This window comes from Streptomyces sp. NPDC006691, from assembly GCF_042869955.1.
Lineage (GTDB): Bacteria > Actinomycetota > Actinomycetes > Streptomycetales > Streptomycetaceae > Streptomyces.
Map to the genome: position 1 here is coordinate 1 of NZ_JBIAGW010000033.1, position 46,313 is coordinate 46,313.

42 protein-coding genes and 1 pseudogene are annotated in these 46,313 nt (G+C 72.1%); 19 read left to right on the forward strand and 24 right to left on the reverse strand.

The genetic code is table 11. The features are described from left to right. Window positions 1-146 precede the first annotated feature (146 nt). Entirely contained in the window at window positions 147-821 is a 675-nt protein-coding gene (locus tag ACFYNP_RS36370; protein ID WP_388419199.1) for an HAD family hydrolase, read from the reverse strand. 111 nt (window positions 822-932) lie between these two features. Further along, entirely contained in the window at window positions 933-1,154 is a 222-nt protein-coding gene (locus ACFYNP_RS36375; protein WP_388419200.1) for a hypothetical protein, read from the reverse strand. Between the two features lie 213 nt (window positions 1,155-1,367). Between ACFYNP_RS36375 and ACFYNP_RS36380 the strand changes: the two genes are divergently transcribed. From ACFYNP_RS36380 to ACFYNP_RS36390, 3 genes are all read left to right on the forward strand, one after another. After that, entirely contained in the window at window positions 1,368-2,333 is a 966-nt protein-coding gene (locus tag ACFYNP_RS36380; RefSeq protein WP_388419201.1) for an LLM class F420-dependent oxidoreductase, read from the forward strand. Between the two features lie 93 nt (window positions 2,334-2,426). After that, on the forward strand, window positions 2,427-2,822 hold the full coding sequence (locus tag ACFYNP_RS36385; RefSeq protein ID WP_388791559.1) for a hypothetical protein: 396 nt from the start codon (window positions 2,427-2,429) through the stop codon (window positions 2,820-2,822). A 140-nt stretch (window positions 2,823-2,962) separates the two neighbouring features. Then, window positions 2,963-3,118: a DUF6131 family protein gene (locus tag ACFYNP_RS36390; protein ID WP_167162163.1), complete on the forward strand. Its 156-nt coding sequence runs from the start codon at window positions 2,963-2,965 to the stop codon at window positions 3,116-3,118. A gap of 152 nt (window positions 3,119-3,270) precedes the next feature. Here ACFYNP_RS36390 and ACFYNP_RS36395 read toward each other — a convergent pair whose 3' ends face one another. The 3 genes from ACFYNP_RS36395 to ACFYNP_RS36405 all read right to left on the reverse strand — a co-directional run bounded on the left by ACFYNP_RS36395 (window position 3,271) and on the right by ACFYNP_RS36405 (window position 8,418). Then, complete coding sequence (locus ACFYNP_RS36395) at window positions 3,271-4,512, reverse strand: PP2C family protein-serine/threonine phosphatase (protein WP_388419205.1); 1,242 nt, start codon at window positions 4,510-4,512, stop codon at window positions 3,271-3,273. 154 nt (window positions 4,513-4,666) lie between these two features. Further along, complete coding sequence (locus ACFYNP_RS36400; protein WP_388419207.1) at window positions 4,667-6,112, reverse strand: glyceraldehyde-3-phosphate dehydrogenase; 1,446 nt, start codon at window positions 6,110-6,112, stop codon at window positions 4,667-4,669. Between the two features lie 98 nt (window positions 6,113-6,210). Then, complete coding sequence (locus ACFYNP_RS36405; RefSeq protein WP_388791561.1) at window positions 6,211-8,418, reverse strand: RICIN domain-containing protein; 2,208 nt, start codon at window positions 8,416-8,418, stop codon at window positions 6,211-6,213. Between the two features lie 456 nt (window positions 8,419-8,874). Between ACFYNP_RS36405 and ACFYNP_RS36410 the strand changes: the two genes are divergently transcribed. The 3 genes from ACFYNP_RS36410 (at window position 8,875) to ACFYNP_RS36420 (ending at window position 11,949) form a co-directional block, all read left to right on the forward strand. Further along, window positions 8,875-9,831 (forward strand): hypothetical protein, encoded by a 957-nt coding sequence (locus tag ACFYNP_RS36410; protein ID WP_388419307.1) that lies wholly within the window; start codon window positions 8,875-8,877, stop codon window positions 9,829-9,831. A 158-nt stretch (window positions 9,832-9,989) separates the two neighbouring features. Further along, window positions 9,990-11,441, forward strand: a complete 1,452-nt coding sequence (locus tag ACFYNP_RS36415; protein ID WP_388419309.1) for an amino acid permease — start codon at window positions 9,990-9,992, stop codon at window positions 11,439-11,441. A gap of 106 nt (window positions 11,442-11,547) precedes the next feature. Then, window positions 11,548-11,949, forward strand: a complete 402-nt coding sequence (locus tag ACFYNP_RS36420; protein WP_388419211.1) for a DUF779 domain-containing protein — start codon at window positions 11,548-11,550, stop codon at window positions 11,947-11,949. A 19-nt stretch (window positions 11,950-11,968) separates the two neighbouring features. Here ACFYNP_RS36420 and ACFYNP_RS36425 read toward each other — a convergent pair whose 3' ends face one another. From ACFYNP_RS36425 to ACFYNP_RS36480, 12 genes and pseudogenes are all read right to left on the reverse strand, one after another. After that, complete coding sequence (locus ACFYNP_RS36425) at window positions 11,969-13,540, reverse strand: hypothetical protein (protein WP_388791563.1); 1,572 nt, start codon at window positions 13,538-13,540, stop codon at window positions 11,969-11,971. A 149-nt stretch (window positions 13,541-13,689) separates the two neighbouring features. Beyond that, window positions 13,690-14,862 carry a winged helix DNA-binding domain-containing protein gene (locus tag ACFYNP_RS36430; RefSeq protein ID WP_388791565.1) on the reverse strand — a complete coding sequence of 391 codons (1,173 nt, stop codon included), beginning with the start codon at window positions 14,860-14,862 and terminating at the stop codon, window positions 13,690-13,692. Further along, window positions 14,859-15,053 carry a hypothetical protein gene (locus ACFYNP_RS36435; protein ID WP_100576307.1) on the reverse strand — a complete coding sequence of 65 codons (195 nt, stop codon included), beginning with the start codon at window positions 15,051-15,053 and terminating at the stop codon, window positions 14,859-14,861. Before ACFYNP_RS36435 ends, ACFYNP_RS36430 begins: the two co-directional genes overlap by 4 nt. A 237-nt stretch (window positions 15,054-15,290) precedes the next feature. Then, window positions 15,291-15,950 (reverse strand): ABC transporter ATP-binding protein, encoded by a 660-nt coding sequence (locus ACFYNP_RS36440; protein WP_388419217.1) that lies wholly within the window; start codon window positions 15,948-15,950, stop codon window positions 15,291-15,293. After that, the gene (locus tag ACFYNP_RS36445) at window positions 15,943-16,923 is read right to left on the reverse strand and encodes an ABC transporter ATP-binding protein (RefSeq protein WP_388791601.1); all 981 of its coding nucleotides are present in this window, start codon (window positions 16,921-16,923) and stop codon (window positions 15,943-15,945) included. The genes ACFYNP_RS36440 and ACFYNP_RS36445 overlap by 8 nt, the downstream gene beginning before the upstream one ends. An 11-nt stretch (window positions 16,924-16,934) precedes the next feature. After that, entirely contained in the window at window positions 16,935-17,837 is a 903-nt protein-coding gene (locus ACFYNP_RS36450) for an ABC transporter permease (protein WP_388791567.1), read from the reverse strand. Further along, window positions 17,830-18,795 carry an ABC transporter permease gene (locus tag ACFYNP_RS36455; RefSeq protein WP_388791569.1) on the reverse strand — a complete coding sequence of 322 codons (966 nt, stop codon included), beginning with the start codon at window positions 18,793-18,795 and terminating at the stop codon, window positions 17,830-17,832. Before ACFYNP_RS36455 ends, ACFYNP_RS36450 begins: the two co-directional genes overlap by 8 nt. Before the next feature lie 23 nt (window positions 18,796-18,818). After that, window positions 18,819-20,414: an ABC transporter substrate-binding protein gene (locus ACFYNP_RS36460; protein ID WP_388791571.1), complete on the reverse strand. Its 1,596-nt coding sequence runs from the start codon at window positions 20,412-20,414 to the stop codon at window positions 18,819-18,821. A gap of 143 nt (window positions 20,415-20,557) precedes the next feature. Then, window positions 20,558-21,062: pseudogene (locus ACFYNP_RS36465) on the reverse strand (DinB family protein). A 73-nt stretch (window positions 21,063-21,135) separates the two neighbouring features. Continuing rightward, a complete protein-coding gene (locus tag ACFYNP_RS36470; protein WP_388791573.1) occupies window positions 21,136-22,236 on the reverse strand; it encodes an acyl-CoA dehydrogenase family protein in 1,101 nt (366 codons plus the stop codon). Further along, the gene (locus ACFYNP_RS36475; RefSeq protein ID WP_388791575.1) at window positions 22,233-23,414 is read right to left on the reverse strand and encodes an acyl-CoA dehydrogenase family protein; all 1,182 of its coding nucleotides are present in this window, start codon (window positions 23,412-23,414) and stop codon (window positions 22,233-22,235) included. The genes ACFYNP_RS36470 and ACFYNP_RS36475 overlap by 4 nt, the downstream gene beginning before the upstream one ends. Next, window positions 23,411-24,379, reverse strand: a complete 969-nt coding sequence (locus ACFYNP_RS36480; RefSeq protein ID WP_388791577.1) for an NADPH:quinone oxidoreductase family protein — start codon at window positions 24,377-24,379, stop codon at window positions 23,411-23,413. Before ACFYNP_RS36480 ends, ACFYNP_RS36475 begins: the two co-directional genes overlap by 4 nt. A 206-nt stretch (window positions 24,380-24,585) precedes the next feature. Between ACFYNP_RS36480 and ACFYNP_RS36485 the strand changes: the two genes are divergently transcribed. Next, window positions 24,586-25,500, forward strand: coding sequence for an SDR family oxidoreductase (locus ACFYNP_RS36485; protein WP_388791579.1), 915 nt, complete (start codon window positions 24,586-24,588; stop codon window positions 25,498-25,500). A gap of 12 nt (window positions 25,501-25,512) precedes the next feature. On the opposite strand, the gene ACFYNP_RS36490 is transcribed toward ACFYNP_RS36485, so the two are convergent. Then, entirely contained in the window at window positions 25,513-26,349 is an 837-nt protein-coding gene (locus tag ACFYNP_RS36490; RefSeq protein ID WP_388791581.1) for an enoyl-CoA hydratase/isomerase family protein, read from the reverse strand. 196 nt (window positions 26,350-26,545) lie between these two features. On the opposite strand from ACFYNP_RS36490, the gene ACFYNP_RS36495 reads away from it, so the two are divergent. Then, on the forward strand, window positions 26,546-27,031 hold the full coding sequence (locus tag ACFYNP_RS36495) for an SRPBCC domain-containing protein (RefSeq protein ID WP_388419235.1): 486 nt from the start codon (window positions 26,546-26,548) through the stop codon (window positions 27,029-27,031). Between the two features lie 200 nt (window positions 27,032-27,231). Next, window positions 27,232-28,659: an alkaline phosphatase family protein gene (locus tag ACFYNP_RS36500; protein WP_388419237.1), complete on the forward strand. Its 1,428-nt coding sequence runs from the start codon at window positions 27,232-27,234 to the stop codon at window positions 28,657-28,659. A gap of 224 nt (window positions 28,660-28,883) precedes the next feature. Here the strand turns inward: ACFYNP_RS36500 and ACFYNP_RS36505 are convergent, their stop codons facing one another. Beyond that, complete coding sequence (locus tag ACFYNP_RS36505) at window positions 28,884-29,513, reverse strand: hypothetical protein (RefSeq protein WP_388791583.1); 630 nt, start codon at window positions 29,511-29,513, stop codon at window positions 28,884-28,886. 277 nt (window positions 29,514-29,790) lie between these two features. On the opposite strand from ACFYNP_RS36505, the gene ACFYNP_RS36510 reads away from it, so the two are divergent. The 8 genes from ACFYNP_RS36510 (at window position 29,791) to ACFYNP_RS36545 (ending at window position 38,265) form a co-directional block, all read left to right on the forward strand. Beyond that, window positions 29,791-31,173, forward strand: a complete 1,383-nt coding sequence (locus ACFYNP_RS36510; protein ID WP_388791585.1) for an efflux RND transporter periplasmic adaptor subunit — start codon at window positions 29,791-29,793, stop codon at window positions 31,171-31,173. Further along, window positions 31,170-32,021 (forward strand): ABC transporter ATP-binding protein, encoded by an 852-nt coding sequence (locus ACFYNP_RS36515; protein ID WP_388419242.1) that lies wholly within the window; start codon window positions 31,170-31,172, stop codon window positions 32,019-32,021. Before ACFYNP_RS36510 ends, ACFYNP_RS36515 begins: the two co-directional genes overlap by 4 nt. Continuing rightward, window positions 32,018-33,229, forward strand: coding sequence for an ABC transporter permease (locus tag ACFYNP_RS36520; RefSeq protein WP_388791587.1), 1,212 nt, complete (start codon window positions 32,018-32,020; stop codon window positions 33,227-33,229). Before ACFYNP_RS36515 ends, ACFYNP_RS36520 begins: the two co-directional genes overlap by 4 nt. Before the next feature lie 5 nt (window positions 33,230-33,234). Next, window positions 33,235-33,876 (forward strand): DUF5666 domain-containing protein, encoded by a 642-nt coding sequence (locus ACFYNP_RS36525; protein ID WP_388791589.1) that lies wholly within the window; start codon window positions 33,235-33,237, stop codon window positions 33,874-33,876. 40 nt (window positions 33,877-33,916) lie between these two features. After that, complete coding sequence (locus ACFYNP_RS36530) at window positions 33,917-34,651, forward strand: response regulator transcription factor (protein ID WP_388419248.1); 735 nt, start codon at window positions 33,917-33,919, stop codon at window positions 34,649-34,651. Between the two features lie 12 nt (window positions 34,652-34,663). Beyond that, complete coding sequence (locus ACFYNP_RS36535; protein ID WP_388791591.1) at window positions 34,664-36,160, forward strand: sensor histidine kinase; 1,497 nt, start codon at window positions 34,664-34,666, stop codon at window positions 36,158-36,160. 112 nt (window positions 36,161-36,272) lie between these two features. Further along, entirely contained in the window at window positions 36,273-37,433 is a 1,161-nt protein-coding gene (locus tag ACFYNP_RS36540) for a betaine/proline/choline family ABC transporter ATP-binding protein (protein ID WP_388419251.1), read from the forward strand. Between the two features lie 139 nt (window positions 37,434-37,572). After that, complete coding sequence (locus ACFYNP_RS36545; protein ID WP_388419253.1) at window positions 37,573-38,265, forward strand: alpha/beta fold hydrolase; 693 nt, start codon at window positions 37,573-37,575, stop codon at window positions 38,263-38,265. Between the two features lie 17 nt (window positions 38,266-38,282). On the opposite strand, the gene ACFYNP_RS36550 is transcribed toward ACFYNP_RS36545, so the two are convergent. The 5 genes from ACFYNP_RS36550 to ACFYNP_RS36570 all read right to left on the reverse strand — a co-directional run bounded on the left by ACFYNP_RS36550 (window position 38,283) and on the right by ACFYNP_RS36570 (window position 44,512). Further along, the gene (locus ACFYNP_RS36550; RefSeq protein WP_388791593.1) at window positions 38,283-39,221 is read right to left on the reverse strand and encodes an ABC transporter substrate-binding protein; all 939 of its coding nucleotides are present in this window, start codon (window positions 39,219-39,221) and stop codon (window positions 38,283-38,285) included. Then, a complete protein-coding gene (locus ACFYNP_RS36555; RefSeq protein ID WP_388419257.1) occupies window positions 39,218-39,892 on the reverse strand; it encodes an ABC transporter permease in 675 nt (224 codons plus the stop codon). Before ACFYNP_RS36555 ends, ACFYNP_RS36550 begins: the two co-directional genes overlap by 4 nt. Then, a complete protein-coding gene (locus tag ACFYNP_RS36560; protein WP_388419259.1) occupies window positions 39,889-40,569 on the reverse strand; it encodes an ABC transporter permease in 681 nt (226 codons plus the stop codon). Before ACFYNP_RS36560 ends, ACFYNP_RS36555 begins: the two co-directional genes overlap by 4 nt. A 114-nt stretch (window positions 40,570-40,683) precedes the next feature. Further along, a complete protein-coding gene (locus tag ACFYNP_RS36565) occupies window positions 40,684-43,872 on the reverse strand; it encodes an amidohydrolase family protein (RefSeq protein ID WP_388791595.1) in 3,189 nt (1,062 codons plus the stop codon). Between the two features lie 259 nt (window positions 43,873-44,131). Then, on the reverse strand, window positions 44,132-44,512 hold the full coding sequence (locus ACFYNP_RS36570) for a peptidase inhibitor family I36 protein (RefSeq protein WP_388419263.1): 381 nt from the start codon (window positions 44,510-44,512) through the stop codon (window positions 44,132-44,134). Window positions 44,513-44,895: 383 nt separating this feature from the next. On the opposite strand from ACFYNP_RS36570, the gene ACFYNP_RS36575 reads away from it, so the two are divergent. Together ACFYNP_RS36575 and ACFYNP_RS36580 are read left to right on the forward strand one after the other, a co-directional pair. Then, window positions 44,896-45,510, forward strand: coding sequence for a hypothetical protein (locus tag ACFYNP_RS36575; protein ID WP_388791597.1), 615 nt, complete (start codon window positions 44,896-44,898; stop codon window positions 45,508-45,510). Beyond that, window positions 45,497-46,222: a class F sortase gene (locus tag ACFYNP_RS36580; protein WP_388791599.1), complete on the forward strand. Its 726-nt coding sequence runs from the start codon at window positions 45,497-45,499 to the stop codon at window positions 46,220-46,222. Before ACFYNP_RS36575 ends, ACFYNP_RS36580 begins: the two co-directional genes overlap by 14 nt. Window positions 46,223-46,313 lie beyond the last annotated feature (91 nt).

A 46,313-nucleotide genomic window follows, 5' to 3' on the forward strand; every position in this document is an offset into this window, starting at 1 on the left:
ATATGCCCCACCCGGGGTCCCGCGGCGGGGGGGGGCGCCCCCCGCCCCCCCGCCCGGGGCCCCCGCCCCCCCGGCCCGCCCCCCCCGCGGGGGGGGGGGGGGGCGGGCGCCCCGCTTCGACTGCCGTGCCCCGCCGTGCCCTCGGGTCAGTCCGTGCGCTCCAGCTGGGCGAAGACACTGGTGTCCAGCTGCGAGAGCAGTTCGGCGGGGTCGCCGTACACGGCCTGGGCTCCGGCCTCTTCGAGGTCCGCGCGGGCGATTCCGCCGGCGAGCAGGGCGATGGCGCGCACGTCCGCGGAGCGGGCCGCCTTCATGTCCCACACGGTGTCCCCCACGAACACCGCCTCGGAGGGGTCGGCCCCGGCCAGTTCGAGGGCCCGGTGCACCGGATCGGGGGCGGGCTTGCCCTCGCTCACGTCGTCGGCGCTGGCCACGCCCTCGATGACGTCGTCGGCGTCGATGGCCCGGCGCAGCGCCTTCAGCTCCGGGCCGCCCGCCGAGGTGGCCAGCACGATGCGCCAGCCCCTGGATGCCAGCACGCGCAGCAGGTCACGGGCGCCGTCCAGCGGGGGCAGGCGCTCGAAATAGGTGCCGTACAGGGCGGTGTGGGCGGCGGACAGTTTCTCGTCCTCGTCCCGGTCCCGGTCCTCGCCGAGCAGCCGCCCGATGAGGTCGTCCGAGCCGAGGCCGATGGCACGGTGAATGTCGTGCGTCGTCACCTCGTGTCCGGACTGGCGGAACGCCTCCCACCAGGTGACGACGTGCAGGTGGTTGGTGTCGACGAGGGTGCCGTCGACGTCGAACAGAGCCGCACGTGCCATGCGCTCACGCCTTTCGTTCCGCCATTGCCTGAAGTGCTGTTGCCCGAAGTGCCCGTGCCGATCATGCCGCCGTTCCCGGCCCACAACACCTCGCCACGGGGACGCGGCGGGTCACGCCGCGTGTCGGCGGCGCACGGCCGCACGGTCGTACGGCGGCTGTGCCTCCCCGTGCGCCGCGAGCTCCGTGGACGGCAGGTCCGGTACGGCGACCAGGTGCCGCCTGGGTGGCGCCGCGGCGGATTCGTCCCCGCCGAGCATGTACTCCTCGTACCGCCCGAGGGCGAGCACGGCGACCATCATGAGGTTGGGCAGCAGAACGGCTACGAGGACCACGACGACTCCTTGCGGGGATGACCGTGTCTGCCTGGTCGGGTTGCCCCGCCCGCGCAGCCGAAACCTACGGCCCGGCCGGGCACCCCCGGGCCCGGCGCCAAGCCCTCGCCCCACCCCCGACCCGCGTGGGCGCCATCGCACCGGGTACCCGGGGTGCCGACGGCCGGGTGAAGGAGGAGGTTTCGGTTGGGACGGTTCGGCAAAGGGTGACATATGGTGCAAATCGGCTACACAATGATGACCGAGCAGGCGAACCCCCGCGCCCTGGTGGAGGGCGTGGTCGCGGCCGAGCGGGCCGGATTCGACTTCTCCGTCACGTCCGACCACTACTTCCCGTGGCTGGAGTCCCAGGGGCACGCCCCCTACGCCTGGAGCGTGCTCGGCGCGGCGGCGCAGGCGACCAGCCGCATTCCCCTGATGACGTACGTGACGTGTCCGACGATCCGCTACCACCCGGCCGTCGTGGCGCAGAAGGCGGCGACGATGCAGTCGCTGTCCCAGGGGCGCTTCCGGCTCGGCCTCGGCTCCGGCGAGAACCTCAACGAGCATGTGACGGGCGGTGGTTGGCCCACCGCCAAGGTGCGCCTCGACATGCTCGAAGAGGCCGTCGAGATCATCCGTGCGCTCTTCTCCGGTGAGACGGTCAACCACCAGGGCGCCTACTTCGACGTCGCCGACGCCCGGCTGTGGGACCTGCCGGACGAACTGCCGCCGATCGGCGTCGCGGTCTCGGGCGAGCGGTCGTGCTCCCTCGCGGGCCGGCTCGCGGATCTCGTCATCGCCACCGAGCCCAAGAAGGAACTGATCGACTCCTTCGACCGGCACGGCGGCCAAGGCAAGCCCCGCGTAGGGCAGTTGCCCATCTGCTACGACCCCGACCGGGACGCGGCGATCGCCCGGGCGCACGACCAGTTCCGCTGGGCGTTCGCGGGCTGGCCGGTGAACTCGGAACTGCCGGGCCCCTCCGGGTTCGAGGGCGCCACCAGCTTCGTCACCCCGCAGGACGTGGCGGAAGGGATCCCGTGCGGCGACGACGTCGACCACTTCGTCGAGGCCGTACGCCCCTACGCCGAAGCCGGGTTCACGGAGATCGCCCTCGTACAGGTCGGCGGCGAGCACCAACTCCCCTTCATCGACTGGGCCGAGAAGAAGCTGCTCCCGGCCCTGCGCGAACTCTGAACCCACCCGGCCCCGTAGGCGTTCCCGGCCCGTAGGCGCCGGCCGGGCCCTCAGCACGACACCCCCCACAGAGCGACAACCACGGAGAACAGCGTGAACGACTCAGCTTCCCCGACCTCCCCCGCGGCCGACTCCCCCGACCTGGTGCACGTCATGCTCGGCGAATGCTCCGCGGCCGACGCGGAAGCGGTCTTCGGCGTCCTCGCCGGCCACTTCGACTCCGACCGCGACGACGATGTGCCCGGCCGCCGTGAGGGGCCCCGGCCCGCCACCTGGACCGGCAGTTTCCGTGCCGATCACGCTCCGGCCGAAGTCGACGGGGTGATCCTCGCCGGGCCCGTCACCGCGGACCTCCAGGGCGGACCCGTGGCGGTGGAACGGCTCCGCCACACCCTCGCCGCGGCCTTCTCGGTGGAGACGGCGGGCAGCGCGGCGGGCGACCAGGAGGTCGACCTCCAGCTCCGGCTGTCCAACGGACAGCCGGCCTGAGCAGTCGGGTTCGCCCACGGCCACCTGCGCGGCGGAGAGCCGGAGACAGATTGGCCGTACGCGAACGGTCCCTTGTGGCGGGCTCGGAACTACTCTGGAGAGCAGGAGCTGGAACCCCTTCTGCCAGATCGGAGGACATCATGATCGTCCTCGGAATCATCCTGCTCGTCGTCGGCTTCGTGGCCGGCATCTCCATCCTGTGGACCATCGGCATCATCTTGCTGGTCATCGGAGCCATCCTGTGGCTCCTCGGATCCGTCGGCCACGCGGTCGGCGGGCGGCGACACTACTGGTAGACGGCGGCCGACCGGGCGCACTCCGCGGACTGCGCCCGGTGGGTCCGTCGCACGAGGGCGCTCGCCGGGCCGTACCCGTGGCGGGTACGACCCGGGAGCGTGCCCTCCGACAGCCGACAGCCGTCCGGTCAGTGGTCGGAGGGTCGTCGATCTCAGAGACCGACGACGATCAACGCCGTGTCATCGGTGGCTCCCCCGGCCGGTACGAGGTCCCCGAGGACCGCGTCCGCCAAGGCTTCGGGGTCGGCTCCGTGGTGGCGGGCGAGTGCGTCCGCGAGACGGCGCAGTCCGGTGTCGATGTCCTCGTGCCTGCGCTCGACCAGCCCGTCCGTGTAGAGGACGAGCGCCGATCCGTCGGTGAAGGCCGCTGTCGCCTCCGGGCGGGCGACGTGCTCGGGGCGGGCGCCAAGAGGTGGGTCGGTCGCGCCGTCCAGGAACTCGACTCCGCCGTCCGCGTGCACGAGCGCGGCCGGCAGATGGCCGGCGCTGCTGTAGCTGAGGGTGTTCCCGTTCCAGTCGACGACGGCGAGGAACGCGGTGGCGGATTCCGCACCCGCCACCGACCGGGCGTACAGACCGAGCACCTCCAGGGCCCGGGCAGGCCCTTCGGCGACCCGGGACGCCGCACTCAGAGCGCTGCGCAGCTGACCCATCACGCCGGCCGCCGCGAGACCGTGCCCGACGACGTCACCGACGGCGACCGCGAGCCGGCCCCCGGGCAGCTCGGCCAGGTCGTACCAGTCACCGCACACGTTGAGTGCTCCGACGGCGGGCAGATAGCGTACGGCGGCACGACGTTCCCCGAGCGGCCCGGGCGCCGGCAGCATCGCGGCCTGGAGCGAGAGCGCCACCTCGTGTTCCCGGGCGTGCGCCCGGCGCAGTTGCTCGTTGAGCTCTTGCAGTTCTCTGGCCCGGCTGTACAGCTCGGCCTCCAGGACCTTGGTCCGGTCCTCGTCGGTCGCGCCGGCTCGGCCTCGGGCGCGGGCGCGGATGAGCTCGGTGACCTCCTCGACCCGGTGCAGGAGCAGGACCACGTTGCCGTCCCGGTCGAACACGGGCGTGTTCACCGGGCTCCAGTAGCGCTCCTCCCACACTCCGGGGCGGGCCGGATCCTCCACGTCGTAGCGCTGGAGGGCCATGGCGTCGCGTTCCCCGGTGGCCGCCACCCGGCGCAGCGAGGCCATCAGGTTGCGCATGCCGCTGGCGTCCGGGTCTCCGGGGTTGTCGGGGAAGGCGTCGAACAGGTAGCGGCCGATGACTTCCTCGCGGCCGCGTCCGGTCGTCTGCAGGAACACGTCGTTGACGTCGGCGTACACGAGGTCGGTCGTGAGCAGCGCCACCGGGGCGGGCAGCGCTCGGAAGACCGCCTCGAAGTCGATGCCGGATCCGTTCACAGAGTGCACCTGCTCGCGTGAGGCCGCTTCGATCTCGCGCTCTTCACGATAGGCGGCATCGGCGGAACGGGCCCGCCGGGCGGCGCGCGTACGCCGAAGGGCGACCGGACGCGCTCGGCATCCGGCCGCCCTCCGGGTCAGCGGGCGGGTGCGGTCAGAGGACCGGCACCGGGTAGGTCGGGTACTCGACCCCCGAGACGTGCTGGACGACCCGGATGACCTGGCAGGAGTAGCCGAACTCGTTGTCGTACCAGAGGTAGAGGATCGCGTTGTCGCCGTCGACCTTGGTCGGGCCCGCGTCGATGATCGAGGCGTGCCGCGAGCCGATGAAGTCGCTGGAGACCGCGTCGGGCGCCGTGGTGAAGTCGATCTGGCGACGCAGCGGCGAGGTCAGCGAGACGTCGCGGAGGTGGTCGAGGACCTCCTCGCGGGTGGTCTCGCGCCCGAGCCGCAGGCTGAGGATGGCGATCGAGACGTCCGGCACCGGTACGCGGATCGAGCTGCCGGTGATCGGCGCCTTGAGGTCGGGCAGCGCCTTGGCGACGGCGGAGGCGGCACCGGTCTCGGTGATGACCATGTTCAGCGGCGCGGAGCGGCCCCGGCGGTCGGAGCTGTGGTAGTTGTCCAGCAGGTTCTGGTCGTTGGTGAACGAGTGGACGGTCTCCACGTGGCCGCGCAGTACGCCGTACTCGTCGGCCATCGCCTTCAGCGGCGGCACGATCGCGTTGGTGGTGCAGGAGGCGCAGGACAGGATCTGCTCGTCCGGCTTGATGGTGTCGTGGTTGACCCCGTGCACGATGTTGGGCACGTCGCCCTTGCCGGGCGCGGTCAGGACGACCTTGTCGACACCCGGGCGCAGGTGCTTGGAGAGGCCCTCGCGGTCGCGCCACTTGCCGGTGTTGTCGATGAGGATGGCGTTCTTGATCCCGTACGCCGTGTAGTCGACCTCAGATGGGTCGCCCGCGTAGATCACCTTGATCTCGTTGCCGTTGGCGATGATCGTGCTGTTCGCCTCGTCGACGGTGATCGTGCCCTGGAACTGGCCGTGGATGGAGTCACGGCGCAGCAGCGACGCGCGCTTGACGATGTCCTGCTCGCCGCCCTGGCGGACCACGATGGCCCGCAGGCGCAGCCCGTTGCCCGAACCCGCCTTCTCGATGAGCAGCCGCGCGACGAGCCGCCCGATGCGGCCGAAGCCGTAGAGGACGACGTCGCGCGGCTCACGGCACTCGATCTTGTTCTCACCGGTGGCGCCGATGACGGCGCCCGCGGTGAACTCCGCGACCGACAGACCGCGGTCGTCCGCCTTGTACATCGCGGCGAGCATGCCGATGTCGATCTGCGAGGGGCCGAGATCGAGGGTGGTCAGAGCCTGGAGGAAGGGGAGCGTCTCGGTGACCGAGAGCTCCTCCCCGGCTATCTGGCGGGCGAATCGGTGGGTCTTCAGAAGACTGACCACCGACTTGTTCACCAAGGAGCGGCTGTGCAGCAGGACCGTGACGTCCCGCTCGCGGTGCAGCTTCCCGATGACGGGGATCATCGACTCCGCGATCTCCTCGCGGTTCTTCCAGTTGGTGAACGAGTCGTCATTGACAGTCACAGGTTCATCTTTCGAGCTAGGCGGCGCTCATATGCTAACCCCCTCCGATTTTGATCGTTCAAGTGGTGCCCGCCGCCTGCCCGTCACCTCCCGCCGCCTCAGCCGATGGACCAGCGCTGTAGTTCCGATCCGGTGTCGGGCTGCTGGGTGACGACCGCCCCGTCGGACGCGGACGCGGTGGTGAGCAGCAGCCCGCTGGACTGGGACCGCACGGTGTAGCCGCCGGCGGAGGCCGCGGTGACGGCCCAGCGCTGGTTGGCGCCACCGGTGCAGGTCCACTGGATGACCTTGGCGCCGGCCGCCGTGGAGCTGCCGGTCACGTCGACACACAGCTTCGACTCGCCGTTCGCGATCTGGTAGCTGCCGTCGGACTGCCGGGTGAGCGTCCAGCTCTGATTGGGGCCGCCGTTGGGGCTCCAGGTGATGAGCTGGGTGCCCGGGGTCGTCGAGTGGTCGGGGTCGTCGAGGGACTTGCCCGAGGCCGCCAGGGTGTGGGGGCCGTCGAGCGGCCCGCCCGGCGCCGGGCCGGTGGGGGTCAGGGTGAGGGTCTGCTCGGCCGCGCTGCGGGCGCCGCCGACCGCGCTGCCCGTGGTGTCCGTCCAACTGCGGGTCGGGGTGGTCTCGGCGGAACGGCCGGACACCGACGACATCCCGAGCACCAGACCGCTGTAGCGGTTGACCAGACGGTAGGAGCCGGTGGAGGTCACGGGGACGATGAACCACTGCTGCCCGACCGTGGGCCCGCCCGTCCCGGCGGCGGTGACCGTCGGCCTGGCGCCCCAGGCGCGCCCCGCCTTGGAGGTGGCCGGGACACCGAGGAGCTGCCCGGTCGAGGCGTTGGCGATGCGGTACGAACCGTCGCCGTTCGCGCTGAACACCCAGGATTCCAGGGCCGATCCGGTGGGCGCGGCAGCGGAGGTGGTGGCCGCGCTCCCGGCGCTCTGGGCGAGGACACGGCCGTCCCCGTTGGCGATCCGGTAGGCCCGGGTCATGTCCACCGGTGGCGCGGCGGGCGTCGACGAACCGATCGTGACGTCCACGTACTCGCCGTCGGCGCCGCCCTGGCAGTCGATGGAGCAGTAGGAGCGGAAGGTCTTGCCGACGATGGTGGAGTTGGTGCGGTTCGCGCCGTCCAGGAACCAGCGGTACCAGGAGTTGTTGGTGTAACCGCCGGTGTCCCCGATCAGGTGCCACTTCTGGCTCGCCAGGTCGTCGGTGGCGTAGAAGCGCTGCGGCGCCGTCCCGTTGACGGCCTCGGGCTCGCCGATGTAGAGGCCGAGGTAGGCGTTGTACGTGATGTTCATGACGAACAGCGGTGATTTGGCGGGGAGTTGGCCCGCCGCGATCTGCTGGCTCACGGTGCCCGCGTTGGCGGGGTTGTAGTCACCCGCAACTGGGGTGTATCCGCTGGAACTTGAGCCGTCCACGGGGACCATGTTGCTCTCCAGGCCGCCCACGCCCGGCTGCGACCAGTGGCCGTCGTACCACTCCTGCCAGGAGCCCCGCGCCATCTTGGAGGAGATGGGCGCCCGTGCCACATGGGCGAGGCTGTCCTCCCAGTTGCCGCCCTTGGCGACGATCCGCGAGCCGTAGTAGACGTAGAAGTAGCCGGAGGCGGTGTCGACGAACAGCCGCTGGTCGCCGTCGCCGTAGGAGTACGTCTCGTGCGGGAACTGTGTCGTGTCACCGCGCTTGGTGCTGTACGGCGAGGTGATGGCGTGGCCCTTGATGGTCCAGGTGCGGCCCTGGTCCTTGGAGACCGCGTAGTCGATCGCGTCGAAGTGGATGCCGTCGCCGAAGGGCGCCGGGGTGAACTCGTTGTGCACCAGGCCGTACCAGTCGCCGGTGTCCGGGTCGACCCACATCCCGGACAGATCGCAGTAGTTCTTCTGCGAGTAGCCCGCGTTGCCGACGGCGTAGCTGGCCTCGACGCCGGTCGGGCTGTTGTTGCAGCGCCACGTGGTGTCATTGTTCTTGTCGTTGGCGTTGGCCGGGTTCACCGCGTCGCTGATCGCGCTCGACCGCGTGGCGCTGTCCATGTCCGTGCCGGTGAAGAAGTCCCAGTACCGGGGGTCCTTCGCGCCGTAGAGGGCGGCCGACTGCTGGAAGTAGAAGGTGCCGTCCTTGTCGACGTACGCCGAGGCGGGGGTGTCCGTCGGGTGCCCGTACGGCACCGGCGTTCCGACGCCGATCGTGTAGGTGGCGGTGGGGGTCGCGGCCGCCGCGGGGGGCGCTACGGCGGCGGCCAGCGCCAGCGCCGCGGCGCCCACGGCCGCGGCGACTGCTCTGAAAGTGGGGGAGGACACGGGCACTCCTTCGGGTGGAGCCCACGGACGTGGGGTGCACGGCGCTCGCCGGCACGACGGCCGACCGCGTGGTGGGCAGTCTGTGCACCCCGTGCGGCACCGTCCACGGACATCCGTCGGCCGGGCTTGGACTTTTGTGCCGGACCGGGACGACCACGGCGCGCGGCGAAGACCGACCCGACCCGTTGCGCATATGCCAGATGCATATCTGCACCAAGGGGCGGGAATGCGCCATCGAAAACTGACTCGGAGCCAATGAATAAGCGCGCGGCCGAACCCTTCCCCAATGGGCACGGAAGCAGATATTCCGGGCGGCGAGTTTCGATATGCCTAAAGGATGAGTAAGGTGTGGGTCGCTGTCGGTGAACCTGCGTAAGCGCTCAGGCTCCGGCGGAATTCAGCATGGCTGGAATTCGTAGGGCGCAGGGTGTGGTCTGCGGGGACGGGGAGAGGATCGTGGCTGCCGGCTCGTTCGAGGGACACTACGTGTGGCATCCGGCGGCCGACGATCGCGAGCTGGCCCGGGCCTGCACGGACGTGCGCGCCGGACGGTACCTGGGCGCCCACAACGTCCTCCAAGAGGCGCGCGGGGACTGGGAGTTGAGGGCTCACCGCTCTCTGGTACTGGCGTCCGAGGCGGCCGATTCCGACCTCGCCGAACGCTGGATGGCGGAGGAACCCGGGCCGGAGGCGGCCCTGTTGGGGGCGCGCGTGGCGATGATCCGCGCGCTGCGCACGGCCGACGCGGGCGACTCGCGGGCCGACGCCCTGCTGCGCATAGCACAGGCGGCGTGCGTGCGGGCGGCACGACTGCTGCCCCAGGATCCGACCCCCTGGGTGGCCCAACTCGCCCTGGCCCGTATCGATGGACCGCGTGACCCCGCCCCCAGGGGACTGCTGACCGCGCCCGCGGGCCCCTGGCAGATGTTCTCGCACGTGCTGCGGCTCGACCCGTGGCACCGAGAGGCCCACCACCGGTTCCTCGCCTGTTTCTTCACCCGGCACGGCGGCTCGGCGAGCGCGCGGTGGGACGTCGCCTCGTTCCTCAGTCACCGGGCGCCCGCGACCTCCGCGCTGCGCCTGCTCCCGCTGGTCGCGCTCGTGGAGGACTACGACCCGAAGGCGCTGCTCGCGGATCACACCTGGCAGCAGCCGCAATGGGCCACGACCACCCTGGGCATTTACCACAACTGGTTTCCCCAGGCGTCGAGTTACCGGTTCACTCCGGTTCTCGATCTTGCCTATCTCGCGCACGCCCTGTTCATGGCGAAGCGCGAATTCGAAGCACGGGAAGTCCTCACGGCCATGGGCCCCTACGCCTCGCGCATGCCCTGGAGCGTGTTCGGCGATCCCGGGGAACAGCTGACGAGGGCCAGGCGCTCCTGCGGCCTGCCGACCCCCGCGCCTGCCTGACCACCACCGGGCGACCACGGCCCGACCGCGAGACCCATGCGTCTTTTCACCCCCGAGGAAAGGTTGCCACTGTGTCCCAGCAGAAATCCCGTACCCGCCCACCCGGCCAAGGCCGCGAATCAACCGTGGCGCTGGACGACGATGCCACTCTGCATGCGATGGGATATCCCCGGAAACTCACCCGGAGATTCCACGCCTTCGACAATTTCGCCATATCCTTCACCATCATCAACATAATCTCGGGAATTTTCTCCGCCTTCGGTTTCGGAATGGGTGCCGGCGGTCCCCGGATTCTCGTCTTCGGCTGGATCGGCGTCTCCGTCATGGTGCTGTTCGTGGGCGCCGCGATGGGTGAAATCGCCTCCGCCTACCCCACCAGCGGCGCCCTGTACTTCTCCGCCGGCAAGCTCGCCAAGCGGCACCGCGGCGCCTGGTCCTGGTACACGGGGTGGCTGAACTTCGTCGGCCAGGTCGGCGGAACGGCCGCGACCAACTACGCCGCCGCCACCTTCATCCAGGCGTTCATCACGATGCAGTGGCCGTCCTACGAGGGCACTCCGCAGGAGACCGTCGGCATCGCCACGGCGATCCTGCTGCTCCAGGCGCTCGCCAACACCTACACCGTGCAGCTGGTCGCCGTGGTGAACCGGATCTCCGTGTGGTGGCTCCTGATCGGCATGGTGGTGATCGTCGTGGCGCTCACCGTGAAGCCCTCCTCGCACCAGCCGGTCTCCTTCGCGACCCACTTCGTCAACAGCACCGGCTTCGACAACGGCCTGTATGCCGCGATGCTCGGCCTGCTCGTCACGAGCTGGACGTTCACCGGCTTCGACGGCAGCTTCCACATGTCCGAGGAGACGGTCCGGGCCACCGTCAACACGCCCAAGGGCATCATGCGCGCGATCATCTACTCGGCCCTCGCCGGGCTCGTCCTGATGCTCGCCCTGGTGTACGCGATCCGGGACTACGCGGCCGAGATCGGCGCGGCGGCTCCGCCCGTGCAGATCCTCGTCGACGCGCTCGGCATGGGCACCGCCAAGCTGCTCCTGCTCATCGTGATCGGCGCCATGCTCTTCTGCGGTCTGGCCAACATGACCAGCAACACCCGACAGATCTTCGCCTTCTCGCGTGACGGGGCGATGCCCGGCTCGCGCTGGTGGCACTCGGTCTCGCTGCGCACCCGCACCCCGGTGAAGGCGGTGTGGCTCGCCGCGGCCTGCGCGCTCGTGCTGATCATTCCGGGCTGGTGGTCGCACACGGCCTTCACCGCCATCGTCAGCGTGAACGTGGTGGGCCTGTACCTGGCGTACGGCGTGCCCATCTTCCTGCGGCTGCGCCTGAACGACTTCCAGCCCGGCCCGTGGAACCTGGGCCGCTGGGGCCGGCCGGTCGCGGCGGTCGCCGTGATCTGGATCGTGCTCAGCAGCGTGCTGTTCATGCTGCCGCAGGGCTCCCCCATCACCGTCGACTCGTTCAACTACGCGCCGATCGCGCTGGGCGTGGTGCTGCTCATCGCCACGGTCTGGTGGTTCGCCACGGCCCGTCGTCGCTTCCAGGGGCCGGTCAGCTACGGCAGCCCCGACGAGGTGGCCGCGATGGACCTCATCTGATGCCTTGCAACCCGACCGCAACCCCGGGCATGGTGGGCTGAGGCCGCCGGACCGCGCGGCACGGCCCGTCGGGGGCCGCCGCGCGGTCCGCGGGAGCGAGGAAGAGATGACGCCCGCAGACCGCCCGGACCGGGCCGGACCCAGGACGGCCGGGGCCGAAGAGCCCGCGCGTGCCGTTGAACTGACGCCCGCGGCCGCCGAGTTGATACGCACGCTGCGCTCGGCGCACGGTCCCCTGATGTTCCATCAGTCGGGTGGCTGCTGCGACGGCAGCGCCCCCATGTGCTACCCGGCGGGCGAGTTCCGCACCGGTGGCTCCGATGTCCTGCTCGCCTCCCTCGCGGTCGCCGGCGTCGAGGAGACCGTGCCGTTCTGGATGTCGACGAGCCAGTACGAGCTGTGGCGGCACACCCGGCTGATCGTCGACGTGGTGGAGGGCCGCGGCAGCGGGTTCTCGCTCGAAGCGCCGGAAGGGGTGCGGTTCCTCATCCGGTCGCGCCTGATCTGAACCCGCCGCCCCTCGTTCGTCAGCCCCGGTCGTGCACGGCCACGATGCCGTTGAACACGCCGATGTAGGCGGTGCCGTCCGGGCCGATGGTGATCGGGGCCCAGTTGTTGTCGTAGGCGGGGCCGGTGCCGGTGAGCTTCTTCCAGCGGGTGGCGCCGGTCCGGAAGTCGACGGCGGTCAGGTACCAGGCGTCGATGCCGAGCGCGTTGGGCTCCTTCTCGTAGAAGTACACGAGCCCGTTGGCGGTGGACAGCTTCGGCACCACCGACGGCGAGCGCACGGCGCTCTGCCAGACCGTGTCGCAGCCGCTGCCGTCCGCGCGCACGTCGATGCGGGTGGCGCCACCGACCACACTGCGGCCGAAGGTCAGCGACGTCAGGTTCTCGTAGCCGTAGTTGTTCTCCACCACGAGGCTGTTGCCCCAGCTGATCAGGGAGTTGTCGGTGGTCGACTGCCCCGGTCCGAAGACGGGGATCCGGCACACCTCGCGCTGTCCGTCCGGCACGTCGTCGCCGCGCCGGTAGACGACGACGTTCATCCGGTCGTCCGCGTTGTCGGTGATCGCCACATAGCCGTCGCCGAACAGGTCGGGCGTGGTGCCCGAACCCTGGTTCACAGAACCGGGCTTGGTGCCGGTCCCCCGGTCGTAGGTCTGGCGCCACCGCACGACCGGGGTGCCGTCGGCGGCGGCCCGGAAGCTGTAGAGGGCGTGGTCGGAGACGATCGAGACGCCGTCCTCGGCCACCGAGAACGAGTTCTGGATCTCCTCGCCGGCCAGTTGGACGGAGTGGACCGCCCCGGTCGCCGGGTCGACCGTGCCGACACGGCCGAGCCGGGTCACCCACCAGATGCGGCCCTGCCAGTCCGGCATCACGGAGGTCACCGGGTCGCAGGTGCCGCTGGGGTAGAGGTTGGTCCAGCTGACGCAGTCGTGCGGAACCACCCCGCTCAGGTCCCAGTCGTCGTCGACGGCGAAGGACCAACTGCCGTCCGCCGCCTGGTGGTGCGCGATCCGCAGAATGTGGTGGCGGGAGTCGGCGAGGACCACGCGGTCCTGGTTGTCGAGGTAGAAGTAGGCCCCGCCCGAGGTGTCCTTGAAGATCTTCTCGAAGTCCAGCCGGGTGATCGCCTCGACCGTGGAGGAGCGCTGCGGCAGCTGGTACTCGGCGAGGGTGGCCAGGCTGTGCGGGTCGAGGAGCTTCAGCTTGAAACCCTGGAAGGTGCCGCACACGGTGAGGAGCCGGCCCGCCGTGTCGAAGGTGGCGGTCGCGCACTCGCCGCCCAGCGGTGCGATCTGCTCGCTGGTGACCTGCGGGTCGCGGCCCAGCGGCCCGGAGTACGGGTGGGTGCCGCTCCCCCAGGAGTCGCCGTGCATCCCGTTGCGGCCGTTGGCCGCCATGAACGGGTTCTGGGCGGGGGCCTTCGCGGGGACCGGCTGCGCGGTCGCGGGGGCACCCTCGTACTGGCTGACCAGACGGTGGCCGGGGGCCTTGGGTATCTCGGCGGCCCGGACGCCGGCCGGTCCCACGAGGGTGCTCGCGGTGACGGCGAGCGTCAGGGCCAGTGCGCGGGCGAGCGCTCTGCGGGACATGCGGCTCCTTGGTGTGCGTACGTACGAAAGTCGTCGCGCCGCCACCGGACGTTAGGGGCCACCGCTTGAAGTGTCCATGGAAGATGAGGGTGCTTCATGTTTGCTTCATGCGCACGCAACACAGGCCCACCGCGGCCCCGTTGGGACCGTCACCGCGCAAGCCGCCGCTCCAGCGGGGTGCGGAAGCTCGGTTTGACACGTACCTCGGCGAAGAACGCGGTGATCCGGGCCGCCTCGCCGTCGATGGCGGCGCGCGCCTCGCGACCCACACCGTCGGCCGTCAGGAGTTCCGTGACGATCTCGCCGTCGCTCCGCTGCGCCCACCCGCCCACGACGCGTCCGTCGCACCACACGCTGGGCCCGATGTTGCCGTTGGAGTCGAACAGTTCGGACTTGTGGCCGGCGTCGAAGTACCAGTCGCGGTCGCGCCAGCCCATGGGCGTGGGGTCGAGCGCGGGGAGCAGCGCCACCCAGGGTTCGGGCTCGGCGGCGGCTTCGAGGTGGGCGGGCAGCGCATGACCGGGGCCGTGGTCGAGGTCGACCTCCACCGCTTCGGTGCGGGCCAGCGCCTTGCGGGTGTCGGTGAGGGTCCAGCCCGTCCACCACTTGACGTCCTCGGTGGAGCACGGGCCGAAGGCCGCCAGGTATCGCGCGGCAAGGTGCGCCTTGGCCTCGTCCAGCGGCAGTTCGGGGTGCGGTTCGGCGGGGATCCAGCGGTACTGGCTGGAGGCCCAGGTGCCCAGCGGGCGGCCGCGCCGGATGCGGCCCTCGGCGGCCATCACCCCGAGGAAGCGACTGGTGATGCGCGGCCGGGCCTCGTACGGCTTGCCCTCGGCCTGCACGATCTGGGACTTCAAATCCGGTACGGCGTCGGCCAGTTGGGCCGCCGTCGCCTCCCCGCGCTCTTCCAATGCGGCAAGCACGGCCGCCTCGGTCTCGGCGAACCAGCGGTCGTCGAGGCCGAGCTGCTCCCGGATGACCTTGGCGAGGTTGCGGCGTTCGCGCGCGGCCACCGCACGCGCGGTCGAGGCGTCCACGACGGGGGCGAGCTCGCGCGGCACCACGAACATCGTGCGCCGCATGCACAGCATGCGCACCAGCGTGTGGTCCACGTACAGCGCGCGTTCCAGGTCCGCCACGGAGGGATCCTCCAGACGCGCGGCGACGGAGAGGTACACCGACGCGGGGTCGGTGGCGTGCAGCGCGAGCACCGCCTGGGCGACCGCCTCCGAAGTGCTCGCGCGGGCCGCCGGGGAGAGCAGGTGGCGCGCGCCGAGGCGGGCACGCCGCTGCGCGTCGGTGATCCTCGGGCGTCTCCTCATGGCTTGAGGCTACCGACCACACCCGCCGTCGCGTTGAGCCCGTCCTGGATGGTGGCCGCCATGCTCGTACCGGCCAGGAAGAAGCCGAGCAGGGCGCAGACGACGGCGTGCGAGAGCTTGAGCCCGCCGCTCCTCAGGAAGATCACCGCGAGGACCACGAGCAACAGGACCACCGAGATGGAAACAGCCATGACGAGCCTCCTCCGCCGCGCCGGATTCGCGGCATTCGGGCGACAGTGTGGCGGAGGAGACGCCGCCGACCGGCTCAAGACATGTCCGCCGTACGGGTGTTGACTGCGTGTGACCCCGTTACCCGGCGTGAGCACGCCCGCGTAGGGCCCACGCCCCTCCGCACGCACCTCCGCACGCATCCCGCGCGCCCGGCACCGCCGACGCCGGGTGCCGCTCACGCCGACGGCCGGCGCCGCTCACGCCGCCGCGGGGGCCGTCCAGCTCACCGTGCGGTCGCACCAGCGGTCGAGGAGCACTTGGTCGTGGCCGACGGCCAGCAGGGACGCCTTGGTCTCACGGCGGTAGGCCTCGACCGCCGCCACCAACGCGGCCGTCGTCGAAGCATCCAGCATGGCGGTCATCTCGTCACAGATCAGCAGACGGGGGCGGAGTACCAACGCCCGCGCCAGACAGGCGCGTTGGAGCTGTCCGTCACTGACCTCGTGGGCACCCCGGGTCAACAGGTCACCGCCGAGGCCCACGGCGTGGGCGAGTTCGTCGACGCGCTCGCGGATCTCGATTCGGCGCCCGGTCGACTTGAGCGGCTCGGCGATGAGGTCGCGCAGCCTGAGCCTCGGATCGGCGGAGAGCCGGGGCGACTGGAAGACGAAGCCCACTGTGGTGCGCAGGGCGCGCGGCGCGCGGTGGCGGTAGTCGTGGACGGTGGTGCCGTCGAGGACGACGGTTCCGGCGTCCGGCCGGTGCAGCAGGGCGGCGACCCGGGCCAGGGTGGACTTTCCGCAGCCGCTGGGGCCGAGCAGGCCGACCGCCTCGCCGCGGGCCACGGCCAGGCTCACGTCCCGCACGACGGGCCTGCCCCGCTCGTAGCCGGCGGTGATGTTGCTGAGCTCAAGCACGGCTGGGGTCCTCCGCAGGGGCGTGGTGGCAGGCGGTCCGGTCGTCGAACCGCGGCCGGGTGCCGCAGAGCGCGTCGGCCCGCTCGCAGCGAGGTGCGAAAGCACACCCCGCCGGGAGGTCCCCCAACTCCGGTGGCATACCCGGAATCGGCCTGAAGGAACGTTCCGGCAGGGCATCGAGCAGACCACGAGCGTACGGGTGCCGGGGACCCGGCTCGCCGAAGAAGCTGGTGGCGTCGGCGATTTCGACGATCCGGCCGGCGTACATCACGGCGACCCGGTCCGCGATCCGGGCGGCCGCCGCGAGGTCGTGCGTGATCATCAGCAGCGCCCGGCCCTCGTCCACGGTGCGGCGCAGCTCGTCGGCCGTGCGCTCGACCAGGGCCCGGTCGAGGCCGGTCGTCGGTTCGTCGGCGAGCAGCAGGGGCGCGTCGCCGACCAGGGCGAGCGCGGTCGCGGCGCGCTGGGCGAGACCGCCGGACAGCTCGTGCGGGTAGCGGTCGAGATGGCCGGCGGGGAAGGCGGCCCGCTCGGCCGCGGCTCGCGTCGCGAGCCTCAGGCCCTTGCGCGGGACGGCTGTCAACTCCCTTACCGTTTCGGCCAGTTGACTGTGCACCGTCCGTACGGGTGTGAGGTGTGCGGCCGGGCTCTGGGGTACGAGGCCGATGCGCCTGCCCCGTATCGCGCGGGCCAGCGAACGCTCGTCGGCGGTGAGCAGGTCCGTACCGTCGTCGAGCAGCGCGGCCCCCTCCACGCCCGCGTTGGCGGGCAGCAGTCCGAGCAGCGCGGAGGCGAGGACCGACTTTCCGCAGCCGCTCTCGCCGACGAGGACGAGGCACTCCCCCGCCGCCAGGTCGAAGGTGGCGTCGGTGACGGCGGCGATGTGCCCGCCGCCCCGCATCCGGAAGCGTACGGAGAGGTTCCGTACGGACAGCGCGGGTGGGGCCGCTCCGGGCTCCGCCCGGTCCGGCATCGCTCCGGCGGTCACAGCATCAGCTCCGATCGTCGGCGCGGGCTGAGCCGTTCCCGCCAGGCCCCGGCGAGGCCCGCGATGGCGAGGGTGGGCCCGATCAGGAGGAGGCCGGGGAACAGGGTGGGCCACCAGTCCCCCGCCAGGAGCGAGCCGCGCGCGCTCTGCACGAGGTTGCCGAGACTCGCCTGGTGGGCGGGCAGACCGAGGCCGAGGAAGGACAGGGCGGACTCGTGCCACATGGCGTGCGGCACCATGAGAACCGCGGCCAGGGAGGCTTGCGGCACCACGCCGGGCAGGAGATGGCGCACCGCCACCCGCAGGCGCGAGGCTCCGCCCGAGATCGCCGCGTCTATGTAGGGCCGGGAGCGCAGCGACAGGATCTCGGACCGGACGATACGGGCGGTGGACAGCCAGTGCGTCAGCGCGACCGAGACCACGACCGGCCAGACGCCGGGGCGGAACATCGCCACCACGAAGATGCCGAGCAGCAGGTGCGGCACGGACGAGAAGGTGTCGACGAGCCTCATGAGGACCCGGTCGGTCCAGCCGCCGAACGCCCCGGCGAGCGCACCCACGGCGGTGCCGATGAGCGTGGCGGCGAGGGCCGCGACGACTCCGACCATCAGCGAGACCCGGAGCCCGTACACACAGCGAAGCAGCAGGTCGCGTCCTACGTCGTCGGTCCCGAACGGGTGTGACCAGGAAGGGGGTTGGAGCTTGCGGGCCAGATCCACGGCCTGCTCGTCGAGCTGGACGAGGGGCGGCACGAGGAGGACGGCGAGGAGCACGGCCGCCATGACGGCGGCCGAGGAGCCCACGCGCACGGTTCGGGTCGACCGGCCCGGGCGGATCGCACGGGCGGGGCGGTTCGCACGGGCGGGGCGGTTCGCACGGGCGGGGCGGATGTCAGCCATCGAATCCCACCCTGGGGTCGGCGAGTCCGTACAGGAGGTCGGAGACCAGGTTGCCGAGGAGCACGGCGGCGGTCGCGAGCACCGTGAGCGCGGCGAGCAGCGGGAAGTCGACGGAGGTCGCGGCCTGCACGGTGGCCGCGGCGATGCCGGGCCAGCTGAACACCGTCTCGACTAGCAGCGCGCCGGTGATCAGCTCGGGCACCCGGGAGCCGATCAGGGTCAGTACGGGCAGCATCCCGGAGCGCAGGGCGTGCCCGGTCAGGACGGTGCGTTCGGCGATGCCGCGCGCCCGCGCCCCGCGCACCGGGTCCTTCGCGAGCGCGTCGCCGACGCCCTGGCGTACGTACAGGAAGAACCAGGGCAGTTGGGAGAGGCCGAGCACGGCGGCCGGCAGCACGAGGTGGCTCAGGACCTGACCGGCGGTGACGGTGTCGCTCGCGGTGTCGGTGAGGCCGCCGGACGGCAGGACGTCCAGCTTGAGGGCGAAGAGCCAGATGGCGAGCAGTCCGAGCCAGAAGGCGGGGGCGGCTTCGAGGGTGTAGGCGGCGGAGCTGACCGAGCGGTCGAGCAGGCCGCCGCGACGGCGCGCGGCGAGCACTCCGAGGGCGGTGCCGAGCAGGATCGCGAGGACGAACGCGGTCGCGGCGAGCAGCGCCGACCAGCCGACGCGTTCGGCGATCACGTCGGCGACGGGCCGGCGCAGCACGCTGGAGTCGCCGAGGTCGCCGGTGAGGGCCGAGGTCACCCAGTCCCACCAGCGGTGCACGAGCGGCTGGTCCACGCCGAGGTTGGCGCGCAGCTGGTCCAGGTCGGCCTGTGACGCGGTGAGCCCTGCGGTGCCCGCGTACGCCTTGACCGGGTCGAAGGGGGAGGCGGCGGCGACCGCGAAGACGCCGAAGGTGACGGCGAGCAGGACGGGGACGGCGGACAGGATCCGCCGTCCCGTCATGCGGGCCATCGCCCCCCACGGGAGGCGGCGGCTCACTTCTTCGGCGCCCACTTCTCGACGTTCCACCAGGGACCGGAGGCGAGTCCGTGATCGTGCGGTTCGACCTGGGTGGACAGACCGTCCCAGGTGTCGTTGACGACGTAGAGGTGGTCGACGTGGGTGAGGAAGGTGTAGCCGGGGTTCTTCACGAGTTCGCGCTGGACGGTGTCGTACGCGGCCTTGCGGACGGTCCGGTCGCCGCTGCGGCGGCCGTCGTCGAGGGCCCGGTCGACCGTGGGGTTGGCGTAGGAGGCCATGTTGTTGAAGCCGTCGCCCGCGAGCGAGGACTTGAGCAGGTTGTACTGGTCGAAGTCGGGATCGCCCGGGGAGCCGCCGCCGGCGAGGACCGCGTCCTGCTTCATCCGGGGCTCGATGACCTCCCAGGTGCCGGACTGGGTGGTGACGGCGATGCCCGCCTTCTTGGCGTCGGAGGCGAAGGCGAGGGCGTGGTCCTGGCGGAGCTTGTCGCCCGAGAGGTACCAGAGCGGGAAGGCGGCCTTGACGCCGTTCTTCTCGCGGATCCCTTCCGCGCCCGGCTTCCAGCCCGCGTCGTCCAGGAGCCGCTTGGCCCGGTCGAGGTCGTGGGCGCGCTCGGTGCCGGCCGCGAACCACTCGCTGCCGGTCGGCACGGGTCCGTAGGCGGGCTTGCCCGCGCCTTCCAGGATGCGGTCGACCATGGCCCCGCGGTCCACGGCGAGGTCGAGCGCCTGGCGCACGGCCGGGTCGCCGGCGACCTGGTTGCCGGTGGGCAGGGTGACGTTGCGGTAGTCGTACGTCTTCGCGGTGTACGTCTTCTTGCCCTTGTCGCCCTTGAAGGTCTTGGCGAGGTTCGGCGGCAGGATCGCGCCGTCGAGGTCGCCGGTGCGCAGCCGGGTGGCGCGGATGTCGTCGTCCTTGACGACGGCCATGGTGAACTTCTTCACCGCGGGGGCGCCGCCCCAGTACGTGGGGTTCGCCGTGAAGGTGATCTTCTCGCCCTTCGACCACTTGGCGAGGGTGTACGGCCCGGTGCCGACGGGCGCGCTGGAGAAGGCGCCCGAGTTGACGTCCTGCGGGGCCGCCACGTGTTCGGGGACCACGGGCAGGACGGTCCGCTCGGCGAACGGGGCGTAGGGGTACTTGAGGGTGAAGACCACCGTGTCGTCGCCCTTGGCCTCGACGGACTTCACCGCGTCGAGTTCGCCCTTGGACGGGTTGTTGGTCTTCGGGTCGAGGATCTTGGTGTAGGTGAAGACGACGTCCTTGGCCGAGAACGGCTTGCCGTCGCTGAACTTCACGCCCTGGCGGAGCTTGTACGTGTACGTCAGCCGGTCGGTGCTCACGTCCGGCAGCGCGGTGGCGAGCGCGGGCTTCAGCTCCATGCCGGCGTCGAAGGCGAGAAGGCCGTCGAACAGCTTGGAGTTGCCGTCCTTGCCGTAGCCGAGCAGCGGGCTGAGCGTCTCGGGTTCGTGGGCGATGCCGACGACGGCGGAGTCCTTCTTCCCGCTCCCGCCCGATCCGCCACCCGGGTTCGAGCAGGCACCGGCGCCCACGGCGAGCGCTCCGGCCAGCACGGCGGCGGCCGTGGCACGTATGGAACGGGCGGTCATGCGGCCCACACCCCTTGCTGAAGATCATCTGCTATTGCGAACAAATCGCAATTAAACCTCCACGTAAAGGGCTGGTCAAAAGCGGACGGCCCCGATCCGCGTGAGGTGCGGACCGGGGCCGGCGGGAGCGGCGGCGACGGCGGCTATTCGCCGGTCGTGCCGTCGAGCGCCTCGCGGAGCAGATCGGCGTGGCCGTTGTGGCGGGCGTACTCCTCGATCATGTGGGTGAGGATGTACCGCAGGGATATGCTCGCCCCTGAACTCCACTGTTTCGTCGAGGGAGTTGACGGCCTCAGCCGCCGACCGCGAGTCCTCGCAGGCGGCCCGCCAGGCCGCGAACGCCTCGTCCACGTCGGCGTCCTCGACGTCGAACTCGCCGAAATCCCCCGTGACGGTGCGCGGCCAGTACGAGGTGAGGCGCTCACCGCCGAGCACGAGCCGGAACCAGCTCCGCTCGGTCTCCACGGCGTGCCGCACCAGGCCGAGCAGGGTGAGGCCCGAGGTCGGCACGGCCTTCGTCCTCAGCCGGTCCGCGCTCAGACCCGCACACTTCCAGGCCAGGGTCTCGCGCTGGTGGTCGAGGAACGCGGTCAGCGACGTACGGTCGTCGGCCGTCTTGGAGGGCGCGGTGCGCTGGTACTCGCTCATCGGTCGATCATGCCCAGCGCTCCAGCGGGCCGGCGTTCCCGTCCGCAGGATGGACAGGAACGCCGGCTCGCCGTCAGGGCGCTTGCAGATCGACGAGGCCGGCGATCGCCGACCGGTGTTCGCCGGCCGAACCGAGCGCGATCTGGGCCGACTTGGCCCGCTTCAGATACAGGTGGGCCGGGTGCTCCCACGTCATGCCGATGCCGCCGTGCAGCTGCACGCACTCCTCGGCCGCGTGCACCGCGACCCGGGCGCAGTACGCCTGGGCGACCGCGGCCGCGAGCGGCGCTTCGGGGCTGGCGGTCGCCAGCGCGTCGGCGGCGTTGCGGGCCGCGGCGCGCGCCGAGACGACCTCCAGCCAGAGCTGCGCCATCCGGTGCTTGAGCGCCTGGAAGGAGCCCACCGGCCGGTTGAACTGCTTGCGCTCGCGGGTGTACGTCACCGTCTCGGTCAGGCACCACTCGGCAACCCCGAGCTGTTCGGAGGCGAGCAGCCCGGCCCCGGCGAGCAGACCCCGGCGCACCGCGGCGTGCGTGACGCCGGGCCCGGCGAGCAGGGTGCCGGGCAGGCCGTCGAGGGTGACGGCGGCGAGCGGGCGGGTCAGATCGAGCGGGGTGAGGGGGACGATCGTGGCCTCGGCCGCGTCGACGGCGTACAGCCCCTCGCCCGTCGGTACGAGCAGCACATCGGCGGTGGCCGCGTCCGCGACCGCGGAGACGGCCCCGGCCAGTGTCCCGGGCAGCCGCACTGCGTGCGGGCCCGCCGAGAACGGCACGACGAGGGCGGCGGTCCGGTGACCCGACGCCAACTCCCTGACCAAGGAGGCCACTTCGCCGTTCTCGTCACCCAGCGCCAGGAGGGTCTCGGTGGCGATGACCGCGCTGGTGAGGAACGGGACGGGGGCCACCGAGCGGCCGATCTCCTCCAGAACGACGGCGGCCTCGCGGTGCGAGGCGCCCTGCCCGCCGAGCTTCTCCGGCACGAGCAGGCCCGCGAGGTCCATGCCCGCGCCGAGCGCACGCCACAGCTCCGGGTCGTAGGGCGTGTCCGACTCCGCGCGGGCCAGGGCCGCGGGGGTGTCGGTGCGGTCGGTGAGCAGGGAGCGCACGGCTGCCCTGAGGTCGTCCTCGGCCTCGGAGTACAGCAGGTCCGGGGTGGCTTCTTCGGCGGTCATCGGGCCAGGTCCTTCCAGGCGACGTCCTTGTCGTTGCGCGGCTCGGCGGGCAGGCCGAGGACGCGTTCGGCGACGATGTTGAGGAGCACTTCGCTGGTGCCGCCCTCGATCGAGTTGCCCTTCGAGCGCAGATAGCGGTACCCGGCGTCCCGGCCGGTGAAGTCGACCAGTTCGGGCCGGCGCATGGTCCAGTCCGAGTACAACAGGCCTTCCTGGCCGAGGAGTTCGACCTCCAGGCCGCTGATCTCCTGGTTGAGCCGGGCGAAGGCCAGCTTCATGCCGGAGCCCTCGGGCCCCGGCTGGCCCGCGACGAGCTGCTGGCGAAGGCGCTCGCCGGTGAGCCGGGCGACCTCGGCCTCCACCCACAGGGTGAGCAGCCGCTGGTGCAGATCGTGGGTCCGCAGTTCGGGCCGCTCCCGCCAGGCGCGGGCGACCGGGCCGATCATGCCGCCCTCGCGCGGGATGCGCATGCCGCCGATGGAGACCCGCTCGTTCATGAGGGTGGTCTGGGCGACCTTCCAGCCCGCGCCGACCTCGCCGAGCCGGTGGGCGTCGGGGATGCGCACCCCGGTGAGGAACACCTCGTTGAACTCGGCCTCACCGGTGATCTGCCGCAGCGGCCTGACCTCGACGCCCGGGTCGGTCATGTCGCAGATGAAATAGCTGATGCCCTGGTGCTTGGGCAGGGCGGGGTCGGTGCGGGCGATGAGAATGGCCCAGCGGGCGAGATGGGCGCTGGAGGTCCACACCTTCTGCCCGTCGACCACCCAGTCGTCCCCGTCCCGCACCGCGCGGGTGCCGAGCGCGGCGAGGTCGGAGCCCGCGCCGGGCTCGCTGAACAGCTGGCACCAGACCTCCTCGCCCACCCACAGGGGCCGCAGGAAGCGCCGCTTCTGCTCCTCGGTGCCGTACCTGAGGACGGTCGGCGCGGCCATGCCGAGGCCGATGCCGATCCGGCGGGGGTCGTTGTCGGGCGCCCCGGCGGCGGCGAGTTCGGCGTCGACGACGGCCTGGAGCGAGCGTGGTACATCGAGGCCGCCGAGCCCCACGGGATAGTGCACCCAGGCGAGCCCGGCATCGAATCGGGCCTTGAGGAAGTCGAGGGGCGCGGTGTCGGCGGGCGGGTGTGCGGCGAGCAACTCCCGCGCGAGCGTGCGCAGTTCGGCGGCGTCGGTCATCGGTCGGCTCCGTCCGGGAGGACGACCACACGGCCGGTGGTCGTGCCGTCGGCGACACGCTGCACGGCTGCCGCGGCGTCCTTCAGCGGGACCCGCTCGCTGATGAGCGGCTTGATCGCGCCCTCGGCGGCGAGCCGGGTGAGCTGCTCGTGGCAGCGCACGATCGAGGCCGGGTCCTTCTGCGCGTACAGACCCCAGTGCAGTCCGACGATCGAGTAGTTCTTGACCAGGGCGTGGTTCAGCGCGGGCGCCGGAACGGATCCGCTCGCGAAGCCCACGATCACGATCCGGCCCTCGAAGGCGACGCACTTGGCGGACTTGGCGTAGGCGTCGCCGCCGACCGGGTCGTAGACGACGTCGGCGCCCCGCCCGCCGGTGGCCTCCTTCACGGCGGCCACGATGTCGTCGGTGCGCCGGTCGATGACCAGGTCGCAGCCCAACTCCCTTGCGACCGCCGCCTTTTCGGATCCACCGACGACACCGATGACACGGGCCCCGGCGGCCTTGCCCAGCTGGACGGCCGCGCTGCCCACTCCCCCGGCGGCGGCGTGCACGAGCAGCGTCTCGCCCTCCTGGAGGTGCGCCCTGCGGTGCAGCCCGAACACACCGGTCTGATAGCCGATGTGCAGGGCCGCGGCCTCGGCGTCGTCGAGCGCCTCGGGCGCGGGCAGCAGGGCCGCCTCGTCGGCGACGACGTACTCGGCGAGCCCGCCGTGCGGCAGCGCGGGGTTGGCGATCACCCGGCGGCCGTCCCCGGTCTCGCCGCAGATCTCCACGCCGGGCGTGAACGGCAGCGGCGGCCTGATCTGGTACTGGCCTCGGCAGAGCAGCGCGTCGGGGAAGTTGATGTTCGCGGCCCGCACCCGCAGCAGCACCTGGCCCGGGCCCGGCTCCGGCCGGTCGACCTCGTCGAGCCGCATCACCTCGCCCGGCTCGCCGTTCTCGTGCACTCGCCATGCCTGCATTCGGGGCCTCCACACGCCGGGCGCGATACGGCTGCGTACCGCTGAGTACGTTCGCACCGCTGAGTACGTTCCACTGCTCCGGGCATACTAAGCGGTCGCTTGCCGCCGGCGAAAGGGCCCGCCGGAGCCCGCCCGGCCCGGGCCCGACCCCGAATCCCCCGCACCCGGCCATGGTGGTTTGCGGTGGCAGCCGGTACAGATACGCCATGGATGCCGCCGCACCACCGCCACGGCCCCCGCACCCCGGGCTGCCCGCGCCTCCCCCGCTCGGCGCCTGCGCGCTGCCGCCGGGCACCTACGACGGCAGTGTCGTCCTGGTCACCGGGGGCGGGTCGGGACTCGGCAAGGCGCTGGCAGCCGAGTTCGCGCGGCTCGGCGCCGGCCTCGTCATCGTGAGCCGCTCGGCGGACCGCCTCAAGGCCGCGCAGGAGGAGCTGGCGGGGCTGGGCGGGCGGGTCGTGACGGCGGTGTGCGACATCAGGGAGCCGGAGCGGATCGCCGAGGTCTTCGACGCGGCCGAGTCCGCGCTGGGGCTGCCGTCCGTCCTGGTGAACAACGCGGCCGCCAACTTCCCTTCCCCGGCGGAGGACCTGTCGCCGAACGCCTGGCGCGCGGTCCTCGACATCACGCTGACCGGGACGTGGTTCATGACGCGCGAGTTCGGCCGTCGGCATCTGGCGGCCGGGACCCCCGGCTCGGTGATCAACATCGGCGCCTCCTACGCCTGGACCGGCGGACCGGGTCATGCGCACTCCGCGGCGGCGAAGGCGGGCGTGCGCAACCTCGTCGAGACCCTGGCCGTGGAGTGGGGCCCGTACGGCATCCAGGTCAACGGCCTCGTGCCGGGCCTGATGCCGCACCCGGATCTGCCCGAGTCGATTCGACGGGGCCTCGACCGGGCCGCCGACGAGGCCGAACTGGCCCTGCGACAGCCCGCGTTGAGGGTCGGACTGCCCCGCGAGCTCGGCTGGGCGGCCACCTTCCTCGCCTCCCCCTACGCCCGCTTCATCAGCGGTCACACCCTGGTGGTGGACGGGGCGAACTGGCAGCGGCGCGCCCTGGTGACGCCGCCGGTGCTCAGCGTCCGCGAGCAGCTCGGCCGCGGGCCGTTCGGGGAGTGACGCGGCCGCCGCTCACTTCCCGTCGAAGGCCGGAGGCCGCCGGTCCGCCTTGGCGCGGTAGCCCTCGCGGGCATCCTCGGAGGTGAGCGTGAGGGCCGCCGCCAGGGCCGTACGGTCCAGGGCCTCGGCCAGGCCCGCGTCGGCGAAGGCGTCGATGTTGCGCTTCACGGAGCGGACCGCGAGGGGCGCGTTGAGCGCGATCTCGCCCGCGAGCTCCATGGCGGCCGACTCCAACCCCTCTGCGGGCAGCACCTGTTGGACGATCCCGATGCGTTCGGCGGTCGAGGCGTCGATGCGCCGGCCGGTCAGCGCCAGGAGTTTGGCCCAGCCGGCGCCCGCGTCGCGCGCGATGCGCAGATCGCCGCCCGCGTCGACTGCCACCCCGATGCCGGTCTCCGGAAGGGCGAACACGGCGTCGTGGGCGGCGAGCCTGATGTCGGCCATCAGGGCCAGCTCGAAGCCGAAGCCGAGGCAGTAGCCCTGCACGGCGGCGACCACGGGCTGGGGAAGGCGCGCGAAGGCGGCGAAGCGTTCGTGGACCCAGCGGATTCCCTCGTAGTAACGATGGGTGCGTTCGGCCGGGGAGCGTCCGGTGATCGCTCCGCCCGGAGCGGTGACGTCGATTCCGGCGCAGAAGGCGCGTCCCTCGGCCCGCAGCAGGACGACCCTGATCGACTCGTCGAAGCGGATCCGGTCGGCGAGCAGCCCCAGTTGCCGACTGGCCTCCCAGCTCCATCCGTTCAGCTTGTCGGGCCGGCACAGGGTGAGGACGCCGATCCCCGTACCTGTGACGTCGAGCCGGATCCGCTCCTCGCCCTCGGCGACCCGCCGGTCCAGGGTGTCGATCAACGCCCCTCCCCTTCCCTATGCTGACTAGCCGTCAGGTCCGTCGAGACTAGACGTTGTCCGCTGGATCGACCAGATCGGGTCCGACCGCTTCAACCCGGCTTCTACGGAGGCCTCTTGGGGGATCGCGATCCCGGCCGCCGTACAGACCTCCGTGCGGAGCCGTACCGACGTCCGCGCAGAATGGAGCACCGCCACCGTGAACAGCGCCCCCTCCCGTGTGCCCGATCTGTCGGACCGCCCGCACCGCCTCGTCGTCGAGCGTGAGATGCGGGCGGATCCGCACGCCATCTACCGTGCGTGGACGGAGCAGTTCGACCTCTGGTTCGCGGCTCCCGGATCGGTCGCGATGACGCCCCGCGTCAACATGCCGTTCTTCTTCGAGACTGAATACGCGCCGAAGCCGGGCACGCCCCCGACCCGGCACCCGCACTACGGCCGATTCCTGCGCCTCGAACCCGACCGACTGGTCGAACTGACCTGGGTCACCGGCCGAGGAGGCACCGCGGGGGCGGAGACGGTGGTCACCGTCGAGCTCACGCCGCACCCGACGGGGACGCTGCTGAGGCTCACCCAGGCGGGGTTCTACGACGAGACCGCCCGCGCGGCCACCGAAGCGGCCTGGAGAGACCTGGTACTACCGCACCAGGACCGGATCCTCGCCGGCCCGGCGGACACCGACTGAGGGACTTCCATGTGCCACACGCCCCTGACGCGGTGCCGTCCGGCGGGACGGGTGAGCCCCGGGTCCGGGTTGGGGCAAGCTCTTGCTCTTCGTTGGGCGCGTGTTCACCGGTTGACCCCACCGCCCCACACCGAACGGGGCCAGACTGACTGGCAGGTCCACGTCACTGGTCTCAACCGACAGCTCTGGAAGGGGCGTTCATGGCCGAGTTGACACGACGCAGACTCCTTGGATCGGCGGCCGGGGCGATCGGTGGTGCGGCGGCCCTCAGTCTGCTGCCGCCCAGCGTCCAGAAGGCCGTCGCCGCGGGGCCGCCCCGCGGCGGCTCGCTGCGGGACGTCAAGCACGTCGTCATGCTGATGCAGGAGAACCGTTCGTTCGACCACTACTTCGGCACGCTGTCGGGGGTGCGGGGGTTCAGCGATCCCCATGCCCTCAAACTGCCCAACGGACGTTCGGTGTTCTACCAGCCCGACTCCGTGAACCCGCGCGGCTATCTGCTGCCGTTCCACCTGGACACGCGCAGCACCAGCGCGCAGGCCATCCCGTCCACGAGCCACGCCTGGTCGGTGCAGCACCAGGCCTGGAACGGCGGCAGGATGGACCAGTGGCTGCCCGCCCACCGCAAGGCGGACGGCGCCAACGGGCCCTATGTGATGGGCTATTACACGCGCGAGGACATCCCGTTCCAGTTCGCGCTCGCGGAGACCTTCACCATCTGCGACAACTACTACAGCTCGGTCTTCGGCCCCACCTGGCCCAACCGGCTGTACTGGATGACGGGCAGCATCGACCCCGGCGGCACCAAGGGCGGCCCGGTGCTCAACAACACCGCGCCCACGCCGTACCGCTGGACGACGTATGCCGAGCGGCTCCAGGCCGCCGGGATCAGCTGGAAGGTCTACCAGCAGGACGACGACTACGGCTGCAACCTCCTTGAGCAGTTCCAGAGCTTCCGCGACGCCAAGCCGGGCTCCGCCCTGTACGAGCGCGGGGTACGCCCGCAGCCCGTGGGCACCTTCGAGGACGATGCCGCGGCCGACCGGCTTCCGGCCGTCTCCTGGATCATGCCGACGAGCTACCAGTCGGAGCACCCGGACTATCTGCCGGCCGCCGGGGCCGACTTCGTGGCGCAGAAGATCGAGGCCATCGCGTCCAACCCCAAGGTCTGGGCGAAGACGGCGTTCATCCTCAACTACGACGAGAACGACGGCCTGTTCGACCACGTGGCCCCGCCGACCCCGAAGGCGGGCACCGCGGACGAGTTCGTCGGCGGGCTGCCCATCGGCGGCGGCTTCCGGGTCCCGGCGATCATCGTGTCGCCGTGGACCGTGGGTGGCTGGGTGGCGAGCGAGGCCTTCGACCACACGTCCGCGCTGCGGTTCCTCGAACACTTCACCGGCGTCAAGGAGCCCAACATCAGCCAGTGGCGGCGCCGCACGTTCGGCGACCTGACCTCGGCGTTCCGGTTCAACAGCGCCCGGCCCAAGCCGCCGCGGCTGCCGGACGACACGGCGGAGCAACTGGCCGAGGCCAAGCGTGAGGTGGCGACCCTGCCGAAGCCGAAGCTGCCGGGCGCCGACCAGTCCTTCCCCAAGCAGGAACGCGGCCAGCGGCCGCACGTGTAGCCCTCTCTGCGGGCGGAGCCTCCAGTGCCTCCTGGGGCTCCGCCCGCAGACCCGCGTTCGCGCCTCAAGGACGCCCGTCCTCAAACCCCCAAGGCCTCAAGGGCCGGGCCGGACCCCTATGACGCGCTGAAAAGCCCCGGCGCGGGCCGGCACCGGTACCGCCAAGGGGCGCGGGAAACCGCGCGGCCGGCCCCCACCGTCCGCGGGCGAGAGCAAGCCGGCGCTCAGGCCGTCGGGCTCGACGACGGGGCCGGGGACCCCGAACGCCGTTGCGGGAGCAGGGTCTTGCAGACCTGGAGGGCCGCCGCGGACTTGGGGTCCGCGGTGTTGAGGCCGCGCAGGCCGCCGCCTCCCGCACCCGGCGACGCCGAGGGCAGAACGACCCCGTGATCCTTGAGGCAGCTGGTGAACGCCTTCATCGCGGTGCTGTCCGCGCCGCCCCCGCCCCGCCCGTTGAACTGCGGCCGCTCGCTCGCACAGGCCTGTGCGGCCTGGCGCTGAGCCGGGTCCGCCGAGGCCCCGCCTCCGAAGCCGCCGAACCCGCCGCCGCCCCCGCCGGGACGCCGGGTGGCGCCGCTGGGCCGGCCCGCTCCCTTGGGCCGTCCGCTGCCGCTCGGGCGCGGCGCCATCGTGACGCCGTGCTGGGCCAGGCACTGGCGGTAGGCATCCATGCCCTTGGCCGCGGCGGACGCGGACGCGGACGCCGTGGGCTTCGCCGCGGCGCTGCCGCTCGCGCCCGACGACGAGCAGGCCGCGAGCAGCAGGCCGCACGCCGCGACGGCGCCGGCGGACACCGCGGCCCGTGCCGCGATCGCGGCACGCGCGGTGGCGGGCCTGCGCTTGGTCCAGGTCATGTCCGGTGTCTCCTCGGTACGTTGGGCGCACGACGGCCTCGCTGATGTGTACGCCGTCGGCGGCCCATGACTGAACCGCACGAGGGTGGGTGCCTCCGGTGGAAGGGCTGGGAGTTCCCTGGGCGCCGGGGTCGACGAGGGGCCCTCGGGGCGTGCGTGGTGGTGCGATACGTAGCGTCACGTCCGTCATGCGAAGTTTCGCCGGCCTTCGCGTTCCCAGGGAACTCCCAGAAAGCTCCCAGGGGTTCCAAAGTGCGGGCGGCCAGGATCCGCCGTCATGAAGGTGCTCCCACGACGGCGCAAAGCCGTCCTGATCAACTCGGTGCTCGGTGTGGCCGTCCTGGCCGGCGCGGGCGGCGCCTACGCCGCGGTGACCAGCCATGACAGCACGCCCGCGCGGACCGGTGAGAAGACCGTCACGGTCACCAAGGGCACGGTCCTCGCCACCGTGTCCGGCTCCGGGGCACTGGCCTCGCCGAGCGACGCGGGGGTGAACTTCACCACCGGCGGCAAGCTCACCGAGGTCGACGTCAAGCCGGGCGACAAGGTCTCCCGGGGCCAGGTCCTCGGCAAGGTCGACGCGACCGCGGCCAGGGAGACCCTGGCTCAGGACGAGGCGGCCCTGACGGCCGCACAGGCCAACCTCACCAAAGTGCGGGAGGGACAGGCGAGTTCGAGCACGGCGGGCGGTTCCGCCGGCGGCTCCTCGACGCGCGGCGGCACCGACGCCGCGCCCGCCCCCGCCGCGACCCCGACGGTCGATCCTGCGCAGCTCGCCCAGGCCGAGGCCCAGCTCACCCAGGCGCAGAACGCGGTGGACGCCGCCCAGCGCGCGGTGGACGGCACCACCCTGACCGCCCCGGTCGCCGGGACGGTCGCGTCCGTGTCGGCGAAGACGGGCGACACCGTCAGCGGCACCGGCGGCAACGGCACGAGCGGGGGCAGCGGGGGTTCGGGAGGCGGCTCCACCTCGGCTTCCAGCAGCACCAGTTCGACCAGCTCCTCAAGCCTGTCCGGGTTCGTGGTGCTCACCAACCCGTCCGGCATGGAAGTCACCGCCAACTTCTCCGAGGCCGACGCGCTCAAGGTGAAGCCCGGCCAGGCGGCGACGGTCACCCTCAACGCCGAAGCCGACAAGGTCCTCAACGCCAAGGTGATTTCGGTGAGTTCCCTGCCCGTGAGCAGCGGCTCGGGGTCGGGCGGGGGCGGAGGCGGGGGCGGCAACAGCGGCTCCGGGAGTGCGGTGCAGTACGCGGCCACCCTCGCCATCACCAGCCCCACCACCGATCTGCGCACCGGTCTCAGCGCGAGCATCCAGGTCGTCACGGGCGAGGCGTCCGGCGCCCTGTCGGTGCCGACCAGCGCGGTGACCGGCACCGGCGCCAACCGGACGGTGACCGTGGTCAAGGCCGACGGCACCACGGAGCGCACCCCGGTCACGGTGGGCCTGGAGGGCGACAGCGCCGACCAGATCCTCAGCGGTCTCAGCGAGGGCGAGAAGGTCCAGCTCGCCAGCGTCTCCGCGACCGGCCAGGGCGGGTTCCCGAGCGGTGCCTTCCCCGGCGGCTTCGGCGGCGGTGCCGCCGGGCGCACCCGCGGGGGCGGCGGCACCACGAGCGGCGGCACCCGCGCCGGTGGCGGCGGGGGTGGCCGCGGATGACGCCGCTCCGGTGGCCGCGCAGGGCCGCCGCGCTGCCCGGGACCACGCCCGACGAGGGGCCCTGGGCTCCGGCGCCGGTGATCGAGGTGCGCTCGCTGATCAAGACGTACGGCCACGGCGACGCCGCCGTACACGCGCTGAGCGGGCCCGTGGACCCGGTGAGCGGTGCGGCCCTCGGGGTCGAACTGGTCGTCCAGCAGGGCGACTTCGTGGCCGTGATGGGCAGTTCGGGCTCCGGCAAGTCGACCCTGATGAACATCCTGGGCTGCCTGGACGTGCCGACCTCCGGGCGTTATCTGCTCGACGGCATCCATGTCGGCGGCCTCGACGAGCGTCAGCTCTCGCTGGTGCGCAACCGCAAGATCGGCTTCGTCTTCCAGTCGTTCAACCTGGTGCCGCGCACCCCGGCGCTGGCGCAGGTCGAACTGCCGCTGGCGTACGCGGGGGTCAAGCCGGCCGAGCGGCGCCGGCGGGCCGAGGCCGCGCTGGCGCTGGTGGGCCTCGCCGACCGGATGGACCACCGGCCCAACGAGCTCTCCGGCGGCCAGCAGCAGCGCGTGGCCGTGGCCCGTGCCCTGGTCACCGCGCCCGCGATGCTGCTCGCGGACGAGCCCACCGGAAACCTCGACAGCCACAGCACCGAGGAGGTGCTCGCGGTCGTGGACCGGCTGAACGCGGCGGGCCGCACGGTCGTCCTGATCACCCACGAGGACGAGGTGGCCCGGCACGCCAAGCGGGTGGTCCGGCTGGTCGACGGACGGATCGTCGACGATGTGCGCCAGGCTCCCGTGGACGGACCGCCGCCCGCGCTGCGCGACGACGCGTCCCTGGTCGGAGGCGGCCGGTGAGCCTGTTCCAGACGCTGCGCTTCGCCTTCGGCGGGCTCGCGGCGAACAAGGTGCGCTCCGCCCTGACGATGCTCGGGGTGCTGATCGGCGTGGCCGCGGTCATCGTGCTCCTCGCCGTGGGCAACGGCTCCTCGCGGGCCGTGAGGGACTCGATCGAGAAGCTCGGCACCAACGCGCTCACGGTGTCCTCGGGCGGCGGCTTCGGCGGCTCGCGCGCGGCGACCGTCACCAAGCCGCTGACCGTGGACGACGCGCGTGCCCTCGCCGACCCGGCGTCCGCGCCGCACATCGAGTCGGTCGCCCCGGAGACCACCACCTCGCAAACCGCCCTGTACGAGGGCACCGCGCACACGGTGAGCCAGGTAGTCGGCACCTACCCGGCGTACTTCAAGGCGTCCAACAGCAAGGTGACCCGGGGCGACTACTTCAGCGACGACGACGTGCTCGGCTCGCGGAAGGTGGCCGTGATCGGCTCGACCACGGCGACCGACGTGTTCGGCACCGCGGATCCGGTCGGCAGGAAGATGACGCTCGGAGGTACGCCGTTCACGGTGGTCGGGGTGCTCGCCACCAAGGGCGGCACCGGGTTCCAGGACCCGGACGACGTCGTGGTCGCACCGCTGCCGACCGTGCAGAACGCCTTCACCGGATTCGGTTCGCTCGGCCAGATCCTCGTCGAGGCCAAGTCGGCCGACGCCACCACACAGGCGCAGGACGAGATCACCACCGTGTTGATGGGGCGGCACGGCATCAAGGACCCGACCGCGCTCGACTTCCGGGTGAGCAGTCAGGCTTCCCTGCTCACCACGCAGGCGGACACCAACAAGACGTTCACGGTGCTGCTGGGCGCGGTGGCGGCGATCTCGCTGCTCGTCGGCGGGATCGGCATCACCAACATCATGCTGGTGACGGTGACCGAGCGGACCCGCGAGATCGGCATCCGCAAGGCGATCGGAGCGCCGCGCGGCGTCATCCTCGGGCAGTTCCTCGCCGAGTCGACCCTGCTCTCGCTGATCGGCGGCGGGCTGGGTGTCGCGGCGGGCCTGATCGGATCGCACTTCACGATCGTCGGCATCAAGCCGGTGATCATCCCCGAATCGGTCGTCGGAGCCTTCGCGATCGCGGTGGCCATCGGGCTGTTCTTCGGCGGCTACCCCGCCAACCGTGCCGCGAGCCTGCGGCCCATCGAAGCGCTGCGGCACGAATGAACCCCATGTACGGACAGGGAGAGGACATGTTCGGCAACGCCGAGATCTTGGAGAACGCCGGCCCCGCGCGCGCCGACGATCCGGAGGACATCCTCGCCGAGCCACCGGACACCCGGGACATCTCGGCCGAGCTCAACGCGCCACCCCGGCCTCAACTGCCGTGGCTGACACTGCTGTTGTCGGGCGGTCTGGTGGCGGGCCTGGCGTTCGCCGGGGGCGCCCTGGTGGAGAAGGACCAGAACCAGGGCTCGTCCTCGGCGCAGCGCACCCCGGCCACGGCGGCCCGTGGCGGCACCGCGGGGAGCACCCAGCGCCAGGGCTTCGGCGCCGGGCAGGGCACCCAGAACGGCCAGAGCGGCCAACGGCAGGGTGCCGGTGCGGGCCCGGGCGCGGCGGGTGGACTGACCATGGGTACGGTGAAGCTCGTCGACGGCAGCACCATCTACGTCACCGACACCCAGGGCAACGTCGTCAAGGTCACCACGGCCGGCAGCACCCAGGTCACCGAGGCAAAGAGCGGCAAGGTGTCCGATCTGCAACCGGGCCAGACGGTGACCGTGCGCGGCAGCCAGAACGCCTCCGGGGACGTCGCGGCGACCACCGTCACCCAGGGCGGCGCGAGCGGTTTCGGCGGGGGCCGGGGCTGACCGCGCGGCCACCGCCCACGCCGTCACAAGGAGGAACCCGATGGCCCCGACGGACGCCGCCGTGCCCGAGGCGAGCCTGCTGGTCGTCGACGACGAGCCCAACATCCGGGAGCTGCTCTCGGCTTCGCTGCGCTTCGTCGGCTTCAAGGTCGTCTCGGCGGCCACCGGGGCCGACGCGCTGGCGGCCGTCGCCAAGGAGCGCCCCGACCTGGTGGTGCTCGATGTGATGCTGCCCGACATGACGGGCTTCGCCGTGGTGCGCAGGCTCCGCGAGGAGCCGGGTGCGGGGCCGGGTCCGGACCATCTGCCGGTGCTCTTCCTGACCGCGAAGGACGGCGTCGACGACAAGATCAGCGGTCTGACGGCGGGCGGCGACGACTACGTCACCAAGCCGTTCAGCCTGGAGGAGCTGATCGCCCGCATCCGCGCGATCCTGCGCCGCACCGGCGGTCCGAGCGGCGAGGGCCGTCTGGTGGCGGGCGACCTGGAACTCGACCCGGTGGGCCACCAGGTGCTGCGGGGCGGGCGGGCGGTCTCGCTCTCCCCCACCGAGTTCAAGCTGCTCGCCTATCTGATGGCCAACGCCGACCGGGTCGTGTCCAAGCCGCAGATCCTCGACCATGTGTGGGCGTACGACTTCGGCGGCGACCTCAGCATCGTCGAGTCGTACATCTCGTACGTGCGCCGCAAGGTGGACTCCGGGGCGGACGGCGCGCCCAAGCTCATCCACACCGTGCGCGGCATCGGCTATGTGCTGCGCCGGCCGCAGTCCTGAGGTGTCCGGCCGATGCTGAGGTACCTCCGGGCGCGGCTCGGCCGGCTGCCGCGCCGCTTCGCCGCGCTCTCGCTGCGCTCGCGGCTCGTGCTGCTCTCCATGGCCCTGGTGGCGCTCGGGCTCACGGTCAGCGACACCGTCGTCCTGAGCTCGGTGCGCGGCCAGTTGGTGCAACGGGTGGACCAGCAGCTGAACCGGTTCGGGGACTCGGTGGCACACCGGGTCGGCGTCGAGGGCACTCCCGCGTCCAGGCCCGGCCGAACGGGGGGCGGCCGGGCCTGGCTGCCCAGTCAGTACGTCATCGCGTTCGCCGCCGACGACGGCAAGGTCACCGAACAGTTCCGCCAGCCGGTCGCGGCGGCCGATCCACGGCCGACCTGGCCGGTGATGGACGCGGCGGCGCTCCGGGCCCACCTCGGCAAGCCCTTCGAGGTGCCCAGCGATCACGGCGGCGGCAGCTGGCGGATGCTGATCGTGCCGGTGGACAGCGGCGACCCGGCGCTGCCCGCCGGGGTGATCGTGGCGGCGCCGCTTGAGGAGGTCTCGGCCACGGTCGACCATCTGGCCACGGCCTTCCAGCTCATCGGGGTCGTCGTCGCGCTGCTGCTCGGGGTGGCGGGCTGGTTCGCGGTACGGGCCGGGCTCCGTCCGTTGCGCCGGATCGAGGCGACGGCGGCGGAGATCGCGGCCGGCCGGCCGCTCTCGCACCGGATGCCGGACGCCTCTCCGCACACCGAGGCCGGGCGGCTCACCAGCGCGCTCAACGGGATGCTGGCCCAGCTCGAATCGGCGTTCGCGGCGCGCGCCGAGTCCGAGGGGCAGATGCGTCGCTTCGTCGCGGACGCCAGCCACGAGCTGCGCACCCCGCTGGCCGGGATCCGCGGCTTCGCCGAGCTGTACCGCATGGGCGCGCTGCCCGACGAGGCCGATGTGAAGCGCACCATGGCCCGCATCGAGAGCGAGGCGGTACGGCTCGGCGGTCTGGTCGAGGACCTGCTCACCCTGGTCCGCATGGACGAGCAGCGCCCGGTCCAGCTCGCCCCGATGGATCTGCGCACCCTCGCGGTGGACGCCCTGCACGACACCCGGGCCCTGGACCCGGCCCGCGAGGTGACCCTGACCGGGCCCGGCGGGGCGGGCGTGCCCGGTCCCGCCCCCGTGCTCGGCGACGAGGCACGACTGCGCCAGGTGGTCGCGAACCTCGTCGGCAACGCCGTCGCGCACACACCGCCGGGCACCGCGGTACGGATCGGAGTGGGCACGACCGGGGGCCACTGCCTCATCGAGGTCGCCGACACGGGACCGGGGCTGGCGCCCGAACAGGCGGCCCGCGTCTTCGAGCGCTTCTACCGGGTGGACGCCTCGCGCAGCCGGCAGGCCGGGGGCGGCGCGGGTCTGGGTCTGGCCATCGCCTCGGCCCTGGTGCAGGCCCATCACGGGCGGGTGGAGCTGGTGACCGCGCCGGGCGAGGGCGCGGTGTTCCGGGTGCTGCTGCCCGCCGCGACCTGAGCGGGCGGCCGGACGGATCGGGGCGGGGCGGGCGCCGGACGGGACCGGCTCGGACCCACTCCCCCGGACCGGCCCGAGTGCGGGCGGGGCCAAGGGCTCCTAGCGTGGGTTCATGATCCGGTTCGAGCAGGTCAGCAAGGTCTATCCGGACGGCACGCGTGCCGTCGACGACCTGTCCTTCGAGGTCGCGGAGGGCGAACTGGTCACCCTGGTCGGACCGTCCGGCTGCGGCAAGACGACCACGATGATGATGGTGAACCGGCTCATCGAGCCCACCTCGGGCCGCATCCTGGTCGACGGCGAGGACATCTCCACGCTCGACCCGGTGAAGCTGCGCCGCCGGATCGGTTACGTCATCCAGCAGGTCGGCCTCTTCCCGCACCGCACGATCCTCGACAACACCGCGACGGTCCCGGCGCTGGTCGGCTGGAAGCGGGCGAAGGCCCGGGCGCGGGCGGCCGAGCTGCTCGACCTCGTCGGCCTCGACCCGTCGACGTACGGTCCGCGCTACCCCGCCCAGCTCTCGGGCGGCCAGCGCCAACGGGTGGGCGTGGCAAGGGCGTTGGCTGCCGATCCCCCGGTTCTCCTGATGGACGAGCCGTTCGGCGCGGTCGACCCGGTGGTGCGCGAGCGCCTCCAGAACGAGTTCCTGAGCCTTCAGGCGACCGTGCGCAAGACGGTCCTCCTGGTCACGCACGACATCGAGGAGGCCGTGCGGATGGGCGACCGCATGGCGGTGTACGGCTCGGGACGCATCGAGCAGTTCGACACCCCGGCGTCGGTCCTGGGCGCGCCCTCCACCGCGTACGTGGCCCAGTTCGTGGGCGCGGACCGGGGGTTGAAGCGCCTGTCGGTCACGACGGTGGAGCCGGACGACCTGGAGCAGCCGCCACTCGTACGGCTCGACGAGCCCGCGCCGACGGCCGCCGCCCGGCTGCGCGGCGAGGACGCGCGCTGGGCGGTGGTGCTCAACGAGGCCGGCGAGCTGCACGGCTGGGTCGCCGCCGACGAACTCTCCCTGGCGGGGGCGGGTTCGGTGGCGGAGCTGGCCCGGCGCATGGAGGCGTGGGTGCCGGTCGGGGCGCCGCTCAAGCAGGCCTTCAGCGAGATGCTCCAGTACGACGCGGGCTGGGTCGCCGTGGTGGACGGCGCCCGCTTCCTCGGCGTACTGACCCCCGCGAAACTGCACGAGGCGCTGCGCCGCTCGGTGGACGCGGACGCGCTGGGCGTGGACCGGACGGAGGTCGACTTCGACTCGATCGCGGACGCCTGAGCGCCGGGCCGCCGATCAACTCGTCTCAGGGAGAGTGAAGTTGGGCCCGCCCGCCCCTTACGTTCCACGGGACGCGTGGTTACCATCCGGTAGCCCTCGTACGGGCCGCACCCCGCACCCCACCACTGCTGGAGCCGCCATGCGCCTCGCACCCGCCGCCGCCGCGCTCGCTCTGCTCGCCGGCACGATCGCCCTCGCCCCCACGGCCACCGCCGCCCAGGCCGCTCCGGCCGCCGCAGCCCCCGTCCCCGTCGTCTTCGTGCACGGCCGCAATGCCGATCCCGGCGTCTGGGGCACCATGAAGGACCGCTTCGAGCAGGCCGGTTACCCCGCAGGCGACCTCTTCGCGTGGGGCTACGACTCCAGCCGCTCGACCAACGAGGTCTTGGCCGGCCAGTTCGCCGCGTACGTCGACTCCGTACGCGCCCAGACCGGCTCCGCGCAGGTCGACATCGTCGCGCACAGCCAGGGCAGCCTGCCCACCCGCTGGTACGTGAAGTTCGGCGGCGGCACGAACGTGGTGCGGCACTGGGTGTCCCTCGGCGGGCCCAACCACGGGACGAGCCTGGCCTGGGCGTGTGCGATCTGGGACCAGGGCTGCCGCGACATGACCCCGAACTCGTACGTGGAGAGCCATCTGGCGAGCGGCAGCGAGACCCCGGGCCCGACGAAGTACGCCACGTTCTGGTCGGACTGCGACGAGTTCATCCTGCCCAACAGCAGTGTCCCGCTGTCCGGCGCGGTCAACACCGACGTCGGCTGCCTCGCCCACAACGACCTCCTGACCGACCCGCCCACCGCCCAGGGAGTGCTCAACTTCCTCAAGCAGTAGGCCGGTTGGAGGTCGCGTCAGATCAGGTGCTTGGACTTGAGGTAGTTCTTCGCCACGTCCTCGGGCAGCCGGCGCCAGCTGTCGACCTGTTCGTTGAGGGCGGCGAGGTCGGCCGTGGTGAGCACTGTGTTGAGCCGGCCGAGCGCTCCCGTCACGCCCGCACTGCCCGCCCGTGAGCGGTTGACCACCGGCACGATGTAGTCAGCGTTCTGGAGGTGCTTGTCGTCGGCGAGCAGCACCAGGCCGAACTGGCCGAGCGTGGCGTCCGTCGTGGTGGTCAGGACCATCTGGTCCTGACCGCTCTGGACGGCCTGCTTCGCCGGAGTGGTGCCCACGCCCTTGGGGTCGACGGCCGTCACATCGATCCCGTACACCTTCTTCAGGCCCGGCTCGCAATAGGGGCGTTGAACGCATTCGTCGCCCGCCGCGAGCCGGACCGGAAGCCCCGCCGCGCCGAGGTCGCTCAGCGTCTTCAGCCGGTGCTCGCGCGCATAGGACTCGGCGACGGCGAACGCGTTCTGGTCCACCGCCCTGCCGGGGTCCAGAACGGTCAGACCCCGCGGGGTGGCCAGGGCGCGCAGCGCCGTCATCGTGCGGTTCAGGTCGGGCGAGCCGACGGGCTTGGCGCCGGCGCCGTGCGCCTTGGCGTTGAGCCAGTCCGCGAAGGTGGCCGCGTACTCCGCCACGACGTCGATCTGGCCGCTCTCCAGGGCGGGTTCGTAGATCTCCCGGTTGGTGACCGAGAGGATCTTCGTGTGGTAGCCCGCCTTGTCGAGCAGCTGCGCGTACATCTGGGCGAGGAGGTCGCTCTCGGTGAATCCGGCGGATCCGATCGTCAGGTGCTTGTTGTCGCCGGGCGGCGCGGTGACCGCACCCTGCTTCTCCAGGCTCGGCCCGGTGGTGCAGGCGGTGAGCACCGTCAGGACGAGGGCCGCGAGCAGCCGGCGGGGCCTCATCCGAAACCGCCCCTCGCCCACTGCGGCGCGAAGCGCTGGACCAGTTCGAAGACGCCTTCCACGACGAGTGCGAAGACCGCCACCAGGACGGCGCCGGCGACGACTTGGGGCGTCGAGGCGAGGTTGAACCCGGCGGTGATGATCCGGCCGAGCCCGCCGCCGCCCGCCAGGGCCGCGAGCGTGGCGGTCGCGACCAGTTGGACGGCGGCGATGCGCACCCCGGTGAGGATCAGCGGCAGGGCCAGCGGAAGCTCGACGTGGAACAGGAGTTGGCGGCCGGTCATGCCCATGCCCCGGGCCGCGCGCACCACGTCCCGGTCGACCTCGCGCATGCCGACATAGGCGTTGGTCAGCAGCGGCGGCACGGCGAAGAGGATCAGCGCGATGATGGTCGGCCACTCGCCGTACTTGCCGATCGGGGTCAGCAGGAGCAGGACGAGGACGGCGAAGGTGGGCACCGCACGGCCCACGTTGGAGATGTTGACGGCGAGGGTGCCGCCCTTGCCGAGGTGGCCGAGGACGAGAGCGACGGGCAGCGCGATCAGACAGCTCAGGACGAGGCACAGGGCGGTGAGCCACAGGTGCTGGCCGAGCCGGTTCCAGATACCGTTCTCACCCGACCAGTGGGCGGCCGAGGTGAGCCACGACCAGGTCTCGGAGAGCGTGTTCATGAGGGCACCGCCCGCGTCCAGGGGGTCAGCAGGCGCTGGATGGCGAGCAGCAGCAGGTCCGCGGCGACGGCGATCACCACGCACAGCACGGAGGCGGTCAGCACCTGGGCCTTGAAGTACGTGTTCATCCCGGCGTAGATCAGATTGCCGAGTCCGCCGTAACCGACGATCGCGCCGACCGTCACCAGGGAGACCGCGGAGACGGTGGCGATCCGCAGTCCGGCCATGGCGGCCGGGACCGCGAGGGGGAGCTCGACCGCCAGGAGCAGGCGCACCGGCCCGTACCCCATGCCGCGGGCCGCCTGCCGGGTGTCCTCCGGCACGGCCCGCAGCCCGGCCAGGATGTTCCGCACGAGCAGGGTCAGCGAGTACAGGACCAGGCCCGCGACGACGATCGAGGCGGAGAGCCCGTACACCGGCAGGAGCAGCGAGAACATGGCGAGCGACGGAATGGTGTAGAGGATCGTCGTGACGCCGAGGACGGGGCCCGCCGCCCACCGCCAGCGGCGGGCCGCGACGGCCAGCGGTACGGCGATGACCAGGCCGATCGCCACGGAGACCGCGGTGAGCTGGAGGTGCTGGACGACCGCGTCCCACAGGATCTGGCTGCGGCTCGACAGATAGGCGCCGCAGATCCACTCATTGCGCGCGAGGCAGTCGTCGGGGGGCGCGGTCACCCGCTCATTGGATCCCGCCGCCCCGCCCGGCCGCGCGTCCTGGTGGGCTGTTCGGGGCAGCCGCCGTCCGGGCGCGGGGGCCGGGCCAGGCATCCGGCCCCCGCTTCCCGGGTCTCACAGCCCGGCGTCGCAGCAGCCGTCGCGGCGCATCAGGCGGCCCACCTCAAGCCAGTCCTCGGCCTTCGCCGCGGGGTGCCGCTCGTGCGGCTGGAACGCGGACACCAGGTCCGCGGTCAGGTGCGGGACGCCACCCCTGAGCACGCCCGTGGTGCGCACCAGGGAGTCGAAGTCACTGAACGGGTCGCCGTCGACCAGGGTGAGGTCGGCGAGCTTGCCGCGCTCGACCGTGCCGAGTTCCTTGTCGAGCCCGAAGAGCCGGGCGGGGTGGACGGTCGCGGTGCGCAGCGCCGCGGCCGGCGAGAGGCCGCCGAGATGGAGGGCGCGGAGTCCCAGGTGGAGGGAGAGCCCGACGGGCACGAGCGGCTGGTCCGTGCCGAGGGCGAGCAGGCCACCGCCGTCGATCACGCGGCGGTACACATCGGTCTCCGTGCGCAGCGTGGCGAGCTGGGCCGCGGTGGGCGCCGTGCCCGCCGACTGCCGTACGGCCGCCGAGTCCCACGGCGGCATCACGGTGGTGACCCGGGGGTCGTCGGCGAGGGCCGGGTCCGCGCCCAGCAGTGGCGCCGAGGTGAACGGCGTCACGATGAGCGCGAAGTTGACGCCGTGCGCCGTGTAGATCTCGATGACGTCCTCGTAGGCGTGTCCGGTCGCGGAGGTCGCGTGGCCGAACTCGGCGCGCTGGGTGGCCAGGAGATGGGTCGTCAGGTCCTGGCCGACCTGTACGCCCGGTGAGAGCAAATGACTGCCCGAGCGCACACCGAGCCGTTCGTGGGCGAACCGCGCGGCCTGTTCCATCAGCCAACTGGGCGCCCTCACATAGGTTTTGACGAAGTCCCAGTCGAGGGCTGCGCCGCGTTCGAGAGAGCGCTTGAGGCCTGCCTCGGTGCGGTGGGCGCGGCCCATGCTGTAGGCGACGCGGGCACCGTCGAGCAGTTCGCCGGTGGTGAGCAGCCGCGGCCCGGCGAGCTGGCCGGTGGCCACGGCCTCGCGGATGCGGGCCTGTTCGTAGGCGAAGCCGCCGAGCGACACGGCGGTGGTGATGCCGTAGGTGAGCTGGCCGACCGTCTGACGGCCTCCGTAGGTGCTCTGCCACGGGTGGGTGTGGGTGTCCCAGAGCCCGGGCAGCACGGTCTGGCCCGAGGCGTCGACGACGCGCCGCGCCCCGCGCCTGCGGTGCGGCTCGACGGACGCGACGCGGCCGGCGCGCACCACGATGTCGACGTCCTCGCGCACCGATTCGCCCGTGCCGTCCCAGAGCCGTCCCGCGTGCACCACGGTGTCGGCGGGCGCGGGCCTGCGCTGGTCGAGCGGCACCCGCACGGTGCGCGCACCGCCGCCGTCGACGCCGATGAGCCGCAGCCGCGCGCCGGAGAGGTAGAGCAGCGTCCTGGAGTCGCCGGACCAGGACGGGTGGTCGGCCGGCTCGGTGGTGAGGGTGCGCGGCGGACCCTGCGGGGTGCCGTCGGGCGCGACGGGCAGGACGCACAGCGCGGATTCGACGACGACCGCCATCCAGCGCCCGTCGGGCGACCACACGGGCCCGGAGTCGTAGCGGTCGGCGATGGAGACGTGCGGGGCGACGGCGTGCAGACGGTCGGCCCCGGTGGTGGTGTCGACGACCCGGATGACGTTGTAGCCCTCCCGGAACCGCAGGTTGAGCCGGTTGCGGTCGCACAGGGCGAGATGGCGGCCGTCGGGCGACCAGCTCGGCCGTCCCGGCAGCCCGCCGGCGCCGAGCGCCGACGCCAGGACGCGGTCGGTACCGCTCGCGAGGTCCCGTACGACGAGCCGCCCCGACATGTCGATGGAGGCGAGCCGCGCGCCGTCGGGCGAGAGCGCCGGATGCACCCGGCCGCCGGTCGCGAGCGCGTTCTCCGTCCCGTCGGCGAGGTTCCGGCGGTAGATGCCGAGCAGCCCGTCGCGGTCGTCGGCGTACAGGAGCGAGCGGCCGTCGCGTGCCCAGACCGGCCCGAGCAGATAGCGCGTGGCCGATGACTGGCGCAGCCGCTCGGGCGGCCTGGTACCCGAAGTGTGCGCGATCCAGAGCGAGTTGAGGGCGGCGAAGGCGATCTGCCGGCCGTCGGGCGACAGTGCGGGCAGATGGATGCCGCGCACCGGGCGGACCCTTTCCTCGCCGAGGTCGTACGACTTGACCTGGTAGCGCGGCCGGTCGACGGGCAGCACTCCCGCGAACGGGATCCGCTCCGGCTCGGCCGGCTCGTCCGGACGCACCAGGGTGAACGTGCCGTCCACGGTGAGCAGCAGCCGGCCGTCATGCGTCCAGCGCGGGGGCATCGGCGCGATGTCCCCGGCGACGGGGACGGGTGTGCCGTCGACGACCAGCGCACAGGAGGCGCTGGGCGCGGCGGTGGTGCGCAGGTAGGCGAGGCGGTGGCCATCGGGTGCCAGAGCGGGCGTCATGACCTGGGCGTTCTCGGTCTCGGTGTGTTCGATGGTGACCGCGCCCGCGACCTGGGCGGGGACGGCGGCGACGGTCCTGGCGTCCACGCCGAGCCCGAACGGCGTGGTGACGGCCTTGGCCCGGACGAAGAGGATCCGCTTGCCGTCGGGTGACCAGCTCGGGTCGAAGTCCTCGAACGGGCCGTCCTGGAGCGGACCGTCCTGGCCGGAAAGGCCGGTGAGGCGGGTCAACCGGCCGGTGGGCAGGTCGAGTACGTGGATGCGGTAGGGGCTGCCGGCCACCGGGTCGCCGCCGCGCTCGGAGGAGAAGGCGATGCGCGTGCCGTCGGGCGACCAGGCGGGGCCGCGGTCGTCCCAGGGGCCTTCGGTGCGTTGGCGCACCTCGGATCCGTCGGGCCGCATGGTCCAGATGTGGTAGCCACCGCCCTGGTACGCGCTGAACGCGATGAGCTCCCCGTCGGGGGCGTGCACGGGCCGGGTGGGTTCGAGCCCGGCCGGGGTGAGCGGCTCGGCCTTGCCGCCGGCGCGGGGCAGGGACCACAGGACGTCCTGGATCTCGGCGATCAGGTGGTCCCCCGCGGGCGACAGACTCGCGGCCCCGTTGGTGGCGGCCGTGAAGGACAGGGAGAGCCCGGTGCGCGCAGCGGCCAGGGCCGGGGCGGGCACGGCGCCGACGGCGGTGACGGCCCCGGCTGCGCCCGCGGCGGCGAGGAGTTGACGGCGGGAGAGGGCGGGAGAAGTGGGAGCGGGGTCACGGTCCATGACAGAGCACGCTGGCGCACCGCATGGCGCAGGGGCAACACCGCCATTCCCGCCAAACGGGTACGACCGTCACCAAGCTCCTTGTGCAGCACCGCCCTTGGACGGTCGGTCCGGGCATGCGTGCCGGTGCGCCGGCGGCTACCGCGCGAGCCGGACGGGCCGCGCCTTGAGGGCGCGGGAGCGGAAGGAGGGGCACCGCATCAGCTCGTCCGGGCGCCTCCGCTCGGCCGCGTGGCCCCGCTGCGGCTCGGGCGTGTCCCTACTGGGGCTTGAAGGAGCGGATCTGGTAATTGCCCTGGAGGTTGCCGCCCTTGCCGGACTCGGTGGATCCGACGCGTGCGTTGTAGTTGGTCCGGGTGTAGTACTGCACGCGGTGTCCGGTCTTGTTCCACACCGAGAGGACGTTCTTGCCCTTCTGGATGAAGGAGCAGTTGTCCGCGGTGTTGGCCAGCTTGGACTGCGACCACTGACAGCGGGTGCCCGAGCCGTTCCATCCGCTGTAGATGCAGAAGTATCCGGATGTGCAGGTGTAGGCCGCCGCGCGGGCGGGTGCAGCGGGAGCCGCGGTCGCGGTGGGGACGACACCCAGGGCGGCGACCAGGGCCACGGAGGCGACGGCGAACGAGTGGATACGACGCATGGGACAACACCTCTTTCTCGTCGGCGGTCCCCCGGTCCGGGCCTCGCGGGCCGGCCGTCGAGGATCGCGTGGGCGCGGGGAGGCCGGGGCCGAACGGCCCGCCGATGGGGCCGCCCCGCGAAAACACCGCCCAGTATTTCGTCGCGTCCCGGCCCGCCAGCAGGGCATTTCACGCCGTCCGGGCCGGTGCGGGGGCAGACGGGCTCGCACTCCGGTGGTGCGCCGGGGCCCGCTCCCCGCGCCCCGAGGTCCGTTCGTTGCGGCGGACGGGTGATATCCGGGGGCGTGCGCGGCGGGGCGCGTGCGCGGCGCCGCGCGGACGTGAAAGGGAGTCTCCCAGAGATCCAATTTGTATGACAATCATCCGAGCCAGAGGAACGCACATGCCTGCCCCAGCTCTTCACGCCCTGACCGCCGCACCCGCCCGCCGCAGTCCGCGCACGCGGGTCGCCGCCCTCGCGGCGCTCACCGCCGCGGGGACCGTCCTGTCGGGCCCGACGACGGCCTTCGCCGCCCCCGGCGACAACGGCGACGTCAAGATCCACGCGATGGGTACGCAGTTCACCGACCAGCGCAACGAGCCCAAGGTCTGCGGCTTCTACCTGGACGCCTTCAACTTCGACACCGTCCAGAGCGTCACGTATCAGATCAGCACCCAGCCCGCCAGGGCGGGCGGCGCCTCCCTGTCCGGCACCCTCCAACTCGCCACCGGCACCGGGCACTCCGCGCCTCTGACGCTGCCCGACGGGCAGTACAAGCTCGTCTGGAACATCGTCGGCGGCAAGGGCGCGGGCAAGCAGAAGGTCTTCGACGTCGCGTGCAAGACGCCCATCAGCAGCCGCGTGGCACCGCACGGCGGGGTGCCCGCGGGCGGCGGCGGTCTCGCCGAGACCGCCGGTGTCCCACAGGCCGGTGCGGTGGCCGGCGTGGGGCTCGTCTCGGTCGCCGGGGTGCTCTGCATCCGCCGCCTGCGCCGCCGCCCCGATGGCGCAGCGTAGCGGCGCCCCCCTCACCCGGCGCCGGACGCGCGCCTACCGCCTGACACGGACGGCCGCGCTGACGCTGTCCCTGGTGGTGGGCGGCGTCTGGTGGGCGCAGGACGACGAGGGCGCGGTGCCCGCGGCGGCCGCGCCCCACGACGGCGGGGTGGCGGTGGCGTCCGCCGGCGACAGCCGGGGGCCGGCCGCCACACGAACGCCGGCGCCGTCCGCGCTGCCGCCGTCCCCCGCGGTGTCGCTGGCGGTTCCGCACCTCGGCATCGAGGCCCCGGCCGTCCCCCTGGGCCTGGACGCCGAGCGCCGCCTCACCACCCCTCCCGTGGACGACGCCAAGGTGGTGGGCTGGTACCAAGGCGGGCCTTCCCCGGGCGAGTTGGGGACGGCCGTCGCCGTCGGACACCGCGACACCAGGACCGGGCCCGCCGTCTTCGCGGCGCTGCGGACGCTGCGCCCCGGCCGCACGATCGAGGCGCGTCGCGCGGACGGCAGGATCGCCGTGTACACGGTGGACAAGGTCACGACGTACGAGAAGGCACACTTCCCCGACCAGGAGGTCTACGGTTCGACGGGCCGGCCGGAGCTGCGCCTGATCACCTGCGGTGGCCGGTTCAGTACGAAGACGGGATACGAGAGCAACCTCGTCGTCTTCGCCCATCTCACCGAGGTCCGCGCCTCCCCGGCCCACCCGGCGCATCGAGCTCATCGGGCCTAGGGCTTGTCTGACAAATGATCACCGAGCGTGTGCGTGCTCCGTCCAATTGCCTTGCCGTCCTGACGTCAGCCAGTGATTCTGGGCAGGTGCC

Bases quoted from the DNA above. Each gene is read 5' to 3' on its own strand.
- ACFYNP_RS36370 (WP_388419199.1), bottom strand. From the start codon at position 821: ATGGCACGTGCGGCTCTGTTCGACGTCGACGGCACCCTCGTCGACACC.
- ACFYNP_RS36380 (WP_388419201.1), top strand. From the start codon at position 1,368: ATGGTGCAAATCGGCTACACAATGATGACCGAGCAGGCGAACCCCCGC.
- ACFYNP_RS36390 (WP_167162163.1), top strand. From the start codon at position 2,963: ATGATCGTCCTCGGAATCATCCTGCTCGTCGTCGGCTTCGTGGCCGGC.
- ACFYNP_RS36415 (WP_388419309.1), top strand. From the start codon at position 9,990: ATGGGATATCCCCGGAAACTCACCCGGAGATTCCACGCCTTCGACAAT.
- ACFYNP_RS36420 (WP_388419211.1), top strand. From the start codon at position 11,548: ATGACGCCCGCAGACCGCCCGGACCGGGCCGGACCCAGGACGGCCGGG.
- ACFYNP_RS36425 (WP_388791563.1), bottom strand. From the start codon at position 13,540: ATGTCCCGCAGAGCGCTCGCCCGCGCACTGGCCCTGACGCTCGCCGTC.
- ACFYNP_RS36430 (WP_388791565.1), bottom strand. From the start codon at position 14,862: ATGAGGAGACGCCCGAGGATCACCGACGCGCAGCGGCGTGCCCGCCTC.
- ACFYNP_RS36435 (WP_100576307.1), bottom strand. From the start codon at position 15,053: ATGGCTGTTTCCATCTCGGTGGTCCTGTTGCTCGTGGTCCTCGCGGTG.
- ACFYNP_RS36445 (WP_388791601.1), bottom strand. From the start codon at position 16,923: ATGCCGGACCGGGCGGAGCCCGGAGCGGCCCCACCCGCGCTGTCCGTA.
- ACFYNP_RS36450 (WP_388791567.1), bottom strand. From the start codon at position 17,837: ATGGCTGACATCCGCCCCGCCCGTGCGAACCGCCCCGCCCGTGCGAAC.
- ACFYNP_RS36455 (WP_388791569.1), bottom strand. From the start codon at position 18,795: ATGGCCCGCATGACGGGACGGCGGATCCTGTCCGCCGTCCCCGTCCTG.
- ACFYNP_RS36460 (WP_388791571.1), bottom strand. From the start codon at position 20,414: ATGACCGCCCGTTCCATACGTGCCACGGCCGCCGCCGTGCTGGCCGGA.
- ACFYNP_RS36470 (WP_388791573.1), bottom strand. From the start codon at position 22,236: ATGACCGCCGAAGAAGCCACCCCGGACCTGCTGTACTCCGAGGCCGAG.
- ACFYNP_RS36475 (WP_388791575.1), bottom strand. From the start codon at position 23,414: ATGACCGACGCCGCCGAACTGCGCACGCTCGCGCGGGAGTTGCTCGCC.
- ACFYNP_RS36480 (WP_388791577.1), bottom strand. From the start codon at position 24,379: ATGCAGGCATGGCGAGTGCACGAGAACGGCGAGCCGGGCGAGGTGATG.
- ACFYNP_RS36485 (WP_388791579.1), top strand. From the start codon at position 24,586: ATGGATGCCGCCGCACCACCGCCACGGCCCCCGCACCCCGGGCTGCCC.
- ACFYNP_RS36500 (WP_388419237.1), top strand. From the start codon at position 27,232: ATGGCCGAGTTGACACGACGCAGACTCCTTGGATCGGCGGCCGGGGCG.
- ACFYNP_RS36505 (WP_388791583.1), bottom strand. From the start codon at position 29,513: ATGACCTGGACCAAGCGCAGGCCCGCCACCGCGCGTGCCGCGATCGCG.
- ACFYNP_RS36510 (WP_388791585.1), top strand. From the start codon at position 29,791: ATGAAGGTGCTCCCACGACGGCGCAAAGCCGTCCTGATCAACTCGGTG.
- ACFYNP_RS36515 (WP_388419242.1), top strand. From the start codon at position 31,170: ATGACGCCGCTCCGGTGGCCGCGCAGGGCCGCCGCGCTGCCCGGGACC.
- ACFYNP_RS36525 (WP_388791589.1), top strand. From the start codon at position 33,235: ATGTACGGACAGGGAGAGGACATGTTCGGCAACGCCGAGATCTTGGAG.
- ACFYNP_RS36530 (WP_388419248.1), top strand. From the start codon at position 33,917: ATGGCCCCGACGGACGCCGCCGTGCCCGAGGCGAGCCTGCTGGTCGTC.
- ACFYNP_RS36535 (WP_388791591.1), top strand. From the start codon at position 34,664: ATGCTGAGGTACCTCCGGGCGCGGCTCGGCCGGCTGCCGCGCCGCTTC.
- ACFYNP_RS36540 (WP_388419251.1), top strand. From the start codon at position 36,273: ATGATCCGGTTCGAGCAGGTCAGCAAGGTCTATCCGGACGGCACGCGT.
- ACFYNP_RS36545 (WP_388419253.1), top strand. From the start codon at position 37,573: ATGCGCCTCGCACCCGCCGCCGCCGCGCTCGCTCTGCTCGCCGGCACG.
- ACFYNP_RS36550 (WP_388791593.1), bottom strand. From the start codon at position 39,221: ATGAGGCCCCGCCGGCTGCTCGCGGCCCTCGTCCTGACGGTGCTCACC.
- ACFYNP_RS36555 (WP_388419257.1), bottom strand. From the start codon at position 39,892: ATGAACACGCTCTCCGAGACCTGGTCGTGGCTCACCTCGGCCGCCCAC.
- ACFYNP_RS36565 (WP_388791595.1), bottom strand. From the start codon at position 43,872: ATGGACCGTGACCCCGCTCCCACTTCTCCCGCCCTCTCCCGCCGTCAA.
- ACFYNP_RS36570 (WP_388419263.1), bottom strand. From the start codon at position 44,512: ATGCGTCGTATCCACTCGTTCGCCGTCGCCTCCGTGGCCCTGGTCGCC.
- ACFYNP_RS36575 (WP_388791597.1), top strand. From the start codon at position 44,896: ATGCCTGCCCCAGCTCTTCACGCCCTGACCGCCGCACCCGCCCGCCGC.
- ACFYNP_RS36580 (WP_388791599.1), top strand. From the start codon at position 45,497: ATGGCGCAGCGTAGCGGCGCCCCCCTCACCCGGCGCCGGACGCGCGCC.